Consider the following 56,609-nt stretch of genomic DNA (forward strand, 5'->3'; position numbering starts at 1 on the left):
CCACCACCGTCCCCAACCCCGCGACAGCATCGAGCAGCGAACCCCGATCCGGCGAACCACGCCACGGCTGATGACGGACGAACACCAAGAACTCGAGAAGCCGTTGGCGCGTCTCGGAAACCGGGACCGCGATCTCGGCGTCCACCGACACCGAGCGGAACCCGATGCCGAGCCGCCGCAGTTCCTCGGTGAGGGTCTGCGCGAACAGCGGCCGCACGATCCCGCGGCAGGCCAGCCACTCCTCAAACGCCGAGTTCAGCTCGTTCGACGGCGTGACCGCCACGATCACCCGCCGGTGCCGGTTGCGGGCTTCCTTCAGCACCGCCATCCCCTCGGCCGCGCCGAGGTAACACAGCGATTGGATGAACAGGCCATACTCGGTCGGTGCGATCCGCTGGACGGCGACTTCGGCCATGCCGGCCGCGAACAGCCGGTACCCGCGCACCTTCGGCAGCACCGCGAGCTCGGCACGCAGCCGCGCCACCGCTTCGCCGTTGGTGTCCACGCCCTGGAACCACACCGATTCCCGCGGCGTCCGCGCGATCAGCTCCAGCTCGAACATGCCGAAACCGCATCCGTAGGACGTCAGCTCGAGGTCGGCACCGCCGCCGATCAACGCGGCGATCTCGCCGGCCATCAACGCCTGCTGGTTCGTCAGGCTGCGGAAGGTGGCATTCGCGGTGTTGTAATCCCATTCGTCCATCGCCGCTCCCATTTCCGGCGTGAACCGCCGCCGGAAATCGGCGTCGCGCACCGAATTCTACGGCCGGGCACGGGAGGAGCGGGTTTCGCAAATTGCGCGATCGGCCAAATCAGGGCGCGAGATCCAGCGCGCATTCCCCGACGCAGACTTCGGCGGGCCAGTCCAGCCGCAGCGCGCGGCCGACGCGGTCCCCGGCGTCCACGGAGACGGCGTGCGCGGCCAGCCCCATCGCCTTCGCGGTGAGGTGCAGCGTCTCCTGCAACGCGCCGAGGTGCAGCAACGCCGCCGCGTACGCACGGCTGCGGAGCACGGGCGCGGTGCGTGCCATCCTGGTGGTGACGCTGAGCAGCGCGGCCGGGTGGCGGTGGTCGGCCGCGGCCACCATCGCCATGTCCAGCAGGATCCGGTGGTCGGCGGGGTCCGAAGAGACCAGGAACAGCCGGTGGCCGGCCGGGTCGTAGTGGTAGATCCCTTGCGGCAGCCCGGAACACCGGTTGACCGTCAGGTAGAGCTCCAGCTCGTAGAGCCGCGCCGTGCTGACGTACGGCCGCTGCGACACCTCGCCCACGGTGCCGTCGGGCAGGCTCGCCGGGCCGCTCGAGCGGATTCTCGCGGCCCGGTAAAGGAATTCGCCGATCTGCTCCGCCGACAGCTCGCGGGTGGTGAACGCCGGTGCGGCGTGGTCGGTCTCCAGCAACTCGGTCAGCGTCGGGCCGACCTCGGCGCGGCCGGTCAGGTCGGGCCGGTGCAGCACGAACTCCCGGCCCGGCCCCAGCGGCTTGGCCACCGGCGAGCGAGGCGGCTCGGCCGTCTCCGGCAGGCCGTACGCCTGCCAGGTGCGGCTGCGGTCGTGGAAGAGCAGCTCCTCGTAGGACCACAGGCCCAGCCCGGGGTCGGCGTCCTCGGCGAACCGGCCGCCGTCCTCGCCGGCCACCACGCAGCCCGACGCCACCAGGTAGCCGACGAGCCGGGTGACGACCTCGACCGGAATCCCTTCCTGCGCGGCGATTTCCGCCGCCGAGACGACCTTGCCCAGCGACGCCGCGACGTGCACCGCCCACGGCTGGGCCAGCAGCACCCGGAAGCGCGCGGACGGGGACTCCAGGCTGAGCCCGCTGTCATCGGGGCGCAGCGCGCTGAACCGCGAGAGCCGGACCGGCCGCGTCGCCACGATCTCCGCCGGCGCGAACACCGGGTCCGGGACCACCGGCACCACCGACAGCAGCGGCCCCTTGCCGTCGTTGAGGCCCAGCGACCGCACGACCGACCCGCTGAGCTCGGTCAGCACGCGCTCGAGCGCGTCCGCACCGGGCACCGTCCAGCCGGGACCGCCGGACTCTTCCCACGACGCGGCCACGTTCGCCGGCGAAACGGGGCCGAGCGCCATCCGGCGAAGCGCTTCCCCGACCAGCGGCCCGGCGTCCGGGAAATCGAATTCGCCCCAGCGGGTGACCACGACCAGCGAGGTTTCGTCGCCGAATTCGAGGAGGCTGTCCTCGGCCAGCGACACCAACGGGATCGTCTCCACCGGTTCGTCCGGCTCGTCGAAAGTCACGCTGCTGCTCCCCCCTGCCCGCGGCGGCCGGCCCGGTTTTCACAGCATTCGGGCGAGCCCCGCGTATCCGCCTTCCTTCAACCGCAGCCCGGACGTCGTCGCGTACGCCTCGTCCGCGCGGATCCCCAGCCCCTCGACCATGCGGTTCATGAAGTTGAACAGCGCGCACACCAGGACCGCGTCGTGCAGCGCGTGCTCGTCCCAGCCGGCGGCGAACACGGCTTCGGCGTCGGCCTCGGTCATCCGGGACGGCGTGCGGGTCAGCTTGCCGACGTAAGCCAGCACGGGCCGGAGCTTGTCGTCGACCGGCGCCGAGTCCAGGTCGGCGACCGCGGCCGCGAGCAGCCCCTCCGGCACGCCGAACGCCTCCGCGGTGATCGTGTGGATCCCGTGGCAGTAGGCGCAGCTGTTCACCCCGGACACGTACGCCGCGATCAGCTCGCGCTCCCCGGGGGTGAACGGCGACGACTCGCCGCGCATCAGCACCTCGTGCAGGTCCAGCAGGTGCCGCGCCGGGTCCGGGTTCGCCTTGAACACCTGCAGCAGCGTGGTTTCAGCCGGCAGGGACCTCAGGTACGACATCGAAGGGTTCCTTTCCGTCCGCCAGCCCGGAAGCGAGCTGGTCGACCTCGGTGCCGCGCAGCGCGCACGCGGTCAGGTAGGCGATCGTGCCCGCGCCGGCGCCGGGCACCGCGGCCGAGACGAGGTCCAGGCGGCGCTCCCACTCCCGCCGCAGCGACCCCGGCGACGACGTCGACGGCGGGTCGCCGACCCGGCCGCGCAGGGCCAGCCAGTGCTCGCGGCCGGACTCCAGGAGCCCGCCGAGGCCGAACTCCGCCCTGCCGTGGCGGGCCTGGTCGACCACCTGGGTCACCAGGGCCGGGTCGTCGGCGAGCCGGGCGAGCGCGAGGCCGGCGAGCAGGCGGTCGGCGTCGAGGCCCAGCAGGATGATCCCGGCTTCGGTCGCGCCGGAAGCGTCGACGTCGGGCAGGGCGAACCGCGAGTCGTGGGGTTCAGACACCGACGACCGCCTCGGCCGGGAGCACGACGCCGGTGCGCAGCTGCGCCGCGATCGCCGCGGCGACCCGGGTGGTGGCGACGCGGTGGCCGTCGATGTTGCGGGCGGCCGGGCCGAGCACCATCCCGGCCGCGGCCCCGACCACCGAAACGCGCGGCTCACGGCGGTAGGACAGCGTCCGCTCGTCCAGGGACGGCCAGCCGTCGCGGGCGTCGACGACCTCGTCGGGCAGCAGGCCGGTGCCGATCGACGGCGTCGTGCCCAGCGCGAGCACGACGTGGTCGCCCGCGACCCGCCGGCCGCTCTCCAGCCGCAGCACCACGCTCCCGCCGACGGCGGGCGCGATCTCCTTGACCGCCTCGCCGCGGTGGACGATCAGCTTTCCTTCGGCCTCGGCGCGCTCGAGCAGCGGCCGGAACTCGAACATGATCGACGCGCGCCGGAACCGGCCCATCAGGTCGAGCCGCTCGGTCCAGCCGACGCCGTCGAAGCGCTTGCGGCCCTCCGGCCGGAAGAAGGTGGAGTTGACGTCCGCGCACTGGTAGCGCTCGCCGGTCTCCCGGACCACCCAGTGCACCTCGCGCCCGGCCTCGAGCGCGCCGGTGATCAGGTGGGCCGCGGTGAGCCCGGCCCCGACGACCACCTGGCAGCCGACGCCCGGAGGCACCGACTCGTCCCAGAAGGACACGCCGCGCGGCGGATGCCCGCCGCCCCACCAGGTTTCCGGCGCCGGCCGGCGTTCCTCGCCCGGGCACAGCACGACGTGGCGGGCGGTGACGGAGAAGCGGTCGGTGTGCACGCCGACCGCGTCCGGGCCCGGCACGACCTCGCGGACGGTCGCCTGCCAGGTCTTCTCGCCGACGTGGTGGGTGGTGACCAGGTGCGCGCAGTAGGCGTCGAAGACGTCCACCGGGACGACCGACCGGTGCCCGGACTGCGACATCCGGATCTCGCGGCGCTCGGTGGGCGTCAGCCGGCCCCAGTGCAGCCGCGCGAAGTCGAGCAGCTCGCAGTCGCGGAAGCCTTCGACGCCGGGGTGGTGTTCGTAGGGCGAGCGCAGCACGCGCTGGCCCAGCTGGTCGATCCGGTCGAAGAACCGCCCGCACGGCCGCCCGGTGCGGTCCACCACGACGACGTCGTGGACGCCGTGGTGCCACAGGGCGGAGGCGACGGCGAGCCCGGCCGGCCCGGCGCCGGCGATCACGACGTCGGCCGTGGGCGCCGGAGACGCCTCCCGCGCCGGGGACGGTGACGCGGGCGGGCGCGGCCACGGCCGGCCACGCGGCGAGTCGAGCAGGTGCGGCTCCGGAACGAACTTGATCACTGCTCGCCCGCCGCCGGCTCAGAGCACCGTGACGGGGACGATCAGCTCCACCACCGGCCGCTGGCCCATCCCGTTGGTGACGAGCTCGTCGAGCGTCTGCTGGGACTGCTCGGCGCTGTCGGTGGCGATCGGGCTGTAGCGCGAGTAGAAGTAGGTCGGCTTGCGGCCGCCGGTCTCCATCGAATACGTCTTCAGGACGGTTTCACCCGGGCGGACCTCGCCGTCGTAGAAGGTGAGGCGGCGCTGGTCCGGCGTCATGAAGCTCTTCGAGAACTGCGGCGACATCAGCATTTCGTCGTCGAGGAACGTCGAGTCCTCGTCCATCACGGCCTGCATCGCGACCCACGTCTGGTCGGTCAGGTTGGTCTCGGCCTTGATGACCTGCCAGCGGCCGGGCTCGGGGAGGCTGACGCTCACCGAAACGTCGTGGTCGGTGGTGTCGATGGCACCGGTGATCATGAGCACCCGGCGGGCGAGGTCGGCGGTCCCGGTCATCTGCACGTCCCGGGCGCGCACCCGGCTGGAGACATCGAGCCCTGGCAATTCGGGTGAAGACATGGTGCAGCCTCCTACGTTTACCCACCCCAGAAATAGCGGCCTGACCAGCGAACGTTCAAAGGCTTTCACACGGCAAGATGGAATGTCAAGATGAGGAATACACGTCCGTGAGCGTCAATTCGGCGGCCGATCAGGGGAAACGACGGCAGCCGGGTGCGGGCCGGGCACTAGCCCGTTCGGCCCAGCACGCCGGCGTCGATCACTCGGGACTGGAGGTTTCCTGGGCCGCGGCGGCGGTGTCGGCGCCGTCGACCGCGCCGATGTGCCGGATTTCGAATGCGGATTCCGCGCGCTGCACGTTTACTTTCAGCACCAATCCCGGTTTCACCATGATGAGGAAATTGCCGGGATCCCGGGGATCACCGAAAATGTCGTAAACGAGGAACGCCGAACCGTCACCGACGGCGAACAAGGCCTCGTAGACGACGTTCCGCTCCGCCTGCGACGCCGTCTCGGCCCAGCTTTCGAGGACCTCGTGGCCCGCCGTGAGCTGGAGGCGCATTGCCATCCGCCGGCCTCCCAACCGAAAGTCGCAGGTCGCCGGCACGCATGGGCCACCGTGCTGCGGTGACACTCCGGCCCGAACACCATCGATTCTCCCGGCCGGGCGCCGGGGTGCTCATCTCCGAGCGTGCGCTCCGGCACCGTCCGTGTCCGGTACCGGAGCCTCGCCGCTCAGTTGTAGCCGAGCACGATGTGCTCGCCGAGCTCCTCTTCGACCGGCGCGGGCGGCTCGACCAGCCGGAGCACGCTGGGTTCCTCGGTGACCGCCGGCGTCCAGTCGTCGGCCGGGAGCGCTGCTGCTGTCATGGCGTTCCTCACTTTCGGTGTGTGCGACCACCATGCGCGCCCGAGGTCGAGGATCGGATGGGAACCGCTGACGTGCGCAGCTTTCGAGTGGCCGCGAGCGGGCCGCGCGAGGTGCACTGGAAGGACGACATCGACGGCGAGGTGCGCGCATGACGGACGAACGGAAGCACCTGGGCGGCGCGGCGGACCGCCAGCGCACGTGCGCAACGTGCGGCGCGGAGTTCGAGCCGGGCGAGCGCACGGAACTGGAGGCGTTCTCGGACGGCGAGGTCCGGTACGTGGCAGTGCATCCGGGACACACGACGCATTCCCCGTCGCGCGAGCGAGCGGCGGCGCGGAGGTTGCGGGGGATCCCGGACCAGGCAGCCTGACGGCGCCGACAACGAACGGCCCGGGCACGGCCGGCCCGGGCCGGGCGAACTGCTTGCTCCCCGCGCGGGATCAGCGCGGCAGGCCCGACATCCGCCAAGCGCCCGGCGCGGGCCGCACTTCCCGGGCCCGCCAAGCCGGGTCTCCCCACGCCGATCGCTCCGGCGCACCACGCCGCCGGGTGCGGGCCGCCTGCAGCACCGCCACCAAGGCCGCCAGCTCGCCGTCGTCCGGGGAACCGTGCAGGACGCGGATCGCGGACATCGCGGACACCTCGTCTCAGATCGGCAGGTTGCCGTGCTTGCGGCCCGGTGCCGGCTTGCGCTTGTCGCGCAGCATCGCCAGCCCGCGGGCCACCGCCGCGCGGGTCTCGGCCGGGTCGATGATGTCGTCGACCAGCCCCCGCTCCGCCGCGTACTGCGGGTTCAGGTACTCCTCCGTGTACTCCGCCACCAGCTTCGCGCGCAACGCCGCCGGGTCTGCTGCCGCCGCCAAGTCGCGGCGGTACAGCACGTTCACCGCGCCCTCCGCGCCCATCACCGCGATCTGGTTCGTCGGCCACGCCAGCGACAGGTCGCACCCGATCGAGCGCGAGTCCATCACGATGTACGCGCCGCCGTAGGCCTTGCGCAGGATCACCTGGACCCGCGGGACCGTCGCCTCGCAGTACGCGTGCAGCAGCTGCGCGCCCTGGCGGATGATGCCGCCGCGCTCCTGCTCCACCCCCGGCAGGAACCCCGGCACGTCGACCAGGGTCACGAGCGGGATGCCGAACGCGTCGCAGAACCGGACGAACCGCGCGGCCTTCTGGGACGCCGGCCCGTCGAGCACCCCGGCGAACACCACCGGCTGGTTGCCGACCAGGCCGACCACGCGGCCGTCGATCCGGGCGAGCGCGCACAGGACGTTGCGCGCCCAGCCCTCGTGCAGCTCGAAGAACTCGCCGTCGTCGGTGACTTCGGCGAAGACCTCCCGCATGTCGTACGGCTGGTTCGGCTCCACCGGCACCAGCTCCGCCAGCCGGGGCCGGTAGTCGTCCGCCGCGCTCGTCGGCGCGGTCGCGGGCGGCGGGTCGAGGTAGTTCGAGGGCAGCAGCGACACCAGGTACCGGACGTCGGCCAGGCAGCTCTCCTCGTCGTCGTGCACCACCGTCGCGACGCCCGACGCGCTCCCGTGGACGTCGGCGCCGCCGAGCTCCTCGTGCGTGACGCGCTGCCCGCTGACGGCCTCGACGACGTCGGGCCCGGTCAGGTACATCCGCGCGGTGTCGCGCACCATGAACGTGAAGTCCGCGAGCGCCGGCGAATACGCCGCGCCACCCGCGCACGGGCCGAGGATGACGCTGATCTGCGGGATCACCCCGGACGCCTCGACCTGACGGCGGAAGATGCCGCCGTAGCCGTTGAGCGCCAGCACGCCCTCCTGGATCCGGGCGCCACCGCTGTCGTTGAGCCCGATCACCGGGGCGCCGTTGGCCACCGCGAGGTCGAGCACCTTGTGGATCTTCGCCGCGTGCGCCTCGCCGAGCGAACCGCCGAAGAGCGTGAAGTCCTGGGCGTAGACGAACACCCGGCGCCCGTCGATCGTGCCGGAGCCGGCGACCACGCCGTCGGTGTGCGGGCGGTTGCCCGCCAGGCCCGGGCCGGTCGCCTGGTGGCGCCGGTAGGGCTCGATCTCGGTGAAGGAGTCGTCGTCGAGCAGCAGGGCGAGCCGTTCGCGCGCGGTCAGCTTGCCCAGCGAGTGCTGCCGCCGGACGGCGTCGAGCCTGCCCTCGTTGATGTGCGAGCGCAGCTCTTCGCGCCGCCGGCGCAGCAGCGGCATGTCGGGCGGCGCCGGCCGCACCAGGTCGGCGGCGCGCGCCAGCTCGATGACCTGGGCCTCCCCGGACGCCGCCGGGCGGCCCAGCCGGCGGCGCCGGACCCCGTCGGGGACCGGCACCACCTCCGCGTCGTCGGCCCGGACGGCGCCGGAGTCCTGGGGTCCGCTCACGCGGCATCCCTCATCCGGGCCTGGTGGTCCCGCTCGATCTCGGCGACGATGGCGGACCACACGATGCCGCGGCCGAGCCGGGGCATCGGGCGGACCAGCGCCTCGACGGCAGGCGGGGTGAGGATCGCCGGCACGGGCTGCCGGTCACCGGTGTCCGCGTGCCCGGCGTCGCTGGTGGTCATGACAGGACCTCCTCGGTCTGCCCGGTCCCGGGTCCGGGACCGGTGAGAGCTGGCCGCCCACTGTCCGAAGTGGACGGAACAGGCAGCGCCGCCGCGCCCGCCCGGCGACCGGTGACGCGCCCGGTGGCGTGCAACCAGGCCACCGTGTCGCGCACGGTCTCGAGCACCGGCCGGGCCGGCACGTCCCCGGTGGGCGCGTCCCCGGCGACCGGGACCGCGCTCGCGCAGACGTGGATCGCGCCGTACTGCACCGGCAGCGCCCACGGCCAGAGGCGCTGCAGCCGGTCGGCGAACCGCCCCACCGGGTACAGGGCACGCGGCGGCAGGAACACCGCCGGCAGTGCCCGCCCGGTCGCCGCCCGGACCGTGGCCAGGTACTCCCGGGTGGTCAGGAAGCGGCCCGGCCCGAAGAACGCGGCACCGTTCACCTCCCCGGCGAGCAGCCGGGCGTGCAGCTCCGCCGAGTCGCGGACGTCCCCGATCGGGAGCCCGCCGCCCGGCCAGATCGGCGTCCGCCCGCGCAGGAGGTCCCGCAGCCGGGCGTTCTGGTCGCCCAGGCGCGGGTCGTGCGGGCCGAGCAGCGCCGGCGGGTAGGTGAGGACGACCGGGGCGCCGGCGCTGCGGTGCTGCCGCGCGATCCGCTCGGCCGCGGCCTTCGACGCCAGGTAGGGCTCCCGCGACTCGCCGACCGGGCTCGCGACCCCGATCGACGGCGCGGTCGTCGGGTACAGCGCCCCGACGGTGGAGACGTGCACGATCCGGCCGGTGCCCGCCCGGCGCGCGGCGCCGAGCACGACCTCGGTGCCGCGCACGTTCACCCGCCACAGCTCGTCGCGACGCCGGCTGTCGAACGTGTAGACGCCGGCCGCGTGCAGCAGCGCGTCCGCCCCGGCCACCAGCCGGCGGGCCGCGGCGGGATCGGTGACGTCACCCGCCACGACGTCCACTGTGGACGCGTCCACACCGCTCGCGTCCCGGGCGAGCAGCCGGACCCGGTGCCCCCGCCGCAGCAGCGCCGCGACGGTGTGCGCACCGAGGAAGCCGGTGCCGCCGGTGACCGCGATCAGCATGCCCTCTCCCCCTTCAGGCCGCGCGGGCCTTCCCGTCGATGTGGTGGTAGCTGCCGCTGTAGAAGACCAGCGCGTCCTCGCCGGTCCCGCGGCTGGTCGCGACCACCCGGCCCAGGAAGATCGAGTGGTCACCGCCCGCCACCACCTGCGCCAGCTCGCACTCCAGCCAGGCCAGCGCGCCGTGCAGCAGCGGGGCCCCGGTCCGGGAACCCGGCGTGTAGCCGACGGCCTCGAACTGGGCCATCCCGTCGGGCCGCCGCCAGTCGGCGAAGTACTTCGACGTGTCCTGCTGGTCCGCCGCGAGGATGTTCACCCCGAACGAGCCGGCGGTGACGATCGCGGTGTGCATCCGGGCCGCCTTGGACACGCAGCACAGCACCATCGGCGGTTCCAGCGAGACCGACGAGAACGCGTTCGCCGTCATGCCGTGCGCGTCCTCCCCGCCCGCCGTCAGCACCGTCACCCCGGTGGCGAACTGCGCCATCACCTGACGCAGTCCCGGCTGGGCCGAGAGGCCGCGACGCGACGATGGCGTCGGCAGCCGCTTCAGCACGGGGGGCTCGGATTCGTGGGCCACTTCATGCTCCCTTGCCGTTGACCGCGGCCGTCCAGTAGGGCACCAGCGCTTCGCGCAGCTGCTCGGGGACGCGCGACGGCACGGTGGCCGTGTTGGGGCCGCGCATGCAGGCGATCCGCTGCCGCCCCCGGGCCACCAGCCGCTCCTCGCCGCCCTCGGTGAGGTGGACGTAGTCGAACGCGAACTGGATCTGCGTCGAGGTGAGCTCTTCCAGCCGCAGCCGGATGGACAGCTCGTCGAACGCGGTGATCTCGGCGAAGAACTCGCATTCCACCTTGAGGGTGAACAGCTTCAGGTCGTGGCGGACCTCTTCGAGGACCGCCGGGGCCTTCTCCTTCAGGAACATCTCGCGGCACCGGCCCTGCCAGCGCACGTAGTTCACGTAGTAGACGTTGCCCACCAGGTTGGTCTCTTCGAAGCCGACCGTGTGGCGGATCTCGTAGTAGTCGGCCATCTTCAGTTCCCCTCTGTGTGGAGCACCGCGAACACGATCGGGTCGGTACGGTCGTTGACGGTCGTCGACCAGGTGGCGATCCGGGCGGTGCCGGAGGCGAGCAGCGCCCACCCGTCGGCGTCGACCTGGCGCACCGTCAGTGCCTGCGTCATCGAACCGGTCTTGCGGACGCACTCCAGCGCGCTCCAGACCCGCGTGTTGGCCACGCTGATCGGTTCGCCGGTGTCCGCGGCCAGCAGCCGGCCGAGGGCGAGCAGTTCCTCGCCCAGCAGCCCGGCCCAGTCCTCTTCGGTGCGTTCGATCGCCGTCTCGATGTCGCAGGCGACCTGCTCGGCGCCGGCGACCACGAGGGTCAGCTCCGAGGTGTGCGACGCGGTGACGTTCAGGTCGTCGCACTCGGGCTTGCCGTCCGGGCGGTACCGGATCTCGATCGGCTTGTCGAGCGCGCGGCCCGCGGCGAGCGCGGTCTGGGCCCGCCGCTGGGCGATGCCCTCGGCCGGGCGGCCCACCGGGTCCGGCTCCAGCACCACCGACCGCGTCCCGCCGAGCAGCCGCTCGCACGCACGCTCCACATAGGACCCGAGCATCGACGGGACCCACGGCCCGGCGCCGTCGCGCTTGCGGACCGCGCGCAGCTTCAGGCCTTCCCAGCGCTCGACCAGCGTCCCGTCCGGGTTGCGCACGTCGAGGTCGTAGACGTAGCTGTCGCCGTCCTGGCTGCGTTCCTTCGCGTCCAGCAGCACGTACTCGTCGTGCTGGACACCCGGCTCGGCCAGGTACAGCTTCTCGATGCCCTGCGGCAGCAGCGTCGCGTCCGGGACGCAGCACTGGATCGCGTGCATCATCGCGTCCCGGGTGCCGGGGTCGGCCAGCAGCCGCTCCTGCGGGAGGAACGGGGCGAACCAGTAGTGGTCCGCGCTGGTCGAGATCTCGGCGACGGCGTGCCGGGCGCTCGCCCGGCGGTAGCCGAGGACCCGCTGGAACCGCTTGCCCTGGAACAGGACCGAGCCGTAGAGCTCGCTGATCGGCTCGACCGGGACCGGCGGCAGCGCGACGTCACGGGGGACGCACGCACCGATCTCGGCCGGCCGGGCGAAGCTCAGCCGCGCCTTGAAGTGGTCGGCGCTGAAGCCGGTCTCCTCGCTGCGGATCACGACGTCGACGGTGTCGGCGTCGCGGGCCAGCGTGGCCAGCCGGACCGTCGTCGACCCGCCCGGCGAGACGATGATCGGCCGGAGGAACTCGACGTCGGACAGCACCGGGGTGCCGGTCCGGTCCAGCGTCGCCGCCGCGGCCTGCGTCATGGCCTCCATGCCGAGCACCGCCGGGAACAGCAGCTGCCCGTCGAGCAGGTGGTCGGTCAGGTACGGGTCGGCCCCGTCGGACAGGTCGGCCTCGGTGATCAGCTCGACGCCCGGGTAGTGCACGACCGCGCGGTCGACGAACCGGGACAGCGGCAGCTCGCGCTTCTGGATCGGCAGCGTGGCCAGTCCCGACGTGCGGCCGCAGACCACCAGCACCGGCGGCGCGGCCGGGTCGGCCAGCACCTGGCGGAGGATGGTGATGCCCTCCTCGGTGGGGATCGGCGTGATGCCGTCGCGCATCAGCGCGGACACGACGCCGAGCTTCTCGCCCATGCCGGTGCCCGACCAGACCGACCACTCCAGCGCGATCGCCCGCGCCTGCGGGTGTTCCTGGCCGAAGCGCAGGGTCAGCTCGGTCATCCAGTCGTTCGCCGTGGCGTAGTGCGCCTCACCGCGCAGGCCCGCCCGGCCGATGATGCTGCCGAAGGTGACCAGGAGCTTGATGCGGTCCTGGTCGACCGCGGCGAGCACCGCGTTGAGCCCGCCGATCTTCGGGGCGAGGGTCTTGCGGAAGCTGTCCTCGGTGAGGGAGAAGAGGGCGGCCGGCTCGTTGCGGCCCGCGCCGTGGAGGATCGCCGTGACCGGGCCGAGCTCGGCCTGGACCCGGGTGACCGCCTCGGCGATCTGCGGGGCGCTGGTGACGTCGGCGCGCTCGTAGCGGTAGCGGATGCCCGCCGCCTCCATGCGGTCGAGGTTCTCCGCCAGCTCGGTGTCGGTCTCCGGGTCACTGCGCCCGAGCAGGGCCAGCTTCGCCCCGGAGTCCTTGGCCAGCGCCAGCGCGCTTTCCGCGGTGATGCCCTTGCCGCCGCCGGTGACGAGCAGGACGTCGGAGGAGTCCAGCGAGTCGCGGATCGGGCCGGGCTTGGGCGCCGGCAGCGCGGACAGCCGCGGCACCGTGCGCCCGCCGTCGGCGCCATAGCGGGCTTCGGTGAAGTCCGTGGTCGCGGCGACCTCGGCCACCACGGTGTGCACGGCTTCGGCGATCGCGTCCACGTCCCGCGGCGACGGGTCCGCGAAGTCGATGATCGTCGTCTTCGCCGAGGGGTCCTCGAGCCGCAGGGTGCGGGCCAGGCCGGCGGCGCCGTAACCGTGGTGCACGACCACGAAGCGCGTGCCGTTGGGAGCGGCCATGACGGCGCGCCCGGCGTCGAGGAACAGGCCGACGTGGCTGGAGTCGCAGTCCGCCGGCAGGCAGAGCAGCACACCGTCGCCCGCGCCGGACGCGGCGAGCGCGGCCTTCAGCGGTTCGGCCAGCGGGTGCCGCGCGGTCGAGAAGACCTGCCACTCGGCGCGGCCGTTGCCCGGCGGGAGGTCCGCGGCGGGCCGCGGCGCGGGCACGTACTCGACCGCGAACGGCCGGACCCACGGACCGACGCCCGGGGCCTCGCCGACGTGGCTGTCGGTCGGCTTCGCCGTCTGCGCCAGCTCGTCGATCATCTCGGCGAGCTCACCGAGGCACACCGTCGCGAAGTTCGGCATGCCTTCCAGCGCGGGCCGGCCCAGCGCCCGGGTGACGTCGTTGACCAGCTGCCCGACCGTGATCGACGACAGGTGCAGGTCGTCGAGCGGGTGGGTGTCGGCCGTGACGGCCTCCAGCGGCAGCTCGACGCGCTCGGCGGCGAGCTTGCGCAGCAGGTCCAGGGTCGAGCCGGAGTCGGACTCGCCGGTGGTGGCGTCGGCCTCGGCGGCCTGGGCCTTCTCCGCGGCGAGCTCGGCGGCCAGCTCACTGTCGATCGACGGCGCCGCCTCGCAGGGGCTCGCGAGGAAGCCGAACTCGCCGTCGGCGGGCAGGGCGCGCACGATGCGGCCCTCGAACAGCGCGTCGGTCGTGATCGGGGCGCCGAGCGCGAACGCCGCGCCGACGATCCGCAGCAGCGCCTGCAGCGACGCGTTGTCCGTGTCGATCGCGAGCACCGGGGTGTCCGGCGCGATCTCCTCGAACAGCCCGGTCAGGACGCGGCCGGGACCGACCTCGACCACCAGGTCGCTGCGCTCGGCCACCTTGGCGGCGGCCTCGCGGAAGCGGACCGGCAGCACGATCTGGTCGCGCAGCAGCTCGGGCAGGTTCTCGGCGGTGTGCAGCACGTCGCCGCTGACCGTCGAGACGACCGGCCGCTCGAGCCGGGCGAAGGTGAACTCTCCAAGCCGCTCGGTCATGGCGTTCGCGGCCGGTTCGACGGCCGGCGAGTGGAAGGCGTGCGAGACCTTGATGCGGGTCGCGCCGACGCCCTGGGCCTTGGCGCGGGCGACGATGCGGTCGATCGCTTCGGCCGGCCCGGAGACGACGGTCTGCTCCGGCGCGTTGTACCCGGCGATGACGACCTCGGTGCCCAGGCCCAGTTCTTCGACGCGGCCGGGCGAGGCGGCGATCCCGGCCATCGCGCCGGTGCCGTCACCGGTCGTCGTGGCCATCACCTTGCCACGGACCTTCGCCAGCTCCAGCAGCCCGCGCTCGTCGAGCGCGCCGCCCCAGTGCAGGGCGGTCAGCTCGCCGAGGCTGTGCCCGGTCGCGGTCGCGGCCTCGATGCCGAAGGAGCGCAGCACGCGCAGCGCGGCCAGCGAGCCGGTGACGATCCGCGGCTGGGCCACCTCGGTGGCGACCTGGTCGCCGGCGACCGGCAGCGCCGCGGCGCGGTAGACCTCCTCGGCCACGGTGAACCGGCGGCGCAGGGCGCTGTCGCCGCCGCGTCCGGAACCTTGGCCGGGGAACAGGTAGCCGATCTTCGGGGCCGCACCGCGGCTGCTCGCGAAGATGCCGTCGGCCGAGTCGAAGACCGAGTCGCCGGACTCCAGCTGTTCCAGCAGCTTCGTCAGCTTCCGCTCGGCGTGCTCCGGGTTGGCCGCGACGACCGCGGCGCGCACCGCCCGGCCGGCCAGCTTCCCGGCCAGCTCGCCGGCGAGGTCGGTCAGCTCGGCGAACGACAGCTTGGGCACGACCTCCAGCGTCGCGGCGATGTTCCCGCGCAGGGTCGCGACGTCGTCGGCGTCGAACAGCAGCAGCTCGGCGTCCTGCCGGCCGGCCACCAGGGCGCGGGCCCGCTCGTCGAGCTCGCGGCGGCGCGCGGCGGTCGGCGCCTCGGTGACGGTGACGTGGGAGTTGATGCCGCCGAAGCCCATCGCGGAGACACCGGCGCGCACCGGCTGGTCCGCCGGCCACAGGGACGCATCGCGCGGGACGTACATCCGCGCCGACGAGCCGGTCAGCGACTCGTGCGGCTCGTAGTGCCCGCTGGCCGGCGGGATGACCTGGTGGTACACCGCCAGCGTCGCCTTGATCAGGCCGGCGACCCCGGCCGCGGCCTTGGTGTGCCCGATGTTGCCCTTGATGGTCGACAGCGCGGCCGGCTTGGCCAGCGGGTCGGCGTCGCGGCGGGCGGTGGACAGCGCCTCGATCTCGGTGGCGTCGCCCAGCGCGGTGCCGGTGCCGTGGCCCTCGAAGTAGGAGACGCTCTCGACGCCGTACCCGGCGCGGTCGTAGGCGCGCTTGAGGGCCAGCCGGTGCCCGGCGGCCTCGGGCCGGGTGATGCCGCCCTTGCCGTCGGAGGAGACGCCCCAGCCGCCGATCGAGGCGTAGATGCGCTTGCCCTGCTCCAGCGCGTCGCTCTCGCGCATCAGGACGAGCATGCCCGAGCCTTCCCCCGGCCAGAAGCCGTTGGAGTCGGCGTCGTAGACCTTCATCTCGCGCTTGGCCAGCGCCCCGGTCTTCGCGAAGCCGATCACCTCGAACGGGTCGATCGAGAGGTCGACCCCGCCGGCGACGGCGAGGTCGAGGTCGCCCTGGACGAGCGCGTTGGCCGCGGTCACCACGGACAGCAGCGAGGACGAGCAGGCGCCGTCGACGGTATACCCGCCGCCGGCGAAGTCGAAGTGGTTGCAGACGCGCCCGGCGATGGTGTTCGCCAGGCCACCGGCGAGGGAGTCTTCGTTGATCTCGGGGAACGGCTCCTTGTACTGGACCTCGAGCTCGCGCAGGAAGCTCGCGGTGTCCTCGTCCTCCCAGCCGCGGGCGGTCAGCGCCGCCGCGACCGTGCGGCGGACGTACGGCCAGCGCAGCCGCATGATGTTCGCCCGGGAGAACTCGCCGGTGAGGCTGTTGCCGATGACCACGCCGGTGCTCTGCCGCGGGGCTCCGTCGCCCTCACCGAAGCCGGCGTCCGCCAGCGCCGCGGCGGCGACGTCGAGCGCCAGCCAGTGCGTCGTGTCGGTCGCCCGGAAGGTGCTGCCGGCGACCTTGTGCGCCACCCGGTCGAACTCGTAGTCCCGCAGCACTGCCGCCTTGGACGCGTAGAAGCGGTCCGGCGCCTTCGGGTCGGGCGAGTAGTAGTCCGCCCGGTTCATCCGCTCGTCCGGCAGCCTGCGGAACGCCCGGCGCCCGGCCAGCACGTTTTCCCAGAGCTCCTCCGGAGAACTCGCGTCGGGGTACCGGAGACCGATACCGACGATCGAAATCCGCTCTACGCTCATGCCACCGCACTCCCACTGGCTCTCGAGCCCCGTATCACCGGAACCATCAGGTCCCCGCTGTCCTCCCGGTGCGGGATGGGGATCCCGCACCGGTCACTTCCTTCGGGCCGCGGCGGCGCCGCGGCCCGGTACGCCCGGTTCGCCCGGCCGTGCGGTCCAGCATCTCCCGGGCCGTCCGGACCGTCTTCTTTCTCCCTGCCCCGGGCCGCACGTCAGCACGCTGGGACAAGGACACCACACTGTCTACTTAGGACTATTCAGGCGTCGAACTGGCCGGGACGGCGGCCCTGGCCGGCCGGCCCGCGGTAGGCCTGGGCGATGTCGAGCCACTGGTCCGCCAGCGTGCCCTTCGCCCGGATGTCGAGGTCGTAGCGGTGCCGCCGCCGGGTGACGAGCAGGCAGAAGTCCTCGGCGCTGCCGCTGACCACCTGGGTCGCGTCGGCGGGCCCGAACGTCCAGAGCGCGCCCGAGGGCGCGGTGAGCTCGTAGCGGAACTCCTCCGCGGGCGGCGTCAGGTTCCGCGCCTCGTAGCCGAAGTCCCGGACGCGCACGGCGAAGCCGACGAGGTGCTTGATCCGGTCGGTGCGCACCGGGCGCACGCCGAGCGCGTCGGCGACGTCCTGGCCGTGGCCGAACAGCTCCATCATCCCGGCGCAGGCGAGCACGTACGGCGGCAGCGGGTTCACCAGCCACGGCACCAGCTGGTCGCCGGGGACGGCCGCCAGCGCCTTGATGCCCGCGTCGCGCTCGGCGCGCCAGCGGGTCAGCAGCACCTCGGCCGGGTCGTGGATGAACTCCTGCAGCGCGCCTTCTACGGCGTTCTCGAAGCCGACGGACGCGACGGCCTTGGTCATCTGGACGAACGCTTCCGGCTGCGCGGCCGAGAGGCCGGCGATCCGGAAGATGAACGCGAGGTGCGCGATCTGGTGCCGGACCGCCCAGCCCGGCGCCGGGGTCGGGGTGTCCCACCCCGCCTCGGGAAGGCCGGCGACGAGGGCGTCCACCTCGGCGGCATCCGCGGTCAGGTCGGCGATCACGCGCGTGGTGTCAGTCACCTGTTCTGTCCTCTCACCGGTGCGACGTCGTCTCGTGGGCCGGTGGCCGCCGCGAGGAGGGCGGGGTAAGGGACCACTCCTCGCGGCGACCGCCGACTGGCCGGATCGGGACCGCCGGGGCGGCGGCACGGACCGGGTCAGGTTCGGTGTGTCCCGGTGCTGCGCGCCCCGGCGGGCGATCCGACCTCTCGATCATCACCCGCGCCGACCTGGGGAGTCTTCTCTTCGCGGGCGGAGGGAAAGCCGCTCACCGGCCGCCACGGCCGCGGTGAGAGCCGCCCACGACACCAGCTCCACCAGCCCGCGATCGTCCGTCCTTTCCGGACGGACGTCGGCGGGCCCCACCTGGTAGGGCGCCTTGGCCGTGAGCAGCGCCAGCCGGCCGGCCGCGCGTTCGCCCTCGGGCAGCTCGGCGAGCACCGGCTCGGCCCACGCGCGGCTCAATCCGGGCGGGTTCCCGTCCCAGGCCTTGACTTCCCGGCGGACGAGGTCCCGCACGCGGGGCGGCACCGAGCGTTCCCCGGCGGCCTCGATCGCCGCCGCGGCGCGCGCGAAGGCGTCGCCCAGGGTCCCGCCCGCCGGTGCCCAGCCCGGCCCGTCGGTGGCGGCGGCAGGCAGCAGCGGAAGGCTCGTCCCGGCCGGTGGCGGCGGCCCCGGCTTCAGGAAGTACCCCAGGACCGCCTTGGCCTTCTCCCGGGCCGCCGGCGGGACCGCCTCGGGCAGCGGGGACTGGTCGAGGAACACGCTCACCACCCGGTTCAGGTAGTGGAACGCCACGGCCACGGCGGTGAACTCGGCGGCGGTGCCCGCGGGGACGTCCGCGGGCAGCGGGCCGTCGCCCATCGCCCACGCCACCAGTGCCCGCGTGTCCCGGTCCGGGATGGCCCCGGCGTCGCCCGCCTCGATGGCCGCGGCGGCGGCCGGTTCGCCCAGCGAGGCGAGCGCCATGCCGTGCACCTCGACGCAGTACGGGCACGAGTTCGCCGCCGACACCGTGGCCGCGACGACCTCCTTGTCGGCCCGGCTCGCCGCCCCGCCCGCGACCAGCGACTCCCGCAGCATCAGCCACACCGCGGCGAGCACCTCCGGCGCGGGCGAGTGCAGCGCGACGGGCGGGGCGAGCATCCCGAAGTCGCGCTCCACCTGCCGGTAGACGTCCCGCACGAGCCCTCGCGCCCGCCGCGGCCGCACGGCCTCGACGTACTTCACGTCCCGCAGCGTCCGCCGCAGGGCGAACCGCACCAGTCCGGGTGCCATCGTTCCTCCTCGTGAACCGGCGAACTCGCGCTCCCAGGAACCCAGGAGCGCGAGTTCGATGTACCCGTGCATCAGTTGCCGGCGACCAGGTCCAGTTTGGACACCGCCCGGCGGCCGGTGATCGAGCCGTCCGGCGCCGGGGCGCCGTACTTGACGTCGACGTCCCGTGCCTGCAACGCCCGGACGATGCCCGGGATCGACCGTTCGGCGAGCGCGGCGATGGTCATCGCCGGGTTCACCGTCAGCGCGCCCGGCACCGACGCGCTGTCGGTGACGAAGATGCCGGGGTGGTTGCGCAGCTCGTGGTTCGGGTGCAGCGCGGACGTCGCCGCGTCGTCCCCGATCCGGCACGACGCCAGCGGGTGCACGGTGTACGCGCCGACGACGTCGTTGGTCCACGGCGCGACCTTCGCCAGGCCGTCCTTCTCGATGATCGCCTTGCAGTCGGCGTCCGCCAGCGCCCAGCCGCGGCGCGTGTTCGGCGTCGGGTCGTAGCGCAGCGAACCGCGCCCGAGCATCTGCTGCGAGATCCGGTATGCATTGCCGGTGGGCGGCGGGGTGCCGAAGACGCCCTCGTTGTCGTCCTCGGTCATCAGGAAGATCGTCAGCCAGTTGGCCCACTGGTTGAGGATCTCCTTCTTCTGGGCCCCGTACCAGCGCGGCTCCTCGCCGCCGGGCACCTGGGCGAGGATGGTGCCCAGCCCGGGCGGGAAGTACAGCTGCTCCAGCGAGAACCGCTCGTACTCCGGCAGCGAGCCGTCGAGCTTGTCCCAGTTCGCGACGGTCGGGCCCTTGCCGATGTGGTTGGCCGAGTACACCGGACCGTCCTCACGCGACAGTCCGAGCACCTCGCGGACGCGGTCCTCGTCGATGATCGCGGTGTTGAGCCGCTCGCCGTTGCCGGAGAAGTACCGGCCGACGCCGTGCGGCATGGTGCCGAGCGTGGCCTCCGAGCGCTGCAGGATCACCGGCGTCGCGCCGGCGCCCGCGGCGATGATGACGACCTTCGCCTCGATCACGCCGGTGCCGGTGTGCACCCGGTAGTCCTCTTCGTCGATCAGGTCGAAGTGGACGCGGTAGCCGCCGTCCTCGGTCCGCTCGAGGCGCTGGACCTCGTGCAGCGGCCGGATCTCGGCGCCGTGCGCAAGCGCGGCGGGCAGGTAGTTCGTCAGCATCGACCGCTTGGCGTCGAACTTGCAGCCGGCCATCATGAAGTTGCAGTTGACGCAGGTGTCGTTGTCCACGGCCACCGGCGCCGGGTTCGCCGTGCGCCCGGAGTGGTGGCACGCCGCGGCCCACAGGCCACCCGCGTAGGAGACGTCGCTCCAGTCCTGTTTGGACACCGGGATCGACTCGTCGATCCGGTCGTACCACGGCTCCAGGGAGTCGCGCGTGAGGACCGACGGCCACATCCGGCGCCCGATGCTGCCGTGGCGCTCGAAGACGAACTTCGGCGCCCGCGGCATCGCGGCGAAGTACACCACGCTGCCGCCGCCGACGCAGTTGCCGCCCAGGACGCTCATCCCGTCGCCGACGACGAAGTCGAACGCCCGCGTGTAGGACGAGCCGAGCAGGTAGTCGTGCTCGAAGTCGGCGGCGGCCAGCCACGGCCCGCGTTCGAGGACCGTCACCTTCGCCCCGCCCGCGGCGAGGTGGTACGCGGGGATGGACCCGCCGAATCCGCTGCCGACGATGACGACGTCGGTCTGGTCGATGGCAGTCATGCGGGGCTCCCCGATGGCGTCGTGTCCGGGTGGAGCTCGGCCAGCTTGCGGCCGTAGCCGTACTTCGGGAACCGCCAGAACCCGTCCGCGTCGGGTGCCTTGTACCCCAAGGCGAGCAGGCCCGGGTGCCCGTCGCGGATGGCGTCGGCGGTGTGCAGGTGCGGGGCGCTGTCGTAGGCCATGTTGCAGAACAGCGCGAGGCTGACCCAGCCGTCCTTCTCCGGGTGGCCGGGCGTCGTCAGCCGGCGCACCAGTTCGCGGCGGTGCTCGTAGGGCAGCGCGACGAACGGCGGGACGTCGTGGTCGAGCTCCAGCGCCACCTCGCCCGCGTAGGTCTTCGCGTGGTCGTTGAGCGACTGCGCGAGGTAGGGCAGCCCGGCCGTGACGCCGGTCGCGTCGAAGTTCAGCAGCTCGAGCGCGCCCGCCACCACCGACCCGGGGCCGGGCGCGGCCCCGGCGATCGCGCGGTCCTCGGGGAACCGCTTCTCCCCCGGCACGATCGTGTCCGCGTAGGCCTCGAGGGTCATGTTCTTGACGCGTTCTTCTTCGGTGGCCTCGGGTTGCACCGGCCTACCTCCTCGTCGAATGTCCACAGTAGAGATCGGCTTCAGGCCGCTTCGGCACTCCGCCGCCGCTCGCGGCGGTGCACGGTCATCGGCAGCCCGCCGCGCACCCGCAGCGACAGCATCGCCTCGGGTTCGACGACCTTGCCCGGAACCTTGCGCAGCTCCAGGTCCCGCGCCGCCATGGCGAGCACGAACACCGCCTCCATCACCCCGAGGCTGTTGCCGATGCAGAACCTCGGCCCCGCACCGAACGGCAGGTAGGCGTACCGCGGCGGCCGCCCGGCCGGGTTGGCCGGGTCGAACCGGCCCGGGTCGAACCGCTCCGGGTCGGTCCAGAACTCCGGGTTCCGGTGCAGCGTGTAGGGCACGACGACGACGTCGGAGCCGGCCGGCACGTGGTACCCGCCGATCTCGTCGTCGGCCTGGGCGATCCGCGGCAGCAGCCAGACCGGCGGGTACATCCGCATGACCTCTTCGACCACCGCCACGGTGTAGGTCAGCTTCCGCAGGTCCTCGTACTCGGGCAGCCGGTCGCCCAGCACCTCGACGGCTTCGGCGTGCAGCCGCTCGGCCACCTCGGGGTGCTCGTCGACCAGGTGGAACGCCCAGCCGAGCGTGCTCGCCGTGGTCTCGTGCCCGGCCAGCAGCAGGGTGATCAGCTCGTCGCGCATCCGTTCCCGCGACGAGCCCTCCGCCGAGCCGGACGCGATCAGCCGCGACAGCACGTCTTCGCCGTTCTCGACCGGGTTCGCCAGCCGCTGCTCGACGAGCTCGTCGGCGATCCGGCGCAGGTCCTCGCGCGCGGTCCGGAACTCCACCTGCTTCTTCAGCGGCACCCACTGCGGGACCATGCTCAGCGTGACCGCCTCGAACATGGCCTGGTCCTGCACGGCCTCGAACGAGTGGCCCAGCGTTTCGTAGCCGCCGAGTTCGGCGTCCAGCAGCGTCTTGCCGAGCACGCCCAGCGTCAGGCCGGTCATCTCGTGCAGGATCTCGACCGGCCCCTCGTGAGCGGCCAGCCGCTGGATCAAGGTGTCCACTTCGGACGCCACGACCGCGGCCTGGCGTGAGATCCGCTTGGGCTGGAACACCGGCTGGATGGTCCGGCGCTGGGTCTTCCACGTGTCGCCGTCACTGGTCAGCAGGCCGTCGCCGAGGGCGCGGCGGGCCTCCTGCAGGCCGATGCCCTTGTGGTAGTTCGCGGCGTTGTCCGCGAGGACGTGCTTGGCGAGGTCGGGGTGGTTCACCAGGTACATCGCCTTGGGGCCGATGGCGATGCGGACGACGTCGCCGTAGGTCTCGGCGTTGTCGCCCATGAGCGCGAGCCGGTCGGTGAAGAGCTGCTTCAACAACCGGAACGTCGCCCGGCGCGGCGGCCCGGGCGGCGCGGTGCGCGCCGCCCGGGCTTCCTGCTGCGGACCGGTCATGCCGCGACGGCTCCCGGCTTCTCGTCGTCGCCCGCGGTTTCGACCGACGGAGCGAGCTCGAGCTTCGCCTTCTGCGTGGCCTGGTCGGCCTCGAACTGGATCCGCGCCTTGTTCGAGAAGTGCAGGCCCCACAGGAAGGCCCCGCGGATCAGGCACACGGTCGCGGTGGCCAGGAACAGCCCGTACGACACGTGCACGGCCGTGAAGAAGCCGTACGCGAGGGCCACGCCGGCGCCGAAGGCGAACTGCGAGCCCTTCTTCGACGGCGACGTGCCCGGGTCGGTCACCATGTAGTTCGTGTAGAGCACGAACGCGATCCCGGTGCCCATCGCCAGCGCGCCCGGGATGGACGTGCCGAAGAGCCAGCCGCGGACGAAGGCCTGGATCACGAAGAAGCTCAGCCAGCCCGCGATCAGGAACATCCGGTTGGTCAGCAGCGCGTTGAGCACCGTGCCCGAGATCAGGATGATCGCGACGATCAGCCAGCCGCCCCAGGTCGCGATCTGCTCGCTGAAGTGGTACGGCGGGGCGATGCTGGCCCACGGGAAGAACAGCAGGATGATCGTGATGCCGAAGTTCGACGGGTTCATGTAGTGCCGCATGCGGCCGTACACCGGCGCCTGCAGGACCCACTTGGCGCCGACCGCCACGACCACCCCGAAGATCATCACGAGGACCCGGTCGTTGACGTAGGTCAGCATGTTCAGCGCGAGGCCGGTGATGTGCGCCGGCAGCAGGAACTCCACCAGCCCCTTGAAGCCGTTGCCCTTGAACCGGACGCTGCGCTGGGTCACCTTGGCGTTGATGATCTCGAGCAGGATCTCGGTGGTGTACGCGGTCGCCAGGGCGATGAACGGGTACAGCCACGGCTGTTCGAAGCCGAGGATCGTGTAGCCGAGGATGTTGAAGACCGTGATCGAGATCGCGAAGCGGCGCAGCGCGGTGATGACCTTGTTGGTCCGTTTCGGCGGCGCGGTGTCCACTGTGGTCAGAGTCGGGGTGGCCATGCCGTCACATCTCTTCCTTGGCCGTGGTGCCGAGCTGGTACATGTGGCAGCCGGGTTCGAGCTTCAGGTCCTGCGTCCGCAGCTGCCCGGTCCGGTCCCGCCACTGCAGGTGCACGCCGAGCGGGCCGCTGACGTCGTGGCCGAGGCCGATCTGGATGTCGAAGCTGCGCCGGCCGGCCTCCCCGCTGCTGCCGTCGACCCGGCCGAGGTACTTCTTGCCGTCCGAAGTCGTCACGGTGACCTGGGCGCCGATCGCGGGCACGCCGGCCGCGGGCAGCGGGCCGGGCGCCACCGGGGCGTCGGTGGTCAGCTTCAGCTGCAGGTACTTGCCCGGGTTCGGGCTGTCGTTGTGGTAGAAGATCGGCTGCTCCCACTGCCGCGCCACCGCGAACTCGGGCAGGCCGTCCCCGTCGGTGTCGCCGACGGCGATCCCGCGGGTCGGGGTCGGCACCGCCAGGCCCAGCTGCGGGCCGAGGTCGGTGTAGCGGCCCTCCGGGCTCTTCACGAAGAAGTGGAACGTCTGGTCGCCACCGATGTCGTCCCCGGCGCGGGCGTTCGGCCACCAGAACGGGTTGGACAGCAGGCCGTCGTTGGCCGTGGCCAGCTCCTGCAGGTTCGGCCAGCGGTTGACCTGGCCCTTGACGAACCCGGTCGCCTGCGCGATCTGGTTCTCGCCGCTGTTGTTGAAGTCCTGGATCTTGACGTCCCAGCCCCAGCCGGACCAGGCCGTGCCGGTCGAGCCGCTCACGTCCTCGAACGGCGCGACACCGTCGTTCAGCTGGCTGCGCAGGTCCTGGGCGTTCTTCGCGGTGTTCATGAACTGGTAGTTCGACTCTTCGATGCCCCACGACGTGGTGATGTTGCTGACGAACAGGTCGTAGAGGCCGTCGTGGTTCAGGTCGCCGAAGTCGACGCCCATCCCCTTGAAGGAGTCGTGCCCCAGCACCTTCGACTTCGGGTCGGTGATGCCGCGGACCCCGGTGACCTCGGCGAGCTCGATGTGGCCCGGCGTGGACTTGTTGTACAGCAGGTGGTCGTGCCCGAAGTCGTTGGCGATGTAGAGCTCCGGCAGGTTGTCGCCGTCGACGTCGGTCGCGCTGGAGGCCAGCGTCCAGCCGAGGCGCGCGCTTTCCGGAATGCCCTGGGAGGCGTCGATGAAGTGGGCGCTCGGGTTCGCCCCGGACGTGGCGCCGGTCCAGCGGAAGATGAACTTGCCACCCGAGTTCGTCGCGTGCGACATCGACTGGTTCAGCGTGATGCCGCCGTCGGCGGTCGGGTCCAGGACCTTGCTGTCCGGGAAGTAGTTGCCGACGAAGACGTCGACGTGCCCGTCGCCGTCGAAGTCGCCGATGGTGACGGAGTCGGTGTTCCACAGCGGGCCGCTGTACTTGCCGTCCGCGCCGCGGTGGTTGCCCGGCACGAGCTCGGTCGGCTGGAACGCCGAGGCGTCGAACTTCGTCGCGGTCGACTTCTGCAGGAACACCACCGGGGCCCGGCCCCAGTAGTAGGCCAGGATGTCGGTGCGGCCGTCCTCGTTGTAGTCACCGGGGACGCAGCCCATCGGCGCCATGTAGTCCCACGTCGGCAGCGCCGGGGCGGGGTCGAGCGCGAAGGGCGCGTAGCGCGGGCCCGAGTCCGGCGCCGGCGTGATGACGACCTGGTCGCTGCGCGGGTCCACCAGGCAGAGGTCGTTGGCCTTGCCGCTGCCGCTGATGTCGTTGAGCGCGATCGCGGCGCCGACCGAGGAGATCCACGCGGAGATGTGCTCGTACTCCTTGTTCACCGTCCGGATCGACTGCGACTTCTTGGCCGCGGGCAACGCGATCGTCATCGGGGTGAAGTGGAACTGGCTCGCCATCGTGTTCTGTTCGGCGGCGTCGACGCGGGGCAGCTGCGCGACCGTGTAGAGGCCGAGGATCAGCACCAGCGCCACGATGCCCGCCAGCTGCTTGCGCAGCCAGCCCAAGGTCGCGGTCATTTCTTCTTCCCTCCGTGGGTCAGCACTTCTTCGGCGATCCGCTGCCGCCAGGTTTCGAACGCCGGCACGTCGTCGCCGTCGACGACGACGGCCGGGCGGACCTCCTGGGTGATCGCCGCGGCCCGCTCGGCGGACAGGCCGCAGATCGCCCGGGCCGCCATCTCGGTCTCCGGGATCATCAGGCCCGAGCGCACCCGGCACTCGGCGGCGAAGGCGCTCCCCTGGGCCAGCTGGCCGTGGTGGATCCCGGCCCGGTCGACCAGTTCCGCCAGCTCGTCGGCGGTAACGCCGCACGCGTAGGTCGAGGCCAGCCCGACCCCGGCGTACAGGTCGCCGTGGCGCGACTCGGGGAACTCCTCGATCGCCTTGGCCACCAGGGAGACGTCGGTGCCGTTGATGAACCACAGCGCCCGGCCGATGCCCTGGTCGATGGCCCGCAGCGCGTAGCCGTCGTAGCGCCGGTCCGGCCAGGAGAAGGTCCGGTCCTGGTACTGCTGCCGGATGTACTTGCCGGTCTTGAAGTACGCCTGGTGGAAGCCGTAGCCGTCGAGCACCAGCCAGCGCAGCAGCGGGTCGAAGGCCGCGGGCTTGGGCCACGCGAACCGCGGGAGCCGGCACATGGCCCAGCCGACCCCGACGTAGATGATGTAGTCGTGCTTCTCGCCCGGGCCGGCCAGGAACTCGGCGATGTTCGTGCTCTTGCCGAACGGCAGCCCGTCGAGGACGCCGTACCCCATTCCCGCGCCTTCGTAGGCGAAGCCGCGGAACTGCGGGGTGATGCGGTCGAGCCACTCTTCGGCCTGCTCGACCGACTTCGCTTCGACGGCGTGCGCGTACCCGAGGAGGAACCTCTCCCCGATCGTCTCGAGTCGTTCTTGAGCGGCTGGGCTCTTCCGGTGGAAGCCCCGCTTCTCCAGCGAGGTCTCCGAGACATCAGGTGTCAGGACGCGGCGTCTGAGCGTTCGCCAACCATTGCCCACCGCACTCTCCCCCTTAGGGTCGACTGGTTTCTTCGCCTCTACGGTCACAGATTGGCTGGTCAGCGCTCTACTCCGCGGTTGCCCGCGATCACGGCAGCGCACTTTCGACCGTGCGGTTCAGCCGGCGCGCCGCTGGGCGGCCTGGCCGAACTCGGCGCGGATCCGCTGCCGCCACAGCTCGTACGGCGGCTGCGGCCCGTCGTCGCCGTCGGCGCGTTCGGTGCGGTCCGCGAGGTTCTGCGCGCCCTGCACGGAAAGGTCGGTGAGCACGCCGGCGGCGAGGTGGGTGTGGGCGGGCACGTACTCGGAGTACGTCCGCGCCTTCACCGCGAACACCACGCCCAGCGCCAGCTCGTCGTAGTGCTCGCCGGCCGCCCGGCGCAGCCGGCCCAGCCCGCGCTGGTCGCTGCCGCCGGCGAACGTCGCGGCCAGCCCGACCCCGCTCCACAGGTCCGCGCGGCGGTGCTCGGCGAAGCGCACGACCGCCTTGGCGACGGCGTCCGGGTTCCCGCCGTTGATGAACCACAATGCCCGGCCGACGCCCTGGTCGAACGCCCGGCCGAAGTACTCCGGGCGGCCCGCCCACGGGTACGGCTGCGGGTCGGCCTGCTCGTCGACCCACTTCTTCGTGTCGAAGTAGGCGCGGTCGAAGCCGTAGCCGTCGACGGCGAGCCAGCTCATCACCGGGTGGTAGGCCACCCCGGACAGCTCGGGCAGGATGTTCTTCCACAGTGGACGCGGCAGCCGCGCCATCGCGAAGCCGATCCCGATGTAGGTCAGGAAGATGTGCGGGCGCCCCGGCCCCTCCAGCAGCGCGCGGGTGCGGTCGCGGCCGCCGCCCGGCATGGCGTCGAGGATGGTGTAGCCCATCGTCGCGCCCTCGTAGGCGAACCCGCGCTGCTCGGGTTCGACCAGCGCCAGCCGGCGCTCGATCTCCCACAGCGACGCGCCTTCGATGGCCCATTCGAACCCGCACACGACCGCCTGCGGCACCGCCTCCAGCCGGGCCGTCGCGTCGGTGTGGGTGACCGGGAAGCCGCGCTCGGCGAACCCGACCGAAGCCAGTGAAGGAGCGAGAGCCCGCTTGCGCAGGACTCCGATCAAGGTGGACATCTGCTCTTGTCCTTTGCTCGTCAGGGGATCAGGCGACGGCGCGCAGGTGCGGCCGCTGGGCGGCGAGCATGCGCTGGGTGAACGGCGACTGCTTCGACGCCAGGGTGATCGCGATCGGCGCGTCGGTCGTGGCCGGCGCGCGCAGGCCCACCCGGCCGGTGGACTGCCCGAACGGCGCCACGTTCACGGCCGCGTAGCCGATCGAGAACCGCGGTCCGGGCGCGCCCGGCTGGTGCTGCGCGACCGCGATCGCCGTCCACCGCCCGGCGGGCACGCCGTGGATGGTCAGCTCGCCGGAGCTCATGCCGGCCATGCCGCCGAAGGCGACCGGGCCGCACTGGGGCACCGGGTCGGCGAAGAGCCCGACGAGCGTGTCGGCGGGCGCCGAGCCGCGGGGCATGTCCAGCCGCATCGACAGCACGCCCGTGCCGGTCTGCAGCGAGGCGCAGCTGCGCCCGGCCGCGCGCAGCACGCGCAGCGACGGAAGCCGCTGGAACGTCGGCGAAATCGCCACGAGCAGCTCGGCGACCTGCGGCTCGCGGTACTGCGTCGGCGTCATCCCGACGGCCCGCGAGAACCGGCTGGTGAAGGTGCCGACGCTGCTGTAGCCGACGCTGCACACGATGTCGGACACGTTCAGCGACGTCGTCAGCAGCAGCCGCTTCGCCTCGAACAGGCGCACGGCGGTGAGGAACCGGCCGGGCGTCACCCCGGTGGCGTCCGCGAAGATCCGGGAGAAGTGGAACCGGCTGACGAACACCTCGGACGCCAGGTCCGCGAGCGTGATCGGCTCGAAGTACCGTTCCTGGATCGACGAGATGGCCTGCAGCACCGCGGGCCGGACCGACTTCTCCACCCGCTCCAGGGCCGGTACCCGGGGCGGATCGTCGAATTCGCTGTCGTGTCCGACAGCGGCTATAGACCGCAACATCATCCGTCCAACCTCTGATTTCCCCTGATGGCAGTTCTCCTGGTGTCAGGGAAGACGCCGTGCCTTAGAGGTCGATCGACGGGCGATGGAGGAGAACCGGGCGAAACGCACCCGGTCGGGTACCGGGCACGCGCCGATGGGAAATCCACACCGGACAGTCCATGCGGAACGCACGGTCCCGGGGTGCGTTCCGTCCGCCCGCGTGGCCCGCGACGGTCCCGCCGGGGCCGCGCCTGGTCCGTTCCGGCGACACCGCCGAGCGCGCAAGCGCAGGTTGGGCCGGATGGCGGACGGTGCGGAACGCATGAGCCGGACCTGCGCAACGCACGGGGCCACGGGGTAAACGCACGTTGACTCTGATGGGTGGCTCACTGGTCGCCGGGGCGACGCTCTGTCACATTCGGATACGAGCCCGGAGTCGGCTGTCCCCCGACCCGCGCAGCACCACTGGGGAGCGCGAGGACGCATTGATGACGCTGGAGGCCTGCCATGTACTCCGAACTGCCGCGACCGGACGCGCCGGACGACGGTGAAGTGACGTTCACCGTCCTGGGCCCGCTGGAAGTGCTGCGGGGCGGGGTCGACTACGCGCCGACCACGCCCAAGGTGCTCCAGCTGCTCGCCGTGCTCGTGATGCGCCCGGGCCGCATGGTGCACATCGACACCCTCATCCGGGAGCTGTGGTCGGACAACCCGCCCCGGACGGTGCGCACGACGCTGCACACCTACGTGTACCACCTGCGCCGGTGCATCGACCAGAACGGCCTGGCCGCCGACGGCGAGAAGATGCTGGCCACCAAGCAGTCCGGCTACGCCTTCTACATCGACCCGGCCCGGGTGGACACCCACCGGTTCGTCCGGCTGCGGCAGCTCGGCCACGAGCACCAGGACGCCGGCGACCACGCCGCGGCGGCCGACGCCTACCGCGCGGCGCTCGACCTCTGGTCCGGCCCGCCGCTCGCGAACGTCCACTGTGGACCGATTCTGTCGGCCTACCGCACCGAGCTGCTCGAGCAGCGGCGCAGCGTGCTGCACCTGCGGATCGAAGCGGAGATCGTCAGCGGCAAGCACCGCGAGCTGATCGGCGAGCTGCGTTCGCTGGCCACCGGCAGCCCGCTGGACGAAGCGCTGCACGGCCAGCTGATGCGCGTGCTCGGCCGCAGCGGACGGCGGTCCGACGCGATGGCCGTCTACCGCAGGCTCCGGTCGCGGCTGGCCGGCGAGCTGGGCGTCGAACCGTGTGACGACCTCCAGGTCCTGCACCGCGAGCTGATCTCCGAAGGGGATCACCGCTGACCACCGCTTCACCGGCTTCGGCCGGGTTCCACCGCATCGCCCGAGAAAGAAGTGAGGAAGCCCGATGCCCGCTCCCAACACCCGCGCCTACGGTCAGTTCTGCGGCCTCGCCCGCGCTCTCGAGATCATCGGCGAGCGCTGGTCGCTGCTGATCGTCCGCGACCTGGTGCTCGGCCCGAAGCGCTACGACGAGCTGCAGGCCGGCCTGCCGAAGATCCCGCCGTCCATCCTGTCGTCCCGCCTCAACGAGCTCGAGGCGACCGGCGTGCTCCGCCGCCGCGTCCGCGCCGAGCTCGAGGCGGGCCTGGTCTACGAGCTGACCCAGTACGGCAGCGAGCTCGACCAGGTCCTGCTCGACCTGGGCCTGTGGGGCGCGCGTTCCCTGCACCAGCCGGGACCGGACGACGTCTTCACGCTGGATTCGGCGATCCTGTCGCTGTACACGACGTTCCGCGGCGACGTGGCCGAGGGCGTCCAGATCAACTACGAGATCCGCTACGACGACCGCATGATCATCCACGCACTGGTCGAGGACGGCGCGGTCAAGGTGGGCGAGGGCCGTTTCGCCGGCGCGGACCTGGTGGTCAAGGTGAGCAACGGCGCGGTGATGCTGGACCTGATGAGCGGCCACGTGTCCGCAGCGGAGGCGGTCCGCAGCGGCAAGCTCTCGATCGAGGGCGACCTGGCCGACCTCGACCTGCTGGCTCGCCTGTTCCACATCCCGGCGGCCCCGGAACCCCCGTCGGGCATCGTGGTCCGCTGAGTTCCCGGCCCGCCCGGTTCACCCCGGGCGGGCCTCCGTTCAGCCGTGCGCGGGTTCAGTTCCGCGCGGCCACACGGTTTCTTGCCTAAGCAGCCGGTCCGGCACCTGCGCCGGGCTCAGTTCCGCACGGCGTCGGCCCCCGCGCGATCCCCGCCCGACCAAGCGGTTTCTTGCCTGCGCAGCTGGCCCGGCATCTGCGCCGAGCCCCGTTCCGGCTGCGCTCAGCCGTGCGCGGGTCCGGCTCGGTCCGGCGAAGCGGTTCTCTTGCCTACGCAGCCGGTCCGGCACCCGCGCCGGGCTCAGTTCCGCGCGGAGTCCGCCCCCGGCGCGATCCGCCCGGCCCGCTCCACCAAATACCGCCGCTCCGGCAAACTCGCCGTCCTCTCAGCCGCACGCAGGTAAAACTCCCGCGCACCCGCCAAATCCCCCGCCAGCTCCAGCAAATGCGCCCGGACCGCGTCCAGCCGGCGGCCCACGTCGAGCTTTGCGTCCACTGTGTCCAACAACTCCAGTCCGCGGGCCGGTCCCGAGGCCTGGGCCACCGCCACCGCCTGGTTGATCGTCACCACCGGGCTCGGCATCAGCGTCTGCAGCACGCGGTACAGCTCGACGATCTGCGCCCAGTCCGTCTCCTCCGTGCTGGGCGCGGTCGCGTGCAGCGCCGCGATCGCCGCCTGGACCTGGTACGGCCCGAGCGCCGCGTGGCCGATCGTCGCGTCCACCAGCGCTTCGCCCTCGGTGATCATCGCCGCGTCCCAGCGGGTGCGGTCCTGCTCCGGCAGCGGCACCAGCTCGCCGTCCGGGCCCGTGCGGGCCTCGCGCCGCGCGTCGGTCAGCAGCATCAACGCCAGCAGCGCCGCCACCTCGCCCTCGTCCGGGATCAGCGCGTGCACCGCGCGGGTCAGCCGGATGGCCTCCGCCGCGAGCTCGTCGCGGACCAGGTTCTCCCCCGACGTCGCCGTGTACCCCTCGTTGAAGATCAGGTACAGCACCTGCAGGACGACGCGCAGCCGGTCGCCGAAGTCGGCCGGCGACGGCTCGCTGAACGTCGACCCGGCCGCGGCGATGCTCTCCTTCGCGCGGGTGATGCGCCGCGTCATCGTCGCCTCGGGCACCAGGAACGCGCTCGCGATCTGCGCCGTGGTCAGGCCGCCGACCGCCCGCAGCGTCAGCGCGACCTGCGAAGACGGCGACACCGCGGGGTGGCAGCACAGGAACAGCAGCTTCAGCGTGTCGTCGGAGCCGGCGGGCTGCTCCTCGTCGGGCCCGGGGACGGCCACCGGTTCTCGCACGGCCACCGACTCTTCACGCCGCCGACGCGCGCTTTCGCTGCGCCAGTGGTCGGTGAGCCGGCGGGTCGCCACCGTGACCAGCCAGCTGCGCGGGCTGTCCGGCACGCCTTCGGCCGGCCACTGCTCGCTGGCCGCCAGCAGGGCCTCCTGGACGGCGTCCTCGCACGCGTCGAACTGGCCGTACCGGCGCACCAGCACGCCGAGCACCTGCGGCACCAGCGGGCGCAGGACCTCGGCGACCGGGGCGGGCGCGGTCACCTCACGAACCGGGGATCTCGGATTCGGCGTCGGCGAAGAAGACGACCTCGCGCACCTCGATGCCCAGGCCGTCGAAGGCCGCGTCCGGGATCATCGCGGCGAGCTCGACCGCGCGGTCCTTGCTCGCGCACTCCACGAGGTAGTAGCCGGCCAGGAACTCCTTCGACTCCAGGAAGGGGCCGTCGGTGACGGCGGGCAGGCCCCCGCGCACCCGCACCACGCTGGCGTCGGCGACCGGCGCGAGCGCCTGCGTGCCGATCATCTCGCCGGACTCCCGGATCGTGCGGATGAAGTCCTGGTGCCCGGCCATGATGGTGTCCATGTCCTGCTGGGACAGGTTCGCCATCACGTCGGGGTTGAGGTACATCGCCAGCAGGTACTTCACGCCCGTCGCTCCCATCGTCGGTGGCATGAACATAGCCGACCGGTACCTCGCAAGCGCGGAGTGGAGCCGCCACCGGGCCGGCTGCCAGCCTGGATCCGGGCAGTCCCGGACCCAGGAGGTTGGCACCCATGGCCGACGTGTTCACGGACCTGCAGACCGAAACCGAGGCGCTGGCCGAGCTGGCGGAGCGCCACGGGGCCGGCTCCGGGCCCGGCGTCACCGCGCACTTCGCCCGGCTGACGTCGACCGCGCGGCTGGTCCGGCTCAGCGCCGAGAACCCGGGTGCCTTCGGCGTCACCCCGCAGATCTCCTACGACTCGCTCGACGAGGCGATCCTGACCTGGCTGATCGAGCAGCGGAAGGCGAACGCCCTGCTCGCGGCGGCTCCCGCGAAGCCGGAGCTGCCGTGGAGCGACGGCCCGCTGCGCCCGTCGGTGCTCGCCGCGGCCGCGCTGACCGAGCTGTTCGCCTGCGGCCAGGACATCGCCGACGCACTCGGCATCCGCCCCCGGCGCGACGACGCCATCGGGCACGTCGCGTACTACGGCGTCCGGACCCGCGACCGCGCTTACCGCCGACACGGGCGGACCCCGCCCGGGCCGTTCCGGTTCGAGCTGCGGGCACCGTCCGGGACGCAGTGGGACTTCGGGCCGGAAGAGGCCGCCGACCGCGTCGCGGGCCCCGCGGAGGACTTCTGTCTCCTGGTGACCAGCCGGCGCGACGCCGAGGACCTCGCCCTCACGTTCAGCGGCGGGCACACCGCCGAATGGCTGGAACTGCTGGAGAACCCGGCGGTCTGACGGGCGCTCCTCCGTCACCCGGCCTCGGCGAGCCGGTTCTCTCGCGCGCCCGACCGGATCCACTGTCTTGAATGAGTCATTCAGGACCTCTCAAGACCTGAATGACTCATTCAAGACAGCCGAATCCGGTCGCGGTGGTCGAGGCGGGACCGCCGGGCCGGGAGGGCGGTCGCGCGACACGACTCCGCCGGGATCGCGGCGCCGCACGAGCGGGCCGGGGATCCGTCAAGCGGCAGCGGCCGGCGTCACTCGAACGGCGTGGGATCGCCCGCGCCGACGCGCAGGATCTCCGGTTCCCCGGAGGAGAAGTCGACGACCGTCGTCGGCTCGACGCCGCAGTCGCCGGAGTCCAGCACCGCGTCGAGCTGGTGGTCCAGCTCCTCCTTGATCTCCCAGCCCTGCGTCATCGGCTCGCCCTCGCCGGGCAGCAGCAGCGTGCTCGACAGCAGCGGCTCGCCGAGTTCGGCCAGCAGCGCCTGGGTGACGCGGTGGTCGGGGATGCGCACGCCGACCGTCTTCTTCTTCTCGTGCATCAGCCGCCGCGGCACCTCCTTGGTGGCGGGCAGGATGAACGTGTAGCTGCCGGGGGTCGACGCCTTGATCGCGCGGAACACCGCGTTGTCGATGTGGACGAACTGACCCAGCTGGGCGAAGTCCTGGCACACCAGCGTGAAGTGGTGGCGGTGGTCCAGCTTGCGGATGGTGCGGATGCGGTCGAGCCCGTCGCGGTTGCCCGGCCGGCACCCGAGCGCGAAGCACGAGTCGGTCGGGTAGGCGATCAGCCCGTCGCCGCGGAGGATCTCGACGATCTGGCCCAGCGACCGGCGCTGCGGGTTCTCCGGGTGCAGGTCGAAATAGCGTGCCATGACCGCAGAGCCTAAGGTCCGGCCCGCACCGCGGCACGCCGAGGGGCGGACCCGGGCGATCATGGCCGGCGCGTCTCCCAGCTTGCGGTTCCCCGCGGGAACACTGGGCCGGCCCCGGCGCGCGGGCCACACTCCGTTCGGGGGAACACACCCAGGGAGGGCGAGCCATGACGAAGCTGACCGTGCCGGAGCTGGACCGGCCCCGGGCCGTCACCGCGGCGAAGTACCCGTTCGAGGGCCCGCAGGGGCGGATTTCGCTGGCCGACCTCTTCGACGGGCACCGTCGGCTCGCGGTGCACCACACGATGCCCGGCCACAGCGGCCCGTTCGACGACGTGCCCGCCGCCGACATCGCCGCCGCGCTGCACGATCCGGACCTGCGCCTGGTGCTGGTTTCGCGCGCGCCCTACGCCAAGCTCGCGCGGTACCGCCGCCACTTCGGCGCGGACCTGGCCACGTACTCGGCGGGCCGCGCGTTCACCGCGGACTTCCCGGTGTCGCGGCGCCTGCCGGAAACCGGGAGCGGCGAGTTCCGGGACGACCTCGAGTCGGCGCTCAGCTTTTTCAGCGACGAGCACGGTTCCGTGCTGCACACCGGGTCGGTCGCGCTGTCCCGGCTGGACTTCCTGAGCCTGCTCGGCGTCCCGGACCGCGCCGGGTCCGCGCCCGGCCGGCGCTGAGCCGCGCCCCCGCCGCCGTCGTGCCGTCCTCCCGCGCCCCCGCACCACGTCTTTTCGGCGCAAGGAAACGCAGCTCGGGTGGGTTAGGATCGGTCGGCAGCACAACGCACACCGCGGCCCGGCCGGGCCACCTGGGGCGCTCCGGCCACCGCCGAAGTCCTGGGGGGTCCACACCGATGTCTCCGGTCGCCGCGCTCGAGCCGGCCGCGGAGCTGTCCGTCACCGCCGAGCCGCGCGGCACCACCGCCGCGGACCGGCGCCCGCGGCTCGCCGCGTACCTCGCCGCGGCCATCATCGTCGTGGTCATCACCGGGTTCAGCGTGATCGGCGTCGTCAGTGTGCTGCCCGAGTCGGTCGACTTCCTGCAGGCCGGGTACGCCGTCGTGGCCGCCGCCGCGCTGCTGGCGATCCAGCTGCTGTGGTTCAGCCGCCCGTCCGCCCGGCTCGACGCCACGACCAGCCGGGTGCTGTTCGCCGTCATGGTCGTGCTCGCCTACGTGCCGATGCTGACCTTCGGCCTGCTGTGGGCCAGCATGCTCGTCTACGTCGGCAGCGCCGCGCTCCTGATCCTGCCCCCGCGCTACGGCTGGGCGGCGGTGGGCGCGATCGTGGTCAGCACCGTCGGGGTCTACCAGGTGTTCGACGCCAAGCCGACGACGACGATCTACAACACGTTCGGCACCCTCTTCTACGTCCTGGTCTTCTACCTGCTGTCCCGGCTCGCGCGGATGGTCCACGAGTTGCACGCGGCCCGCACCGAACTGGCCCAGCGCGCGGTCGCCGAACAGCGGCTGGCCTTCGCCCGCGACCTGCACGACCTGCTCGGGCTGAGCCTGTCCGCGATCGCGCTCAAGGGCGAGCTGGTGTCCCGCCTGATGCGCAAGTCCGCCGAGCGCGCCAAGGGCGTGCTCGGCGAGATCACCGCCACCGCGCAGCGCACCCTCTCCGACGTCCGCGCGGTGTCCCACGGCTACCGCGAGCTCTCGCTGGAGAAGGAGTCGCGCACGGCCGAGTCGCTGCTTTCGGCGTCCGAGATCGCCGTCCGGATCCACCTCGACCAGGGCGACCTGCCGGTCCAGGTGCGCACGCTGCTGGCCAAGGTGCTGCGCGAGGGCGTCACGAACGTCCTGCGCTACAGCGACGTCGAACACTGCGAGATCGACGTCCGCCACCAGGACGGCAAGGTCGTCCTCGAAATCGTCAACGACGGCGTGACGGCGGGCGATCCGGCGCTCGCCCCGGGCAGCGCGCTGACGGTCCTGCCCGAGGAGGTCGCGGCGGTCGGTGGCTCGGCGACCGCGCAGGCCGGCGCGGACGGCCGGTTCCGGCTGCGCGTCGAGGTCCCGCTGCCCGACGGGCCGGGCGCCTCCGCCGCGCACGACACCGAGGAGCGGTCGGAGAGCGCGTCGAAGGAGATCCGCCGCCTGCTGCCGGTCATCATGGTGCTGATGGGCATCGGCGCGGCGGCGCACCTGCTGCAGCTGACCCCCCGGCCGTGGGAGATCGCGCTGGTCGTCGGCTCGATCGTGGCGTTGCTGGCCCTGCAGTTCTCGTACTTCAACCGACCCTCGACCCAGCTGCGCTCCGCCCAGAGCTACGGGATGCTCCTGGTCCAGGCCTGCCTGATCTACCTCCCGCTGCTGCCGCTCGGCCCCCGGTGGGTCAGCCTGCCCGGGCTGCTGGTCGGCACCGCGCTGCTGGTCCTGCCGCCCGTCGCGGGCTGGGTGTTCTTCGCCCTCAACATCGCCGCCTACGCCGAAATCGAGCGGCTGTCGGGTGCGAACATCACGGCCACGGTCTTCTACACCGCCGCGACCGTGATGACGAGCCTGGCCGTGTTCGGGCTCCTGTGGCTGGTCCGGCTGGTCACCGAGCTCGCCGCCACCCGGCGGCGGCTGGCCGAGATGGCGCTGGCCGAGGAGCGGCTGCGGTTCGCCCGCGACCTGCACGACCTGCTCGGCATGAGCCTGTCCGCGATCGCGCTGAAGAGCGAGCTGACCGCCCGGGTGCTGCCGCTGGACCGCGACCGCGCGGCCGAGGAGCTGACCGAGGTCCTCGGCCTGACCCGGCAGGCCCTGTCCGACGTCCGGTCCGTGGCCAGCGGTTACCGCGAGCTGTCGCTCGACAGCGAGTCCCGCACCGCGAAGTCCGTGCTGGTGGCCGCCGACGTCCGGGTGCGCATGGAGATGCTCGGGGACGACCTGCCGACGCCGGTGCGCACGGTGCTGGCCGTCGTCCTGCGCGAAGGCGTCACGAACGTGTTGCGGCACAGTAAAGTCGAAAGCTGCGAGATCGCGATGCGGCGCACCGACGGCGGGATCTGCCTCGACATCATCAACGACGGCGTCGAGCGCAACGGCGACCGGTCCGCCGCGCGGGTGCCGGTGGTGCTGCCCGCACCGGCCGTCGCGGGCAACCGGGACACCTCGCCCGGCAGCGGGATCGGTAACCTCTCCTACCGGGTCGCGGACCTCGGCGGCGAGCTCACCGCGGGGGTGGAGCCGGACGGCCGGTTCCGGCTGCGCGCGGTCGTCCCGGCCTGAACGCCCACCGATACTGGTCCAGACCGCATGGTCCGGACCATTCGGGCGGTCACAGCCAGCCCGACTCCTCGGCGATGCGGATGGCGTCGACCCGGTTGCGGGCGTTGAGCTTCGCGACCACGGTGGTGAGATAGTTCCGTACTGTCCCGGCGGAAAGGTACAGCCGGGCCGCGACTTCGACCGTCCCGTACCCCTGCGCGGTCATCCGCAGCACGTCCATCTCCCGGGCGGTCAGCGGGCAGTCGACGGTGTCCCAGGCGGCCAGCGCCAGGTCGCCGTCGACCATGCGGCGGCCGGCCAGCACGCCGCGCACGGCGTTGGCGAGCTTGTCGGGCGGCGCGTCCTTGAGCAGGAAACCGCCCACCTTGGCGTCCAGAGCGCGCCTGAGCGTCCCGGGACGGCCCAGGCTGGTCAGGATGAGGGTCCGGCACCCCGGCAGCTGTGCGTGCAGCTCACCGGCCGCGGTGAGGCCGTCCTTGCCGGGCAGGTCGATGTCGATGACGGCCACCTGGGCCTGCTTGGCGCGCGCGGCGGGCAGGATCTCGAGGCCGGAGGCGACCTCGGCGACCACGTCGATGTCGGGCTCGAGCCGAAGCAGCGCCACCAGTGCTCCCCGCACGATGTGCATGTCCTCGGCCACCAGCACTCTGATCACGGGTGCCTCCGAACTCACGATTCCCCAGAAGCTCAGTTAAACATTCTGCTTGACGAATCGGTTGCACCATTCGGGCACCACTTATGCGGGGATGCCGCGAAATGCACATGCACGGGATAGGACCAGGTCAAAAATGCCTACTCGCACCTGAGCGGCTACCAGCCGTCACGGCTGAACCTGAGTTCCCAGCACCCGTGTCGGAAATTTTCCGGCCAGGTCGCTTGTGGACCTTTCCGGCCCACCACACGCGACGAGCCGGCCCCCGCGGGCGCACTGGGCGCCCGCCGCGACCGGCTCGCGACGTCGAGAACTGCGCAAACGCGCATCAAGCCGCTTCGAGGACGTCGACCTGGCAGAAGCAGGTGCCCCGGCGCGGCTGGCCGGCACCCACGGAAGCGTCGATGCTCCAGTGCTCGAAACGGTCGATCACGAGGTCCGTTCCCGTCTTTTCGAACTCGATCTCGAAATCGGCGAAAAGGGCGCGGACGTTGGCGGAAATCTGTGCGGACATGTTCTGCTCCCAGTGGCGAAGATGAATGCTTCACGTGCCATAAATCGTCGCCAACCGACGCAGCATCAGCCAGTGCCCGCATCACCGGCGCGCTGTGGTTTACACATGGTCCGTGCGGTTTCGACAAAGAGTCCGAACGGGCTAACGAGAACGTCGGGCACCCGCGAATCACAGCATTTCCGTCACTGTGCGCTGTCGTGCGCATTCCACCCGTCACCGCGGGTATGAGAAACGCACATGCGCTCATGGCCGGAGTTCCCGGCCGGGACCCGGTTCACACCCGATGTGCAAAACGCATGTCCAGGACCGGTGAAATCCATCCGGACCGGTGCACAGAGCACTTAAGAAGTAGACGCCCGCCGATCTACAGTTTTGGACGAAATCACATCCCCGCACCGAAGGCGCCTTCACCGGGAAGACGCCCGGGCGGCTTTGTCGACCGGGAGGGACGGCCACCATGGATGAGATCGTCCGGCAAGCCGTGGCACGCGCCATCGTGACCATGCGAGACAACCTGGGCGAGCGGCTCACGATCGACGACCTCGCCCGCGCCGCCATGTTCAGCAAGTTCCACTTCACCCGGGTGTTCCTGCGGGCCACCGGGCTCTCGCCGGGCCGGTTCCTCTCGGCCCTGCGGCTCGCGGAGGCCAAGCGCCTGCTCGCGACGACGGCCATCTCGGTGGCCGACATCAGCCACCAGGTCGGCTACAACAGCGTCGGCACGTTCAGCGCCCGCTTCAGCGGCAGCGTCGGCGTCTCGCCGTCGGGGTACCGGCAGCTGCGCGGCATGGCCCCCCGGGTCGCCGACCGGCAGACCCGGCCGGGGTCCGGGACGACCGTGCGCGGCCAGCTGCGCGTCGCACCATCGGCGCAGGTCGGGCCGGTGTTCGTGGGGTTGTTCGCCGCCCGGATCGCCGAGGGCGCGCCGGCCCGGTTCGCCGTCCTGCCCGGCCCCGGGCCGTATGCACTGGCAGACGTTCCGCTCGGCTCGTGGTACGTGCTCACCTACGCCTACGGCTGCGGCGAGGTCGACAACCACACCCTGCGGCCCTACACCGGCCTGACCGGCCCGGTGACCGTGCACCAGGGCGTCACGGCGAGCCTGGCCGACGTCCGGCTGCGGCCGCGGCACGGCTTCGACCCGCCGGTCCTGCTGGCCCTGCCGGACCTGCGCCAGCCCGCGGTGGCCCGCCCGGTGGCGGTCTGAGCGTGCAATTCCCGCACGCCGAGTCCGCCGTCCGTTAATCCACGGACGGCGGACTCACCAGGTTCACGTTCCCGGCAGCCATTCGGCCCAGCCGGGAAGGCGGCGGACTCGCCGCGCGCGGTCGGAGAATTCGCGGCCATTCCCGGGTGCGCTTCTTCGAAACACCGGTGGGGCGGGGCAATGGCGTACAATTGGGGCGGGAGTCAACGAACTGGGGTGCGAGGTACCGTCGTGATCAAGGTGTTGCTGGCCGAGGACATGCACATGGTCCGCGGCGCCCTGGTCGCCCTGCTCAACCTCGAATCGGACATCGAGGTGGTCGCCGAGGTCTCCACCGGCGACCAGATCCTGCCGGCCGCGAAGGCGGCCCAGCCGGACGTCGCGGTCATCGACATCGACCTGCCGGGCAAGGACGGGCTGTCGGCGGCGATGGAGATCCACGAGAGCCTCCCCGGCGTCCACACCCTGATCCTGACCAGCCTCGGCCGGCCGGGCACGGTCCGCCGCGCGCTGGACGCGAAGGTCAACGGCTTCCTGCTCAAGGACTCGCCGTCGGACAAGCTGGCGAACGCGGTGCGCTCGGTCGCGATCGGCCGCCGGGTGATCGACAGCGAGCTGGCGCTGGCCGCCTGGGAGACCGACGACTGCCCGCTGACCCCGCGCGAAATCGAAATCCTGTCGCTGGCGGCGCGAGGACGCAACGTGGCCGACATCGCGGCGGAGCTGTTCCTGTCGGCCGGCACGGTCCGCAACTACCTGGCCGCGGTGGTCACGAAGCTCAACGCCCGCAACCGGGTCCACGCGATCCGCATCGCCACCGAAGCAGAGTGGCTCTAGCCCCTCCACACGGCGTGTCGTCCCCCCAGGCACGCGTGTCGTCCGTCCAATCACACGTGTCGACCCTCCAGACACGCGAACCGACCCTCCAGACACGCGAACCGACCCTCCAGGCACGCGAACCGACCGCCCAGGTACGCAAACCGACCCTCCAGGCACGCGAGCCGACCGTCCACACACGCGTGTCGCCCGCCTCGAACACGCCGCACCGCCCGGGAAACCCCGGCCGGAAAGCGCTTACGCCGTCAGTTCGTCCCGCGTCCGGTGCCGGCGCACTTCGTCGCAGCTCACCGGAACCGCCGCCAGGAGCCGGTGGGTTGCGTCCGGCCCGGTCTCCGTCGCCAGCGTTCCGCCCAGTGACTCCACCCGGTCGACGAGGTTGCGCAGCCCCGAGCCCGACCCCGGGCCGCCGCCCGCGGCGCCGCCCGCGCCGTCGTTGACGATCTCCAGCCAGGCCGTCCCGTCCTCCTTGCTCACCGAGAACGCGCACCAGCTCGCCGTGCTGTGCCGCACCACGTTCGTCACCCCTTCGCGCAGCACCGCCGCCAGCGCGGTCGCCACCTCCGGGGGCAGGTTCCCGGTACCCGAACGGGCGACCGTCACGCGGATCCCGGCCGCGCTCAGCACGGCCGCCGCGGCGCGGCACTCGTCGTCCAGCGACAGCTCCCGGTAGCCCGCCGCGACCGTGCGGACGTCGGCCAGCGCGCGCCTCGACATCGTCAGCAGCTCGGCCAGCTCCTCCTTGGCACGCCCCGGCTGGCCGATCACCAACCGGTCGACGAGTTCACCTTTGAGGGTGATGGCCGAAAGGCTGAGACCGAGCAGATCGTGGACGTCGCGGGAGAACCGCTTGCGTTCTTCGGCGATCGCCCGCCGCTTCAGTTCGCGGCGCTCCTCCTCGCGCTCGGCGATCAGCCGCGCCGCCGCGCCCGTCCCGAACAGCACCAGCGCGGCGACCCCGACGGACGCCACGGCCGCGAACCCGGCGTCGGCCGAAGCGGTCCCCCGGGCCGAGACGAGCCCCGCCGCGACGCACACGAGACCGGCCGCGGGCAGTGCCCTGGCCGGCCGGACCGCCAGCAGCAGACCCCCGGCGAAGAACCCGCCCGCGGTGCTCCACAAGGCGCCCAGCTGCAGCATCGGCAGGTACGCCAGCAGCGCCTGCACGCCCAGCGCCAGGCCAGGACGGCGGATGCGGGTGAACGCGGCCAGGTGCACCCCCGCCAGCGCCGCGGCACCGGACAGCGCGAGCAGCCACGAAACCCAGGACTGCCGTTCGGCCAGGACGGGCAGCGACGCCATGAGCGCGACGGCTGCGGCGGCCGCCGCGGGCCCGGCCGCGACGAGCGCGTGGAAGTCCGGCCGCCCGGCCTCCTCGCGCGCCGGCGCAGCGACCCGCACCCGGAATCGTCCGAGGAGCCGAACCGGATATGCCACGGCGCCTCCCACCTCACCCGCACCCCAGTGCCACAAAGGTAACAGGGAGAACGGTCACGGCAGAGGCGTCGTCCGCTCAGCCGGTCGCGTTACCGAGGGGGAAATCGAGCACGCACTCCCCGACGCTGACCTCGGCGGGCCACTCCAGCTTCAGCGAACGGTCCACCCGGTCGCCGGCGTCGACCGGCACCGCGTGCGCGGCGAGTCCCATCGCCTTCGCCGCCAGGTAGAGCACCTGCTGCAGCGCGCCGACGTGCACCAGCGTCGTCGCGTACGCGGCACTGCCGAGCACCCACGCGATCCGCGACATCCGCGCGGTCATCGTCAGCAGCACCGACGGGCGGCGGTGGCTGCCCGCCCCGATCATCGCCAGGTCCAGCATGCCGTCCAGGACGCCGAGGTCGTCGTTGATCAGCGTCAGCGTGTGCCACAGCGGGTCGTAGTGGTAGATCCCCCGCGCGAGGTCCGCGCACCGGTTGATCCCGACGTAGATCTCGAGCTCGTACAGGCACGCGACGCTGAAGTACGGCCGCTGCGACGCCTCGTGCCCGGGCCCGCCGGGCAGGTACGCCGGCCCGATCGACCGCACCCGCGCGGCGCGGAACAGGAACTCCCCCACCTGCTCGGCGGACAGCGCGCGTTCGGTGACCTCGGGGCACGTGTGGTCGTGTTCGAGCAGCGTGGCCAGCGTCGGGTCGGTCGCCTTGAGCACCCCGGGATCGGGGCGGTGCAGCGGGAAGGTCGGGCCGGCGGTGATCTGCTTGACCACCGGCGGCTCGGCGCCCGCGCGGTGCGCTTCCGGGTCCGGCGGGCCGCCCTTCAGCCAGGTCCGGCTGCGGGCGTGGAACATCAGGTCGTCGGGCGACCAGACGGCCAGGTCGGTGTCGGTGTCTTCGGCGAACTCGGCCCAGGCGTCGGCCACCAGCACCACGCCCGCGGCCACCAGGAACGCCACGACGTCGGCCACGACCCGCTCGGCCAGCCCCGAAACCTCGGCGACCTGGGCGACGGTCACCGGCCCGGCCAGCGACGACGCCACGGTCACCGCGGGCGGGCGCAGCAGCGCGACGCGGTACCGGGCGCGGGGCGACTCCAGCAGCAGCCCGCCGTCGTCCGGGCGCATCGCCGAGTACCGCGACAGCTTGATCAGCCTGCCGGGCGGCACCGCGTCGGCCGGGAAGACCGGCGCCTGGGTCACCGGGATGGCCGACAGCAGCGGCCCGCGGCCGTCGTTGAGCGCCAGCGAGTGCACGACCGAGCCGGACAGCTGGTTGAGGACCTTGCGCAGCGTGCCCGCCCCGGCCTCGGCGGCCCCGCCCGCCGACGTCGCGAGGTTGCCCATCGAGATCGGCCCGAGCGCCATCCGGCCCAGCGACTCGCGGACCGGCCCGGGGACGTCGGCCAGCTCGTACTCGCCCCACCAGGTGATCGCGACGAGGGTGTCGTCGTCGCCCGCCTCCAGCAAGGTGTCTTCGGTGAGGGACCAGAGCCGGACGGTCTCCGGGATCCCCTCCGGGCGGTATGCAGGCACAGCCAACTCCTCAAGCAACAGCGAAACACCGAGCCGCCAGGGCTCTCACAGGAACATCGGGAAGGGATTGAGCCGCTCGTACGGGGTCGGCGCGTCGAGCCGGCCCAGCCGGACCGGGACGTCGAACAGCCGCCCCGGCGCGAACCGGGCCCAGAACGGGCGGATCCCCGGCGCGAGCACCTTGACCACCGGGATCCCGACGTCCGGGCGGGTCTGGTCGAGCACCAGCAGCTCCAGGCCGGCGTGGCCGAACACCCGGGCCAGCGCCTCGACGTCGTCGCGGACGTCGGCCCGGTGGACGAAGGGGAAGTCCGCGGCGGTCCGCATCCGCTCGCCCGCCTCGGGCCGCAGGTACGGCTGGTTCGCGACGGTGGCGTAGGCGAGCCAGCGCCGCGCGTCCGGGTCGTCGACGTCGTGGCCCGCGGTCTCCACGACGGGCAGCATCTGGTTCAGCTCGGTCACCGCGCGGCGCACCGCGATCCGCGGGTCCAGGTGCGCGCCGAAGCCCATCATGATGTCCTCGTGCGAGCCGCCGATCCGCCGCGAAACCGCTACGGTGACCGGGATCCCGAGGTCGGACGTCACGTCGAGGACCCACAGCTCGCGGCCGATCCCCGCGTAGGCCGCGGTCATCTCGTGCAGCCACGGGTCGGCGAACGACGCGAGGTCGACGCCCGGCACCGGCGTGCGGTTGTACCACCACAGCGCGACGGCGTCGCGTTCGACGAGTTCCAGCGCGCCCTGCAGGATCGCGTCCTCCAGGCTGCTGCCCGCCGCGGTGCCGTTGGAGTCGGCGCGCACCCCGCGCGCCACGCTCTCCGGCGGGGTTCCGTAGTAGAGGTAGGACGTCGGCAGCAGGCGGCGCTGCCCGGACAGGGACCACACCGGCGTCCAGTCGGTGCGGGCGGCGGGGTCGAACGGCTCGCCGACGCGCTGGAAGCTCGCGTGCTCGGCGTTCCACTCCGCGCGGCCGGCGTACTGGCGGTCGGCGAAGAGCATGCATGCGTTGGGGTGCAACGCTTCTTCGCCCAGTTCCTCGTACGAGCCCCGGATGCGCAGCTCGTCGCCCTGGAAGTTGCCGGAGAAGCGCTCCGCGGCCTCGCACAGCGCGCCGATTTCGGCGTCGAGCGGGCTGACGCCCTTGCCGCCGTTCTCGCAGCGCAGTCCCGCCCGCAGGGCGGCCATCCCGGTGACGCCGCGGGCGATGTTGGGCCCGGAGCGGTAGGCGTTGGCGAACGGGGGCGCGGCCGGGTCCGGCCGGATCTCCTTGACGATCCCGGTGACCGGGCTGACCAGGTGCCGGTGCCGCTCGAGCATCTGCGCCGGCGTCGCCGTCCGGTGCCCGCCGCCCCCGGTGGTCGCCTTCTTGGCCGGCTGCAGCACGACCGGCCGCGTCGAGCGCCACACCACCTGCCACGGGTCGCCGCAGCCCGGGCACTGCGGGCGGCGGCGCAGCTCGTGCAGGCGGCCCTGCAGGTCGAGCGAGTCGAGCGTCCACACGCACTGCTGGCCGTGGTGGCGGTACCCGGCCACCCACTTGGCCGCCTCCAGCGCGACGAGGTGCGCCGCGGCCGAGGTCAGCGGCGGCAGCGCGGGCATCGGGCGGCGCGCCGGGCCGGCGTGGCCCAGTTCCTCCTGCACGCACGCTTCGGCGTGCCGGTGGCCCCACAGCCGGTGGGTCAGGCAGTGCCAGCACGCGCCGTCGGGCTGCAGGACCGGGCCGATCCACACCTGGGCCCCGGACGGGCGGGCCAGCAGCCACGGCCGCCCGGCCCGCCGGTGCTCGGCGTCGATCCCGGCCAGGCGCGGGTCGAGGTAGTCGGCGCACAGCACGACCGACAGGTCGGCGGTGCCGGTGACCGCGTCGACCACCTCGAGACCGGCCCCGGCCAGTGCCCGTTCCACGGCGCCGGGGTCGACGCCGTCGGCGCTGTCGCCCACCGCCGTCAGCCGCACGGTGCCCCGCCGCGCGGCGACGACGTCGGCGTCCACGCCGGCCGCGTCCCAGTAGGCCAGCGCGCGTTCGTCGCCGGACCGGGTGCCGGTGCCGGGACTGCGCAGCGTCACGAGCCCGGCGTCGACCAGCTGGGCCAGCAGCGCGGCGACCTCCTCCGGCGCCATCCCGCCCGGCCGGCCCCGCAGCAGGCGGTCGAGGTCGTGGGTGCCGTCGAGCAACGCCGCCAGCGACTCGATCTTCGGGCCGCGCATCGCGATCACGCCCTGTTCGGAGAACAGGTACGCGCCCTTGCCCTCCCGGACCTCCGCGCGCAGGTGCCGCCGGAACGCCGGGGCGCGCGCCGGCACCGGGACGTCCGTGGCGCCACCCCCGGGCGCGTCCACCGCTGTCGTGCGCATGTGCCCTCCTGCCGGTCGTCGGACTGGACGGGACGAGAGAAGGGAATCGTGCTCCACGGGAGGTCTACTCAGCCAGTGCTCAGAGCACGGGGAAGTCGTGCGAAACGCATGGCCCGGCATGGAAAACGCACGGCACACCGGTGCGTCGTTCACTGGCCGCGCGCGGCGGGCAACCGTCACCGTAGACAGCGACGCCCGTGGCGGCACGGTGCGTCGGGGGCACCGTAACCGAGCTCGCGGCCCCGCGCGAGCCCGGCGGCGCCCGGTCTGGCACCCCGAGACAAGTGAGGACCCGAGTATGCCTACATCCGCTCGCACGTACGGACAGTTCTGCGGCCTGGCCCGGGCACTCGAGATCGTCGGGGAGCGGTGGTCGCTGCTGGTCATCCGTGACCTCATGCTCGGCCCGAAGCGGTTCGACGACCTGCAGCACACCCTGCCGCGGATCCCCGTGAGCATCCTGACCTCGCGCCTCAACGAGCTCGAGGAGACCGGCGTGATCCGCCGCCGGGTGCTGTCCCAGCTGGACGCCGGCGTCGTCTACGAGCTCACCGAGTACGGCTGCGAACTCGACCACATCGTCCTGGACCTCTCGCTGTGGGGCGCGCGGTCGCTGAACTACCCGAAGCCGGACGACGTCTTCACCCTCGACGCCGCCATCCTCTCGCTCTACACGACCTTCCAGGAGGAGGCCGCCGCGGGCGTGCACGTCAACTACGAGTTGCACCACTTCGGCGGCGAGATGATCGTGCACGCCATGGTCGAGGACGGCGCGCTCAAGGCCTCGGCCGGCTCGCTGCCCGCCGCCGACCTGGTGATCGAGCCGCAGGGCCCGGCGATGCTCGACCTGCTCAACGGCAAGCTGTCCGCCCAGGACGCCATTTCCGGCGGCAAGGTCCGCCTCGAGGGCGACCCGGCGCACCTCGAGCTGTTCACCCGGCTCTTCCACATCCCGCCGGCACCCGAGCGCGAGGCCGGGCTGTCGGTCCGCTGAGCACCACCGCTCGACTCCGCCCGGCGGTACGCAATCCGCCGGGCGCCGCATTTTCCCTTGCGCAATCAGCAATCCGGAGTAACGGCAACGACTCCGGCGGCGGTTATCGTCTACGCACGCTGTCTTCGTCCGCGAACTGGGGTCCCGTATGTCGACGTCCGAACTCGCCCGTCCCACCGGGTTCCTCGGCCAGCTGAACAGCCGCCGGCACCACCGCGCGCTCGCGGTGTTCATGCTCGTGGTGATCGCGCACTGGGCCGAGCACATCGTGCAGGCCATCCAGATCTACGGGTTCGGCTGGCCGACCGCGAAGGCGCGGGGCGTGCTCGGGGTGCCCTTCCCGTGGCTGATTTCGCAGGAATGGCTGCACTACGGCTACGCGCTCGTGATGCTGGTGTTCCTGTGGGTCCTGCGGCACGGGTTCGCCGGCCGGTCGCGGCAGTGGTGGAACCTCGCGCTCGGCATCCAGTTCTGGCACCACATCGAGCACCTGCTGCTGTTCATCCAGGCGCAGTCCGGCTGGCGGCTGGCCGGGCAGAAGGTGCCCACCAGCATCATCCAGCTGCTCGTGCCGCGGGTGGAGCTGCACCTGTTCTACAACACGATCGTCACCATCCCGATGATCGTGGCGGTCGTCCTGCACCGGCGCGCCTCGGCCGCCGAGCGCGAGCTGACCGGCTGCGTCTGCGGACAGAAGCAGCCCGCGCTCGCCGCTTCGTGAGCCGGGCCGCGCGGCGGGCACTGGCCCTGCTGGCCTTCCTGGCCGGCTGGCTGGTGCTCGGCGCCACGCCGGCTTCGGCCCACGTCGAGATCGTCTCGTCGACCCCCGGGGACGGCGCCCGCCTGAGCGCGGCGCCGTCCCTGGTGTCGGTCACCCTGTCGGAGAACGTCGGCATCCAGCCCGGCTCGATCAAGGTCGTCGACCTCGCGGGCACGCAGGTCGACTCCGGGCCGGTGTTCCAGCCCGGTGAGGTCGCCGAACAGCTCGCCATCAGGCTGAAACCGAACCTGCCGGACGCGAGCTACCTCGTCGAATACGCCTTCGTCTCGGCCGACTCCCACCCGGTGCGCGGCACGTTCGCGTTCGTCGTCGGCACCGGCCCCCTCGTGACCTCGGCGGGCGCGGTGTCCGCGGCCACCGGCACCGACGCGGGCGTCGACTTCGTGTCGACGGTGGTCCGCTGGCTGGCCTACCTGGGCGTCGTCCTGCTCGGCGGGCTGGCGTTCGCCGTCCTGTGCCGGCCCGCGGCCCGCACCGACCGCCGCGCCCGGCAGCTGCTGCGCTGGGGCGCCGGCCTCGTGGCCGTGACCACCGCCGCGGCGTTCGTGCTGCAGGGCCCGTACGCGGCCGGCCGGGACCTCGGGGCGGTGTTCGACACCGGCCTGCTGGCGGACACGCTGCGCGTCGCCTACGGGAAGCTGCTGCTGCTCCGCTTGGCCGCCGTCGTCGCGCTGGCGGTGCTGCTGCCCCGGTTGCTGCGGCCCGGGCTGCCGGACCGGCTGCGGTCCCGTTACGAGAACCTGGCCATGGTGACCGGCTTCCTGGTGCTGCTGACGTTCTCGGCCACCGGCCACCCGGTCACCGACCCGATCATGTTCGTCTCGGTCTCGGCGGACCTCGTGCACTTCGGGGCGATCGCCGTCTGGGCGGGCGGGCTGGTCCAGCTGGCCCTCTGCCTGTACCGCCCGGCCCCGGGTGAGGACCTGGCCCCGGTCGCGGCGCGCTTCTCGGGACTCGCGGCGGGCGCGGTGACGGCGATCGCGATCAGCGGAGCGGTGCTGGCCCTGCGGATCATGCCGTCGCTGTCCACGCTCTGGACGACCCGGTTCGGCGTGCTGCTCCTGCTCAAGATCGCCGGCTTCGCGCTGCTGCTGGCGGTGGCGAGCCGGTCGCGCCGCGCGGTGCGCCGGAGCCTGACCGGCCCGGCGGAGGGCACGACCAAGACGGTGACGGCGGACCTGCGCCGCCTGCGCCAGGCGGTGGCGGTGGAGGTGCTGCTCAGCGTCGTGGTCCTGGCGCTGGCGGCGATGCTGACGGTCACCCCGCCGGGCGGCTGAGCCACGGGAACGTCCGTGCCTGTGCCGGTCACCGACTTCGGCTGGTCAAACGCCCGGCAGGCGGCCCGAGCCACTGCCGCCCGGCCTACGCCCCCGCGGGGTGAGCTGGCGCCGCTGCGTGACGCGCGAATCCCACCCGGCCGCTGCGGCCGGACTACACCCCCGGCGGGGTGAGCGAGCGCCGTCGCATGACACGCGAGCCCCACCCACCCGGACTACACCCCCGGCGGGGTGAGCGGGCGCCGCCGCGCGACACGCCAATCCCACCCGGCCACTGCAGCCGGACTACATCCCCGGCGACCGCGGCGGGGTGAACGGCCCCCAGCTGAACGCGGGCAGCCACGGCCCCGGCGCCGCGCTCCACTCCAGCGCCACCAGCTGCTCCGGCGATCGCCGTCCGGCCAGCGCCCGGTACAGCTCGTGGGCCGGGGCCGTCAGCGTCGCCGCCGGCCGGCCCGCTCCGACCTGCCACTCCGAGCCGCCCGTCGTGCGCAGGCGCAGGGCCGGCAGCCCGCGGCCCGCGACCGAGCCCGAGAACCCGCGGACCAGCACCTCGAAGCTCGGCGCCCAGGCCGCGTGCTCGACCGGCGGCGGCATCCCGAGCGCCGCGCGCAGGTCCAGCTCGTGGGTGTAGGCGTCCATCACCATGATCTCGCCGGTGCGCCCGCCCGCCTCCGCGAGCCGCCGGTCGAGGTCCTCGCCGATGTCGTCCCAGCGGTCGAGCAGCTCCGGGATCGTCGAAGCCGTCGAATCCGGCGGCGTGCCGCCGTGGCGCTCGAGCACGCGCTCGGCGATCGCGGTCAGGTGACCCAGCAGGTCGGCGACGGTCCACTCCGGACACGCCGGCACCGGGCGCCGGTGCACGCCGGCGCGGGAGCCCAGCAGGGCGCGGACGCCGCGCCGCACCTCGGGGTAGCCCACGAAGTCCGGGGCGAGCCGACTGGCTGTCACGCGTCCCACCTCACCTGGCACGATCGGGGCTTCCGGCCCAGTATGCCCAGGTGACGGCGCCGGTGGTTCTCCCCGCGTGCCGACACCGACGACCTCGGGAGGTAGTGATCTTGCCCACTCTGTGGTCCACCTCGGCGCAGTGGGACCTGCTGCCCCCGGTCCTGCTCGCGCTGGTGCTGAGCGTCGCGATCGGGCTCGAGCGCGAGGCCGGCATGAAGGCCGCCGGGCTGCGGACGCACAGCCTGGTCGGCGTCGGCTCGGCCGTGTTCATGCTGGTGTCGAAGTACGGCTTCGCCGACCTGCTGGGCAGCGACCACGTCGCGCTCGACCCGTCGCGGATCGCCGCGCAGATCGTGTCCGGCATCGGCTTCATCGGCGGCGGCCTGATCTTCGTCCGCCGGGACGCCGTGCGCGGCCTGACGACGGCGGCGACGATCTGGCTCACCGCCGCGGTCGGCACGGCGTGCGGCGCCGGGCTGCCGGTGCTCGCCGTCGGCACGACGATCGCGCACTTCGTGGTGACCCGCGGCTTCCCGCCGCTGCAGCGGTTCGTCGCGCGGCACCGCCGTGAGCCACCGCTGGTGCAGCTGAGCTACCTCGACGGCCACGGCGTGCTGCGCGCGGCGCTCGCCGTCTGCACCGGGCGGGGCTGGAGCGTGCAGCACGTCGACGTCGAGCACGAGTCGCTTTCCGAAGAGGGGCAACGGATCGCGGTCGTGACGCTGCGCCTCGACGGCCGCGGTGATCTCTACGACCTGGCCGCCGAACTCGCCGAACTGCCGGGCGTCCGGAGCACGTCCACCGGTCCAGGAGAACCGCTCGACGAATGATCACCCGCCCGGGCAGCGCGCGGGGGCGGGTTTGCGGCACACTGGGGTGCACGCGGAATTCCCGGTACCGCAAGGAAAACGTGCGGCCGAGGAGAAACCATCCAATTCGGAGGTGAGGCATGGCCCCCGGCGGTGGCGAAGACGTGGCGCGCACGCAGCCCGGATTCGACGTGGCGTGGCGCGGTTTTCAGCGCGCGCAGGTCGAGGAGTACGTCGCGTGGGCCGAGGCCGAGCTGCGCAGACTCACCGCCGAACGCGACTCCGCGCGGCACCGCGTGGGAGCACTTGCCGAGGACAACCGTGAGCTCCGGGTGAAGATCGACCGGATCAGCCGCACCCCGATCGAACCGGACGCGCTGCAGGAGCGCTCACGCCGGATGATCGAGCTGACCCGCGAGGAAGCGACGGAAATCACCACGCTGGCAACGGAAACGGCGGAACGCACCCGCCGCGAAGCCGAGCAGGAGGCGATCCGCCTCACGGAGAAGGAACGCCGGCTGGTCGCCGAAGCCGAGGCCGAGGCGGAGCGGCGGCGCGCCGAGCACGAGGAGTTCATGCGCGCGGCCGAGCAGCGCCGCCGCGAGCTCGACGAAGCGGCCGCGCACAGCCGGGCCCAGCAGGAAGAGGATCACACCCGCGCGATGACGCTCCGCCGTGCCACCGCGATGCGCGAGCTGGCCGAGCAGGAAGCGGCCGCCCGGGCCACGGCGAAGAAGCTGGTCAGCACCGCGGAAGCCAAGGCAGAAGAGCTCGTCGCGGCGGCGAAGGCCAAGACCGAGCGGCAGATCGCGGCCGCGGACGCCAAGGCGAAGGAACTCGTCACCACGGCCGAGGCCAAGGCCGAACGACAGGTCGCGGCCGCGGACGCCAAAGCCAAGGAACTCGTCGCCACCGCCGAGCAGCAGGTCACCGCCGCCGACACCAAAGCCAAGGCGCTCGTCGCCGCCGCCGAGCAGCGGGTCACGACCGCCGACGCCAAGGCAAAAGACCTCGTCGCCACCGCCGAAGCCCAGGCCAAGAAGCTCGTCGCCACCGCCAAGGCCAAGGCCGAACGACAGGTCACCGCCGCCGACGCCAAGGCGAAAAAGCTGGTCAGCACCGCCGAAGCCGAGTCCGGGCGCCTCGTCACCGAAGCGACCCGGCAGGGCGAATCACTGGTCGAAGCCGCCCAGCGCGAGGTCACCGCCCTCACCGAGGTGCGCGACAAGCTCCACGCGAGCCTCACCGGCTGCCGCTCCCTCCTGACCGAAGCGGCCGTCGCCCTCGACGACCGGCCCGCGTCCTTCGATCCGGAGGCCACCCTGCCGATGTCGAAGCGAGTGCCCGTCCAGCGGCGATCCCCCGCGGACCTCACCGACGCCGTCGGCTGACACTTGCCCGGCGGCCGGGCAGCCCCCATGATCGGACCGTGAGGCGAACGAAGATCGCGCTGGTCGCCGCGCTGGCCGCGGGCGCCCTCAGCGCGTGCGGCGAAGGCTCCGGCGTCACGATCAACCTGTACGTCTCACCGGAGAACAACCTCCAGCACGTCGTCGACACCTGCACGGCGGCCGCAAACGGGCGCTACCGGATCGTCTACCACAAGCTGCCGCGCAGCGCGGACGGCCAGCGCGAGCAGATGGTCCGCCGGCTGGCCGCGGAAGACTCGTCGCTGGACGTCCTCGGCCTCGACGTCACGTGGGTGCCGGAGTTCGCCGAGGCCGGCTGGGTGGTGCCGTGGACCGGCGCCGCCGAGGCCGAGGCGACCCGCGACGTGCTGCCCGGCCCGCTCTCGACCGCGCGCTGGAACGGGAAGCTGTACGCGGCGACGAAGCACACGAACGTCCAGCTGCTCTGGTACGACGACCGCCTCACGCCGTCGCCGCCGAAGACGTTCGACGACATGATCGCCCAGGCCAAGGCCCTCAAGGCGGCGGGCAAGCCGGGCGACGTCCTGTTCACCGGCGCCCAGTACGAGGGCCTGGTGGTCTTCTACAACACGCTGGTCGCCTCGGCCGGCGGTCGCATCCTGTCCGACGACGGCAAGTCCGTGCTGGTGGACGACGGCGCCGTGCGCGCGCTCGAGGTGCTGAAGACCCTGACCACGGCCGGCGTCACCGACCCGTCGCTCGGCAACTCCAAGGAGGACGAGGTCCGGCAGGCGTTCCAGCGCGGGCAGGGTGCGCTGGAGCTGAACTGGCCGTACGTCTATGCGTCCTACGCGAAGGAGAAACCGCAGGACCTCGCGCACGTGCACTGGGCGCGGTACCCGTCGGTGGTGCCGGGGCGCCCGAGCCGCGTCACGATCGGCGGGTTCAACCTCGCGGTCAGCACGTATTCGCCGCACCAGGCGGAGGCGTTCGAGGCGGCGTTGTGCCTGCGCGGCCCGGCGAGCCAGAAGTACCAGGCGATCGAGGACGGCCTGGCCCCGACCACCCGCTCGGTCTACGACGACCCGGCGCCGCTCGACCCGGCCGACCCCGGCTCGACGATGGCGGCGAAGTTCCCGATGAAGCCGGACATCCTCGCGGCGCTGGCCGACGCCGCCGTCCGGCCGCTGACCCCGGCGTACCAGAACCTGTCGACGGTGATCTCGAAGGTGCTGTCCCCGCCGTCCGCGATCGACCCGGCGGCGACCGCGACCGAGCTGCGCGAACGGCTGACCGACGCCCTGAACTCGCGGGACATCATTCCTTGACCCGGGTGGTCGCCCTGCTCGCGGCGGTCGTGACGCTGGCCGCGTCGACGACGCTGGCCAACCGCGCGCTGCCGGGCTGGGCGTACCCGGTGTGCGGCCTGGTGGCGGCGCTGGTGCTGGTGGCCCTGGCCCGCGCGGCCGGGCTGTCGTGGTCCGACCTGGGGCTGCGGTCGTTCCGCCGGCCCGCGCTGGTCGGTCTCGCCGGAGCCGGGCTGATCGCGGTGGTGTTCGGGATCGCGCTGGCGGTGCCCTCGCTGCGCACGGTGTACCAGGACGGCCGGGTCGGCACGCCCGACTTCGGTCAGCTGCTGTGGCTGACGTGCGGCCGGATCCTGTTCGGCACGGTGCTGATCGAGGAGGTGGCGTTCCGCGCGGTGCTACCAGCCCTGCTGGGCGCCCGCGACGACCGCTGGCGCTGGCCCCCGATCCTGGGCGCGGCGGCCCTGTTCGGACTGTGGCACTTCCTCCCGGCGCTGGCGATCGGCCGCAACGCGGCGGTCCACGCGGTGTTCGGCGCAACGCCGGCGGTGGTGCTGCAAGTGCTCGCGATGGCGGCCGCGGGGGTGGCGGGGATCTTCCTGCACTGGTGGCGCCACACGGGCCGCGGAGTGCTGGCTTCGGTGATCGTGCACTTCATGACCAACGCGGGCGGGCTCACGCTGGCAGTGCTGGTGCGCTGAGAGGGCGGCACGCTGCGGCCGCCGCCCACCGCTACGAGCGCACCAACCGCGCGATCGCGTCCGATGCTTCCCGGACCTTCAAGTCCGCTTCCTCGCCGCCGTTCGCGGCCGCCTGGACCACGCACGTCGCCAAGTGCTCGTCGAGCAGCTCGAGCGAGAACGACTGCAGGGCCTTCGTCGCCGCCGATACCTGCGTCAGGATGTCGATGCAGTACTTGTCCTGCTCGACCATGCGCTGCAGCCCGCGGATCTGCCCCTCGATCCGGCGCAGCCGCTTGAGGTAGGCCTCCCGCTCCGTGCCGTAACCCGTCATCGCGCACCTGTCCCCGTCGTCGCCGTCCCTGACCACCGACTATACCCTCCGGGGGTTCAGCGGAACCGGCGCAGCCGAAGGCTGTTGCTCACCACGAACGCCGACGAGCACGCCATCGCCGCGCCCGCGATCATCGGGTTGAGCAGGCCGAGCGCCGCCAGCGGCAGCGCCGCGACGTTGTACGCGAACGCCCAGAACAGGTTGCCCTTGATCGTCGCGAGGGTGCGGCGGGCCAGGCGGATCGCGTCGGCGGCGACCCGCAGGTCACCCCGTACCAGCGTCAGGTCGCTCGCCTCGATCGCCGCGTCGGTGCCGGTGCCCATGGCCAGGCCCAGGTCGGCCTGGGCGAGCGCGGCCGCGTCGTTGACGCCGTCGCCGACCATCGCGACCACGCGGCCCTCGGCCTGCAGCCGCTTGACGACGTCGACCTTGCCCTCCGGCAGCACCTCGGCGACGACCTCGTCGATCCCCGCTTCGGCGGCGATCGCCCGGGCCGCGCCTGCGTTGTCGCCCGTCAGCAGGACCGGCTTCAGGCCGAGTTCCCGCAGCTCGGCGACGGCCCGCGCGGACGTCGGCTTGATCGCGTCGGCGAGCACCAGCCGCCCGCGGACCTCGCCGTCCCACGTCACGCCGACCGTGGTCCCGTCGCCTTCGGCCCGCCCGACGGTGACGGCGCGTCCGTCGACCACTCCGGTCACGCCCACCCCAGCGGTGCTCCGGAACTCCGTGACGGCGGGGAGCGGGCCGAACCGCTCCCGGGCGGCGTCGGCGATCGCGCGGCCGATCGGGTGCTCCGACGCGGCTTCGACGGCCCCCGCGAGCCGGAGCACCTCGCCGTCGCCCTCGGCCAGCGTCATCCGGCCGGTGGTGAGCGTGCCGGTCTTGTCCAGGACCACGGTGTCGACGCGGCGGGTGGACTCGAGCACCTCGGGGCCCTTGATGAGGATGCCGAGCTGCGCGCCGCGGCCGGTGCCGACCAGCAGCGCCGTCGGCGTCGCGAGCCCGAGCGCGCACGGGCAGGCGATGATCAGCACGGCGACGGCGGCGGTGAACGCCTGCTCGGAGCTCCCGCCGGTCGCGAGCCACCCGACGAGCGTCGCCAGCGCGGCGAAGACCACCGCCGGGACGAACACCGCCGAGACCCGGTCGGCGAGGCGCTGGACCTCGGCCTTGCCGGTCTGCGCGGCCTCGACCAGCCGCGCCATCTGTGCCAGCCGGGTGTCCGCGCCGACGCGGGTGGCGCGCACGAGCAGCCGCCCGCCGACGTTGACGGTGGCGCCGGTGACCGCGTCGCCCGGGCCGGCCTCGACGGGGACGGACTCGCCGGTGAGCATGCTGGTGTCGACCGCGGAGCTGCCTTCGGTGACCACGCCGTCGGTGGCGATCTTCTCGCCGGGGCGGGCGACGAAGACGTCGTCCACCTGCAGGTTCTCCACCGGGATCAGGCGCTCTTCGCCGTCGCGGAGCACCGTGACGTCCTTCGCCCCGAGGCGCATGAGCGCCCGCAGGGCAGCGCCCGCGCGGCGCTTCGAGCGGGCCTCGAAGTAGCGGCCGGCCAGGATGAACGTCGTGACCGCCGCCGCGACCTCGAAGTACAGGCTGTCGCCGGCCATGCTCGAGCTGATCAGCTCGAAGCCGTGGCGCATGCCGATCTCGCCGGCCATGCCGAAGAAGAGCGCGTACAGGGACCACGCCACCGAAGCGAGCACGCCGAGCGAGATCAGCGTGTCCATCGTGGCGGTGACGTGGCGCAGGTTGACCGCGGCGGCGCGGTGGAACGGCCACGCGCCCCAGGTCACGACCGGGGCGGCGAGGACCAGCGAGACCCACTGCCAGTAGTCGAACTGCCAGGCCGGGACCATCGCGAGCGCGACCAGGGGAACGGTGAGCACCGCGGAAAGGAGCAAACGCTTGCGCAGCGTGGGCGTCTCGTCGGGCTCTTCGGGCTCGGGGAGCCGCGCGGAGTACCCGGCGGCTTCGACGACGGCCCGCAGGTCGTCGACCGACAGCTCGCTCGGGTAGCTGACCTGGGCTTTTTCCGTGGCGTAGTTGACCGTCGCGCGCACGCCGCCGACCTTGTTGAGCTTGCGCTCGACGCGGGCGGCGCAGGACGCGCACGTCATGCCGCCGATGGCGAGCTCGACGCTTTCTGCGGACTGCGCGGTGGTCATGGGGGTCAGGCGACCAGGCGGTAGCCGGCCTCGGTGACGGCCGC

52 protein-coding genes (1 of these 52 cut by a window edge) are annotated in these 56,609 nt (G+C 72.4%); 15 read left to right on the forward strand and 37 right to left on the reverse strand.

Annotated elements, in window-relative coordinates; all coding sequences use genetic code 11:
* The 8 genes from QSK39_RS28355 to QSK39_RS28390 all read right to left on the reverse strand — a co-directional run.
* Positions 1-703 (reverse strand): hypothetical protein (locus tag QSK39_RS28355; protein WP_285480849.1); only part of this gene is annotated, 703 nt, incomplete at its 3' end.
* Positions 704-812: 109 nt separating this feature from the next.
* On the reverse strand, positions 813-2,258 hold the full coding sequence (locus QSK39_RS28360; RefSeq protein ID WP_285480850.1) for a SagB family peptide dehydrogenase: 1,446 nt from the start codon (positions 2,256-2,258) through the stop codon (positions 813-815).
* Between the two features lie 39 nt (positions 2,259-2,297).
* A complete protein-coding gene (locus tag QSK39_RS28365) occupies positions 2,298-2,840 on the reverse strand; it encodes a carboxymuconolactone decarboxylase family protein (protein WP_285480851.1) in 543 nt (180 codons plus the stop codon).
* Entirely contained in the window at positions 2,812-3,279 is a 468-nt protein-coding gene (locus QSK39_RS28370; protein ID WP_285480852.1) for a DUF6187 family protein, read from the reverse strand. Before QSK39_RS28370 ends, QSK39_RS28365 begins: the two co-directional genes overlap by 29 nt.
* Positions 3,272-4,600: an NAD(P)-binding protein gene (locus QSK39_RS28375; RefSeq protein WP_285480853.1), complete on the reverse strand. Its 1,329-nt coding sequence runs from the start codon at positions 4,598-4,600 to the stop codon at positions 3,272-3,274. The genes QSK39_RS28370 and QSK39_RS28375 overlap by 8 nt, the downstream gene beginning before the upstream one ends.
* A gap of 18 nt (positions 4,601-4,618) precedes the next feature.
* Entirely contained in the window at positions 4,619-5,095 is a 477-nt protein-coding gene (locus QSK39_RS28380) for a DUF6423 family protein (RefSeq protein ID WP_353051090.1), read from the reverse strand.
* 262 nt (positions 5,096-5,357) lie between these two features.
* Entirely contained in the window at positions 5,358-5,705 is a 348-nt protein-coding gene (locus tag QSK39_RS28385; protein ID WP_502873314.1) for a DUF6235 family protein, read from the reverse strand.
* A gap of 128 nt (positions 5,706-5,833) precedes the next feature.
* Positions 5,834-5,968 carry a hypothetical protein gene (locus tag QSK39_RS28390; RefSeq protein ID WP_285480855.1) on the reverse strand — a complete coding sequence of 45 codons (135 nt, stop codon included), beginning with the start codon at positions 5,966-5,968 and terminating at the stop codon, positions 5,834-5,836.
* Positions 5,969-6,117: 149 nt separating this feature from the next.
* On the opposite strand from QSK39_RS28390, the gene QSK39_RS28395 reads away from it, so the two are divergent.
* Positions 6,118-6,339 (forward strand): hypothetical protein, encoded by a 222-nt coding sequence (locus tag QSK39_RS28395; RefSeq protein WP_285480856.1) that lies wholly within the window; start codon positions 6,118-6,120, stop codon positions 6,337-6,339.
* A gap of 70 nt (positions 6,340-6,409) precedes the next feature.
* On the opposite strand, the gene QSK39_RS28400 is transcribed toward QSK39_RS28395, so the two are convergent.
* The 17 genes from QSK39_RS28400 to QSK39_RS28480 all read right to left on the reverse strand — a co-directional run bounded on the left by QSK39_RS28400 (position 6,410) and on the right by QSK39_RS28480 (position 28,400).
* The gene (locus QSK39_RS28400) at positions 6,410-6,601 is read right to left on the reverse strand and encodes an acyl-CoA carboxylase epsilon subunit (RefSeq protein WP_285480857.1); all 192 of its coding nucleotides are present in this window, start codon (positions 6,599-6,601) and stop codon (positions 6,410-6,412) included.
* Positions 6,602-6,616: 15 nt separating this feature from the next.
* Positions 6,617-8,326: an acyl-CoA carboxylase subunit beta gene (locus tag QSK39_RS28405; protein ID WP_285480858.1), complete on the reverse strand. Its 1,710-nt coding sequence runs from the start codon at positions 8,324-8,326 to the stop codon at positions 6,617-6,619.
* On the reverse strand, positions 8,323-8,508 hold the full coding sequence (locus QSK39_RS28410) for a DUF6222 family protein (RefSeq protein WP_284748754.1): 186 nt from the start codon (positions 8,506-8,508) through the stop codon (positions 8,323-8,325). Before QSK39_RS28410 ends, QSK39_RS28405 begins: the two co-directional genes overlap by 4 nt.
* The gene (locus tag QSK39_RS28415; RefSeq protein ID WP_285480859.1) at positions 8,505-9,578 is read right to left on the reverse strand and encodes an SDR family NAD(P)-dependent oxidoreductase; all 1,074 of its coding nucleotides are present in this window, start codon (positions 9,576-9,578) and stop codon (positions 8,505-8,507) included. The genes QSK39_RS28410 and QSK39_RS28415 overlap by 4 nt, the downstream gene beginning before the upstream one ends.
* A 13-nt stretch (positions 9,579-9,591) precedes the next feature.
* The gene (locus tag QSK39_RS28420; protein ID WP_502873315.1) at positions 9,592-10,155 is read right to left on the reverse strand and encodes a flavin reductase family protein; all 564 of its coding nucleotides are present in this window, start codon (positions 10,153-10,155) and stop codon (positions 9,592-9,594) included.
* 1 nt (position 10,156) lies between these two features.
* On the reverse strand, positions 10,157-10,609 hold the full coding sequence (locus QSK39_RS28425; RefSeq protein WP_285480860.1) for an acyl-CoA thioesterase: 453 nt from the start codon (positions 10,607-10,609) through the stop codon (positions 10,157-10,159).
* Between the two features lie 2 nt (positions 10,610-10,611).
* Entirely contained in the window at positions 10,612-16,437 is a 5,826-nt protein-coding gene (locus QSK39_RS28430; protein WP_285480861.1) for a type I polyketide synthase, read from the reverse strand.
* A 257-nt stretch (positions 16,438-16,694) separates the two neighbouring features.
* A complete protein-coding gene (locus QSK39_RS28435; RefSeq protein ID WP_285480862.1) occupies positions 16,695-17,492 on the reverse strand; it encodes a TIGR03084 family metal-binding protein in 798 nt (265 codons plus the stop codon).
* A gap of 195 nt (positions 17,493-17,687) precedes the next feature.
* Positions 17,688-18,749, reverse strand: coding sequence for a carboxymuconolactone decarboxylase family protein (locus QSK39_RS28440; RefSeq protein WP_285480863.1), 1,062 nt, complete (start codon positions 18,747-18,749; stop codon positions 17,688-17,690).
* Between the two features lie 71 nt (positions 18,750-18,820).
* The gene (locus tag QSK39_RS28445; RefSeq protein WP_285480864.1) at positions 18,821-20,473 is read right to left on the reverse strand and encodes a GMC family oxidoreductase N-terminal domain-containing protein; all 1,653 of its coding nucleotides are present in this window, start codon (positions 20,471-20,473) and stop codon (positions 18,821-18,823) included.
* Positions 20,470-21,039: a DUF5987 family protein gene (locus QSK39_RS28450; protein WP_284748747.1), complete on the reverse strand. Its 570-nt coding sequence runs from the start codon at positions 21,037-21,039 to the stop codon at positions 20,470-20,472. The genes QSK39_RS28445 and QSK39_RS28450 overlap by 4 nt, the downstream gene beginning before the upstream one ends.
* Positions 21,040-21,080: 41 nt before the next feature.
* Complete coding sequence (locus QSK39_RS28455; protein ID WP_285480865.1) at positions 21,081-22,466, reverse strand: cytochrome P450; 1,386 nt, start codon at positions 22,464-22,466, stop codon at positions 21,081-21,083.
* Positions 22,463-23,473: an enediyne biosynthesis protein gene (locus QSK39_RS28460; protein ID WP_285480866.1), complete on the reverse strand. Its 1,011-nt coding sequence runs from the start codon at positions 23,471-23,473 to the stop codon at positions 22,463-22,465. The genes QSK39_RS28455 and QSK39_RS28460 overlap by 4 nt, the downstream gene beginning before the upstream one ends.
* 4 nt (positions 23,474-23,477) lie before the next feature.
* A complete protein-coding gene (locus tag QSK39_RS28465; RefSeq protein WP_285480867.1) occupies positions 23,478-25,451 on the reverse strand; it encodes a CRTAC1 family protein in 1,974 nt (657 codons plus the stop codon).
* Positions 25,448-26,431, reverse strand: a complete 984-nt coding sequence (locus tag QSK39_RS28470) for a DUF1702 family protein (protein ID WP_285480868.1) — start codon at positions 26,429-26,431, stop codon at positions 25,448-25,450. Before QSK39_RS28470 ends, QSK39_RS28465 begins: the two co-directional genes overlap by 4 nt.
* A gap of 117 nt (positions 26,432-26,548) precedes the next feature.
* A complete protein-coding gene (locus QSK39_RS28475; protein WP_285480869.1) occupies positions 26,549-27,544 on the reverse strand; it encodes a DUF1702 family protein in 996 nt (331 codons plus the stop codon).
* A gap of 28 nt (positions 27,545-27,572) precedes the next feature.
* Positions 27,573-28,400, reverse strand: coding sequence for a helix-turn-helix transcriptional regulator (locus QSK39_RS28480; RefSeq protein ID WP_285480870.1), 828 nt, complete (start codon positions 28,398-28,400; stop codon positions 27,573-27,575).
* A gap of 564 nt (positions 28,401-28,964) precedes the next feature.
* Between QSK39_RS28480 and QSK39_RS28485 the strand changes: the two genes are divergently transcribed.
* Positions 28,965-29,771, forward strand: coding sequence for an AfsR/SARP family transcriptional regulator (locus QSK39_RS28485; RefSeq protein ID WP_284748740.1), 807 nt, complete (start codon positions 28,965-28,967; stop codon positions 29,769-29,771).
* 64 nt (positions 29,772-29,835) lie between these two features.
* On the forward strand, positions 29,836-30,534 hold the full coding sequence (locus tag QSK39_RS28490) for a winged helix-turn-helix transcriptional regulator (RefSeq protein ID WP_285480871.1): 699 nt from the start codon (positions 29,836-29,838) through the stop codon (positions 30,532-30,534).
* A gap of 299 nt (positions 30,535-30,833) precedes the next feature.
* On the opposite strand, the gene QSK39_RS28495 is transcribed toward QSK39_RS28490, so the two are convergent.
* Both QSK39_RS28495 and QSK39_RS28500 read right to left on the reverse strand, forming a co-directional pair.
* The gene (locus tag QSK39_RS28495) at positions 30,834-32,084 is read right to left on the reverse strand and encodes an RNA polymerase sigma factor (protein ID WP_285480872.1); all 1,251 of its coding nucleotides are present in this window, start codon (positions 32,082-32,084) and stop codon (positions 30,834-30,836) included.
* A gap of 1 nt (position 32,085) precedes the next feature.
* Positions 32,086-32,469 (reverse strand): YciI family protein, encoded by a 384-nt coding sequence (locus QSK39_RS28500; protein ID WP_285480932.1) that lies wholly within the window; start codon positions 32,467-32,469, stop codon positions 32,086-32,088.
* A 128-nt stretch (positions 32,470-32,597) separates the two neighbouring features.
* On the opposite strand from QSK39_RS28500, the gene QSK39_RS28505 reads away from it, so the two are divergent.
* Complete coding sequence (locus QSK39_RS28505) at positions 32,598-33,269, forward strand: maleylpyruvate isomerase family mycothiol-dependent enzyme (protein WP_285480873.1); 672 nt, start codon at positions 32,598-32,600, stop codon at positions 33,267-33,269.
* A gap of 245 nt (positions 33,270-33,514) precedes the next feature.
* Here QSK39_RS28505 and QSK39_RS28510 read toward each other — a convergent pair whose 3' ends face one another.
* Positions 33,515-34,135 carry an L-threonylcarbamoyladenylate synthase gene (locus tag QSK39_RS28510; RefSeq protein WP_285480874.1) on the reverse strand — a complete coding sequence of 207 codons (621 nt, stop codon included), beginning with the start codon at positions 34,133-34,135 and terminating at the stop codon, positions 33,515-33,517.
* Positions 34,136-34,302: 167 nt separating this feature from the next.
* Between QSK39_RS28510 and QSK39_RS28515 the strand changes: the two genes are divergently transcribed.
* Together QSK39_RS28515 and QSK39_RS28520 are read left to right on the forward strand one after the other, a co-directional pair.
* Positions 34,303-34,815, forward strand: coding sequence for a DUF899 family protein (locus QSK39_RS28515; protein WP_285480875.1), 513 nt, complete (start codon positions 34,303-34,305; stop codon positions 34,813-34,815).
* Between the two features lie 176 nt (positions 34,816-34,991).
* Positions 34,992-37,358, forward strand: coding sequence for a sensor histidine kinase (locus QSK39_RS28520; protein ID WP_285480876.1), 2,367 nt, complete (start codon positions 34,992-34,994; stop codon positions 37,356-37,358).
* A gap of 49 nt (positions 37,359-37,407) precedes the next feature.
* Here the strand turns inward: QSK39_RS28520 and QSK39_RS28525 are convergent, their stop codons facing one another.
* Together QSK39_RS28525 and QSK39_RS28530 are read right to left on the reverse strand one after the other, a co-directional pair.
* Positions 37,408-38,013, reverse strand: a complete 606-nt coding sequence (locus QSK39_RS28525; RefSeq protein WP_284748733.1) for a response regulator transcription factor — start codon at positions 38,011-38,013, stop codon at positions 37,408-37,410.
* Positions 38,014-38,338: 325 nt separating this feature from the next.
* Entirely contained in the window at positions 38,339-38,524 is a 186-nt protein-coding gene (locus tag QSK39_RS28530) for a hypothetical protein (RefSeq protein WP_285480877.1), read from the reverse strand.
* A gap of 457 nt (positions 38,525-38,981) precedes the next feature.
* On the opposite strand from QSK39_RS28530, the gene QSK39_RS28535 reads away from it, so the two are divergent.
* Together QSK39_RS28535 and QSK39_RS28540 are read left to right on the forward strand one after the other, a co-directional pair.
* Positions 38,982-39,731 carry a helix-turn-helix domain-containing protein gene (locus tag QSK39_RS28535; protein WP_285480878.1) on the forward strand — a complete coding sequence of 250 codons (750 nt, stop codon included), beginning with the start codon at positions 38,982-38,984 and terminating at the stop codon, positions 39,729-39,731.
* 231 nt (positions 39,732-39,962) lie between these two features.
* Positions 39,963-40,568: a response regulator transcription factor gene (locus QSK39_RS28540; protein ID WP_284748730.1), complete on the forward strand. Its 606-nt coding sequence runs from the start codon at positions 39,963-39,965 to the stop codon at positions 40,566-40,568.
* A gap of 237 nt (positions 40,569-40,805) precedes the next feature.
* Here the strand turns inward: QSK39_RS28540 and QSK39_RS28545 are convergent, their stop codons facing one another.
* From QSK39_RS28545 to QSK39_RS28555, 3 genes are all read right to left on the reverse strand, one after another.
* Entirely contained in the window at positions 40,806-41,969 is a 1,164-nt protein-coding gene (locus QSK39_RS28545; RefSeq protein ID WP_285480879.1) for a sensor histidine kinase, read from the reverse strand.
* Between the two features lie 112 nt (positions 41,970-42,081).
* Positions 42,082-43,536, reverse strand: coding sequence for a SagB/ThcOx family dehydrogenase (locus tag QSK39_RS28550; RefSeq protein WP_285480880.1), 1,455 nt, complete (start codon positions 43,534-43,536; stop codon positions 42,082-42,084).
* Positions 43,537-43,581: 45 nt separating this feature from the next.
* Positions 43,582-45,891: a TOMM precursor leader peptide-binding protein gene (locus QSK39_RS28555; RefSeq protein WP_285480881.1), complete on the reverse strand. Its 2,310-nt coding sequence runs from the start codon at positions 45,889-45,891 to the stop codon at positions 43,582-43,584.
* 298 nt (positions 45,892-46,189) lie between these two features.
* Between QSK39_RS28555 and QSK39_RS28560 the strand changes: the two genes are divergently transcribed.
* From QSK39_RS28560 to QSK39_RS28570, 3 genes are all read left to right on the forward strand, one after another.
* Entirely contained in the window at positions 46,190-46,885 is a 696-nt protein-coding gene (locus QSK39_RS28560; RefSeq protein ID WP_285480882.1) for a winged helix-turn-helix transcriptional regulator, read from the forward strand.
* Between the two features lie 148 nt (positions 46,886-47,033).
* Entirely contained in the window at positions 47,034-47,606 is a 573-nt protein-coding gene (locus tag QSK39_RS28565) for a hypothetical protein (protein ID WP_285480883.1), read from the forward strand.
* The gene (locus QSK39_RS28570; protein WP_285480884.1) at positions 47,603-48,943 is read left to right on the forward strand and encodes a copper resistance CopC/CopD family protein; all 1,341 of its coding nucleotides are present in this window, start codon (positions 47,603-47,605) and stop codon (positions 48,941-48,943) included. Before QSK39_RS28565 ends, QSK39_RS28570 begins: the two co-directional genes overlap by 4 nt.
* A gap of 285 nt (positions 48,944-49,228) precedes the next feature.
* On the opposite strand, the gene QSK39_RS28575 is transcribed toward QSK39_RS28570, so the two are convergent.
* Entirely contained in the window at positions 49,229-49,894 is a 666-nt protein-coding gene (locus tag QSK39_RS28575; RefSeq protein ID WP_285480885.1) for a maleylpyruvate isomerase family mycothiol-dependent enzyme, read from the reverse strand.
* Between the two features lie 110 nt (positions 49,895-50,004).
* Between QSK39_RS28575 and QSK39_RS28580 the strand changes: the two genes are divergently transcribed.
* From QSK39_RS28580 to QSK39_RS28595, 4 genes are all read left to right on the forward strand, one after another.
* A complete protein-coding gene (locus tag QSK39_RS28580) occupies positions 50,005-50,724 on the forward strand; it encodes an MgtC/SapB family protein (RefSeq protein WP_285480886.1) in 720 nt (239 codons plus the stop codon).
* Positions 50,725-50,843: 119 nt separating this feature from the next.
* Positions 50,844-52,094 carry a coiled-coil domain-containing protein gene (locus tag QSK39_RS28585; RefSeq protein ID WP_285480887.1) on the forward strand — a complete coding sequence of 417 codons (1,251 nt, stop codon included), beginning with the start codon at positions 50,844-50,846 and terminating at the stop codon, positions 52,092-52,094.
* Positions 52,095-52,132: 38 nt separating this feature from the next.
* On the forward strand, positions 52,133-53,401 hold the full coding sequence (locus QSK39_RS28590) for an ABC transporter substrate-binding protein (protein WP_285480888.1): 1,269 nt from the start codon (positions 52,133-52,135) through the stop codon (positions 53,399-53,401).
* Complete coding sequence (locus tag QSK39_RS28595; RefSeq protein WP_285480889.1) at positions 53,398-54,081, forward strand: CPBP family intramembrane glutamic endopeptidase; 684 nt, start codon at positions 53,398-53,400, stop codon at positions 54,079-54,081. The genes QSK39_RS28590 and QSK39_RS28595 overlap by 4 nt, the downstream gene beginning before the upstream one ends.
* Positions 54,082-54,112: 31 nt before the next feature.
* Here the strand turns inward: QSK39_RS28595 and QSK39_RS28600 are convergent, their stop codons facing one another.
* The 3 genes in view from QSK39_RS28600 to QSK39_RS28610 are tightly spaced (at most 56 nt apart) and all read right to left on the reverse strand, a layout consistent with a single transcriptional unit that may run on beyond the window.
* A complete protein-coding gene (locus QSK39_RS28600; RefSeq protein ID WP_257920172.1) occupies positions 54,113-54,394 on the reverse strand; it encodes a metal-sensitive transcriptional regulator in 282 nt (93 codons plus the stop codon).
* Positions 54,395-54,450: 56 nt separating this feature from the next.
* The gene (locus QSK39_RS28605; protein ID WP_285480890.1) at positions 54,451-56,565 is read right to left on the reverse strand and encodes a heavy metal translocating P-type ATPase; all 2,115 of its coding nucleotides are present in this window, start codon (positions 56,563-56,565) and stop codon (positions 54,451-54,453) included.
* A 5-nt stretch (positions 56,566-56,570) separates the two neighbouring features.
* A protein-coding gene (locus QSK39_RS28610) for a heavy-metal-associated domain-containing protein (protein ID WP_285480891.1) crosses the window boundary here: on the reverse strand, positions 56,571-56,609 show its end. 168 nt of this gene lie beyond the right edge of the window; 39 of the gene's 207 nt are visible here — the last part of the coding sequence; its start codon lies beyond the right edge, outside the window; its stop codon occupies positions 56,571-56,573.

It is taken from the genome of Amycolatopsis sp. NBRC 101858 (assembly GCF_030269325.1).
Classification (GTDB): domain Bacteria; phylum Actinomycetota; class Actinomycetes; order Mycobacteriales; family Pseudonocardiaceae; genus Amycolatopsis; species Amycolatopsis ponsaeliensis.

Excerpts from the sequence above, each read along its gene's own strand:
- QSK39_RS28365 (WP_285480851.1), bottom strand. The coding sequence starts at position 2,840 with ATGTCGTACCTGAGGTCCCTGCCGGCTGAAACCACGCTGCTGCAGGTG.
- QSK39_RS28380 (WP_353051090.1), bottom strand. The coding sequence starts at position 5,095 with ATGACCGGGACCGCCGACCTCGCCCGCCGGGTGCTCATGATCACCGGT.
- QSK39_RS28390 (WP_285480855.1), bottom strand. The coding sequence starts at position 5,968 with ATGACAGCAGCAGCGCTCCCGGCCGACGACTGGACGCCGGCGGTCACC.
- QSK39_RS28395 (WP_285480856.1), top strand. The coding sequence starts at position 6,118 with ATGACGGACGAACGGAAGCACCTGGGCGGCGCGGCGGACCGCCAGCGC.
- QSK39_RS28400 (WP_285480857.1), bottom strand. The coding sequence starts at position 6,601 with ATGTCCGCGATCCGCGTCCTGCACGGTTCCCCGGACGACGGCGAGCTG.
- QSK39_RS28410 (WP_284748754.1), bottom strand. The coding sequence starts at position 8,508 with ATGACCACCAGCGACGCCGGGCACGCGGACACCGGTGACCGGCAGCCC.
- QSK39_RS28415 (WP_285480859.1), bottom strand. The coding sequence starts at position 9,578 with ATGCTGATCGCGGTCACCGGCGGCACCGGCTTCCTCGGTGCGCACACC.
- QSK39_RS28425 (WP_285480860.1), bottom strand. The coding sequence starts at position 10,609 with ATGGCCGACTACTACGAGATCCGCCACACGGTCGGCTTCGAAGAGACC.
- QSK39_RS28430 (WP_285480861.1), bottom strand. The coding sequence starts at position 16,437 with ATGAGCGTAGAGCGGATTTCGATCGTCGGTATCGGTCTCCGGTACCCC.
- QSK39_RS28440 (WP_285480863.1), bottom strand. The coding sequence starts at position 18,749 with ATGGCACCCGGACTGGTGCGGTTCGCCCTGCGGCGGACGCTGCGGGAC.
- QSK39_RS28445 (WP_285480864.1), bottom strand. The coding sequence starts at position 20,473 with ATGACTGCCATCGACCAGACCGACGTCGTCATCGTCGGCAGCGGATTC.
- QSK39_RS28455 (WP_285480865.1), bottom strand. The coding sequence starts at position 22,466 with ATGACCGGTCCGCAGCAGGAAGCCCGGGCGGCGCGCACCGCGCCGCCC.
- QSK39_RS28460 (WP_285480866.1), bottom strand. The coding sequence starts at position 23,473 with ATGGCCACCCCGACTCTGACCACAGTGGACACCGCGCCGCCGAAACGG.
- QSK39_RS28465 (WP_285480867.1), bottom strand. The coding sequence starts at position 25,451 with ATGACCGCGACCTTGGGCTGGCTGCGCAAGCAGCTGGCGGGCATCGTG.
- QSK39_RS28475 (WP_285480869.1), bottom strand. The coding sequence starts at position 27,544 with ATGTCCACCTTGATCGGAGTCCTGCGCAAGCGGGCTCTCGCTCCTTCA.
- QSK39_RS28485 (WP_284748740.1), top strand. The coding sequence starts at position 28,965 with ATGTACTCCGAACTGCCGCGACCGGACGCGCCGGACGACGGTGAAGTG.
- QSK39_RS28490 (WP_285480871.1), top strand. The coding sequence starts at position 29,836 with ATGCCCGCTCCCAACACCCGCGCCTACGGTCAGTTCTGCGGCCTCGCC.
- QSK39_RS28505 (WP_285480873.1), top strand. The coding sequence starts at position 32,598 with ATGGCCGACGTGTTCACGGACCTGCAGACCGAAACCGAGGCGCTGGCC.
- QSK39_RS28510 (WP_285480874.1), bottom strand. The coding sequence starts at position 34,135 with ATGGCACGCTATTTCGACCTGCACCCGGAGAACCCGCAGCGCCGGTCG.
- QSK39_RS28515 (WP_285480875.1), top strand. The coding sequence starts at position 34,303 with ATGACGAAGCTGACCGTGCCGGAGCTGGACCGGCCCCGGGCCGTCACC.
- QSK39_RS28520 (WP_285480876.1), top strand. The coding sequence starts at position 34,992 with ATGTCTCCGGTCGCCGCGCTCGAGCCGGCCGCGGAGCTGTCCGTCACC.
- QSK39_RS28530 (WP_285480877.1), bottom strand. The coding sequence starts at position 38,524 with ATGTCCGCACAGATTTCCGCCAACGTCCGCGCCCTTTTCGCCGATTTC.
- QSK39_RS28535 (WP_285480878.1), top strand. The coding sequence starts at position 38,982 with ATGGATGAGATCGTCCGGCAAGCCGTGGCACGCGCCATCGTGACCATG.
- QSK39_RS28555 (WP_285480881.1), bottom strand. The coding sequence starts at position 45,891 with ATGCGCACGACAGCGGTGGACGCGCCCGGGGGTGGCGCCACGGACGTC.
- QSK39_RS28560 (WP_285480882.1), top strand. The coding sequence starts at position 46,190 with ATGCCTACATCCGCTCGCACGTACGGACAGTTCTGCGGCCTGGCCCGG.
- QSK39_RS28565 (WP_285480883.1), top strand. The coding sequence starts at position 47,034 with ATGTCGACGTCCGAACTCGCCCGTCCCACCGGGTTCCTCGGCCAGCTG.
- QSK39_RS28585 (WP_285480887.1), top strand. The coding sequence starts at position 50,844 with ATGGCCCCCGGCGGTGGCGAAGACGTGGCGCGCACGCAGCCCGGATTC.
- QSK39_RS28600 (WP_257920172.1), bottom strand. The coding sequence starts at position 54,394 with ATGACGGGTTACGGCACGGAGCGGGAGGCCTACCTCAAGCGGCTGCGC.
- QSK39_RS28605 (WP_285480890.1), bottom strand. The coding sequence starts at position 56,565 with ATGACCACCGCGCAGTCCGCAGAAAGCGTCGAGCTCGCCATCGGCGGC.